This window comes from Natrarchaeobaculum sulfurireducens (assembly GCF_003430825.1).
GTDB classification, from domain to species: domain Archaea; phylum Halobacteriota; class Halobacteria; order Halobacteriales; family Natrialbaceae; genus Natrarchaeobaculum; species Natrarchaeobaculum sulfurireducens.
Genome location: NZ_CP024047.1, coordinates 3,268,698 through 3,326,368, shown reverse-complemented (window position 1 = coordinate 3,326,368; position 57,671 = coordinate 3,268,698). Strand labels below are relative to the sequence as shown.

Annotated in this window: 51 protein-coding genes and 1 tRNA gene (2 of these 52 cut by a window edge); 19 read left to right on the top strand and 33 right to left on the bottom strand. The window is 60.8% G+C overall.

What is annotated here, in order from left to right:
- The 8 genes from AArc1_RS17475 to AArc1_RS17435 form a co-directional block, all read right to left on the bottom strand.
- Positions 1-465 carry the start of a hypothetical protein gene (locus AArc1_RS17475; RefSeq protein WP_117365555.1) on the bottom strand. Its footprint begins 603 nt before the window's first position, so 465 of the gene's 1,068 nt are visible here — the first part of the coding sequence; it begins with the start codon at positions 463-465; its stop codon lies off the left edge, out of view.
- Positions 465-2,351: a hypothetical protein gene (locus tag AArc1_RS17470; protein WP_133412368.1), complete on the bottom strand. Its 1,887-nt coding sequence runs from the start codon at positions 2,349-2,351 to the stop codon at positions 465-467. The genes AArc1_RS17475 and AArc1_RS17470 overlap by 1 nt, the downstream gene beginning before the upstream one ends.
- Positions 2,352-4,011: 1,660 nt before the next feature.
- The gene (locus tag AArc1_RS17460; RefSeq protein WP_117365552.1) at positions 4,012-4,788 is read right to left on the bottom strand and encodes a hypothetical protein; all 777 of its coding nucleotides are present in this window, start codon (positions 4,786-4,788) and stop codon (positions 4,012-4,014) included.
- Between the two features lie 261 nt (positions 4,789-5,049).
- Positions 5,050-5,721 (bottom strand): DUF6339 family protein, encoded by a 672-nt coding sequence (locus AArc1_RS17455; protein ID WP_117365551.1) that lies wholly within the window; start codon positions 5,719-5,721, stop codon positions 5,050-5,052.
- Between the two features lie 35 nt (positions 5,722-5,756).
- Complete coding sequence (locus tag AArc1_RS17450; protein ID WP_117365550.1) at positions 5,757-6,740, bottom strand: hypothetical protein; 984 nt, start codon at positions 6,738-6,740, stop codon at positions 5,757-5,759.
- A 5-nt stretch (positions 6,741-6,745) separates the two neighbouring features.
- Positions 6,746-8,737: a hypothetical protein gene (locus AArc1_RS18560; RefSeq protein WP_133412367.1), complete on the bottom strand. Its 1,992-nt coding sequence runs from the start codon at positions 8,735-8,737 to the stop codon at positions 6,746-6,748.
- A gap of 270 nt (positions 8,738-9,007) precedes the next feature.
- Positions 9,008-9,643, bottom strand: coding sequence for an HhH-GPD family protein (locus tag AArc1_RS17440; RefSeq protein ID WP_117365548.1), 636 nt, complete (start codon positions 9,641-9,643; stop codon positions 9,008-9,010).
- A 10-nt stretch (positions 9,644-9,653) separates the two neighbouring features.
- Entirely contained in the window at positions 9,654-10,769 is a 1,116-nt protein-coding gene (locus AArc1_RS17435) for a DNA cytosine methyltransferase (protein WP_117365547.1), read from the bottom strand.
- A gap of 195 nt (positions 10,770-10,964) precedes the next feature.
- Here AArc1_RS17435 and AArc1_RS17430 point away from each other — a divergent pair, with 195 nt between their 5' ends.
- From AArc1_RS17430 to AArc1_RS17420, 3 genes are all read left to right on the top strand, one after another.
- Entirely contained in the window at positions 10,965-12,869 is a 1,905-nt protein-coding gene (locus AArc1_RS17430) for a hypothetical protein (protein WP_117365546.1), read from the top strand.
- On the top strand, positions 12,866-13,903 hold the full coding sequence (locus tag AArc1_RS17425; protein ID WP_117365545.1) for a hypothetical protein: 1,038 nt from the start codon (positions 12,866-12,868) through the stop codon (positions 13,901-13,903). Before AArc1_RS17430 ends, AArc1_RS17425 begins: the two co-directional genes overlap by 4 nt.
- Before the next feature lie 64 nt (positions 13,904-13,967).
- Entirely contained in the window at positions 13,968-14,594 is a 627-nt protein-coding gene (locus AArc1_RS17420; protein ID WP_228442358.1) for a DUF6339 family protein, read from the top strand.
- A gap of 644 nt (positions 14,595-15,238) precedes the next feature.
- Here AArc1_RS17420 and AArc1_RS17415 read toward each other — a convergent pair.
- A tRNA-Ile gene (locus tag AArc1_RS17415) sits at positions 15,239-15,345 on the bottom strand.
- 159 nt (positions 15,346-15,504) lie between these two features.
- Between AArc1_RS17415 and AArc1_RS17410 the strand changes: the two genes are divergently transcribed.
- Entirely contained in the window at positions 15,505-15,816 is a 312-nt protein-coding gene (locus AArc1_RS17410) for a DUF7091 family protein (protein ID WP_117365543.1), read from the top strand.
- 277 nt (positions 15,817-16,093) lie between these two features.
- Here the strand turns inward: AArc1_RS17410 and AArc1_RS17405 are convergent, their stop codons facing one another.
- From AArc1_RS17405 to AArc1_RS17390, 4 genes are read right to left on the bottom strand one after another with little or no spacing between them, the layout of a single operon-like run.
- Positions 16,094-16,303 (bottom strand): CbaC protein, encoded by a 210-nt coding sequence (locus AArc1_RS17405; RefSeq protein ID WP_117365542.1) that lies wholly within the window; start codon positions 16,301-16,303, stop codon positions 16,094-16,096.
- Entirely contained in the window at positions 16,303-18,138 is a 1,836-nt protein-coding gene (locus AArc1_RS17400) for a b(o/a)3-type cytochrome-c oxidase subunit 1 (protein WP_117365964.1), read from the bottom strand. The genes AArc1_RS17405 and AArc1_RS17400 overlap by 1 nt, the downstream gene beginning before the upstream one ends.
- Complete coding sequence (locus AArc1_RS17395) at positions 18,131-18,940, bottom strand: cytochrome c oxidase subunit II (protein ID WP_117365541.1); 810 nt, start codon at positions 18,938-18,940, stop codon at positions 18,131-18,133. Before AArc1_RS17395 ends, AArc1_RS17400 begins: the two co-directional genes overlap by 8 nt.
- On the bottom strand, positions 18,937-19,170 hold the full coding sequence (locus AArc1_RS17390) for a hypothetical protein (protein ID WP_117365540.1): 234 nt from the start codon (positions 19,168-19,170) through the stop codon (positions 18,937-18,939). The genes AArc1_RS17395 and AArc1_RS17390 overlap by 4 nt, the downstream gene beginning before the upstream one ends.
- A 100-nt stretch (positions 19,171-19,270) precedes the next feature.
- On the opposite strand from AArc1_RS17390, the gene AArc1_RS17385 reads away from it, so the two are divergent.
- Complete coding sequence (locus AArc1_RS17385; RefSeq protein WP_117365539.1) at positions 19,271-19,477, top strand: cytochrome-ba3 oxidase subunit; 207 nt, start codon at positions 19,271-19,273, stop codon at positions 19,475-19,477.
- 320 nt (positions 19,478-19,797) lie between these two features.
- Positions 19,798-22,245, top strand: a complete 2,448-nt coding sequence (locus AArc1_RS17375) for a heavy metal translocating P-type ATPase (protein ID WP_117365538.1) — start codon at positions 19,798-19,800, stop codon at positions 22,243-22,245.
- Between the two features lie 6 nt (positions 22,246-22,251).
- Here the strand turns inward: AArc1_RS17375 and AArc1_RS17370 are convergent, their stop codons facing one another.
- A complete protein-coding gene (locus AArc1_RS17370) occupies positions 22,252-22,563 on the bottom strand; it encodes a CDGSH iron-sulfur domain-containing protein (RefSeq protein WP_117365537.1) in 312 nt (103 codons plus the stop codon).
- Between the two features lie 379 nt (positions 22,564-22,942).
- On the opposite strand from AArc1_RS17370, the gene AArc1_RS17365 reads away from it, so the two are divergent.
- Positions 22,943-23,236: a DUF7521 family protein gene (locus AArc1_RS17365; RefSeq protein ID WP_117365536.1), complete on the top strand. Its 294-nt coding sequence runs from the start codon at positions 22,943-22,945 to the stop codon at positions 23,234-23,236.
- A 143-nt stretch (positions 23,237-23,379) separates the two neighbouring features.
- On the opposite strand, the gene purQ is transcribed toward AArc1_RS17365, so the two are convergent.
- The 4 genes from purQ to AArc1_RS17345 form a co-directional block, all read right to left on the bottom strand.
- Positions 23,380-24,063 (bottom strand): phosphoribosylformylglycinamidine synthase I, encoded by a 684-nt coding sequence (gene purQ / locus AArc1_RS17360; protein WP_117365535.1) that lies wholly within the window; start codon positions 24,061-24,063, stop codon positions 23,380-23,382.
- Positions 24,064-24,315 (bottom strand): phosphoribosylformylglycinamidine synthase subunit PurS, encoded by a 252-nt coding sequence (gene purS, locus AArc1_RS17355; RefSeq protein ID WP_117365534.1) that lies wholly within the window; start codon positions 24,313-24,315, stop codon positions 24,064-24,066.
- A gap of 117 nt (positions 24,316-24,432) precedes the next feature.
- A complete protein-coding gene (locus tag AArc1_RS17350) occupies positions 24,433-24,804 on the bottom strand; it encodes a rhodanese-like domain-containing protein (protein ID WP_117365533.1) in 372 nt (123 codons plus the stop codon).
- A gap of 77 nt (positions 24,805-24,881) precedes the next feature.
- The gene (locus tag AArc1_RS17345) at positions 24,882-26,105 is read right to left on the bottom strand and encodes an FAD/NAD(P)-binding protein (protein WP_117365532.1); all 1,224 of its coding nucleotides are present in this window, start codon (positions 26,103-26,105) and stop codon (positions 24,882-24,884) included.
- 202 nt (positions 26,106-26,307) lie between these two features.
- Here AArc1_RS17345 and AArc1_RS17340 point away from each other — a divergent pair, with 202 nt between their 5' ends.
- From AArc1_RS17340 to AArc1_RS18845, 4 genes are all read left to right on the top strand, one after another.
- Entirely contained in the window at positions 26,308-26,727 is a 420-nt protein-coding gene (locus tag AArc1_RS17340) for an SHOCT domain-containing protein (protein WP_117365531.1), read from the top strand.
- Positions 26,728-26,898: 171 nt separating this feature from the next.
- Entirely contained in the window at positions 26,899-28,185 is a 1,287-nt protein-coding gene (locus tag AArc1_RS17335) for a GTP-binding protein (RefSeq protein ID WP_117365530.1), read from the top strand.
- A gap of 13 nt (positions 28,186-28,198) precedes the next feature.
- On the top strand, positions 28,199-28,411 hold the full coding sequence (locus AArc1_RS17330; RefSeq protein ID WP_117365963.1) for a DUF7511 domain-containing protein: 213 nt from the start codon (positions 28,199-28,201) through the stop codon (positions 28,409-28,411).
- Positions 28,412-28,645: 234 nt separating this feature from the next.
- On the top strand, positions 28,646-28,798 hold the full coding sequence (locus AArc1_RS18845) for a C2H2-type zinc finger protein (protein WP_161958305.1): 153 nt from the start codon (positions 28,646-28,648) through the stop codon (positions 28,796-28,798).
- A gap of 69 nt (positions 28,799-28,867) precedes the next feature.
- Here AArc1_RS18845 and AArc1_RS17325 read toward each other — a convergent pair whose 3' ends face one another.
- A complete protein-coding gene (locus tag AArc1_RS17325; RefSeq protein WP_133412301.1) occupies positions 28,868-29,074 on the bottom strand; it encodes a HalOD1 output domain-containing protein in 207 nt (68 codons plus the stop codon).
- 282 nt (positions 29,075-29,356) lie between these two features.
- Between AArc1_RS17325 and AArc1_RS17320 the strand changes: the two genes are divergently transcribed.
- Positions 29,357-30,307: a formyltetrahydrofolate deformylase gene (locus tag AArc1_RS17320; protein ID WP_117365962.1), complete on the top strand. Its 951-nt coding sequence runs from the start codon at positions 29,357-29,359 to the stop codon at positions 30,305-30,307.
- A gap of 237 nt (positions 30,308-30,544) precedes the next feature.
- Positions 30,545-30,718: a DUF7556 family protein gene (locus tag AArc1_RS19200; RefSeq protein WP_186336626.1), complete on the top strand. Its 174-nt coding sequence runs from the start codon at positions 30,545-30,547 to the stop codon at positions 30,716-30,718.
- Between the two features lie 102 nt (positions 30,719-30,820).
- On the opposite strand, the gene AArc1_RS19195 is transcribed toward AArc1_RS19200, so the two are convergent.
- Together AArc1_RS19195 and AArc1_RS17315 are read right to left on the bottom strand one after the other, a co-directional pair.
- The gene (locus tag AArc1_RS19195) at positions 30,821-30,979 is read right to left on the bottom strand and encodes a DUF7576 family protein (protein ID WP_186336625.1); all 159 of its coding nucleotides are present in this window, start codon (positions 30,977-30,979) and stop codon (positions 30,821-30,823) included.
- A 191-nt stretch (positions 30,980-31,170) separates the two neighbouring features.
- Complete coding sequence (locus AArc1_RS17315) at positions 31,171-31,356, bottom strand: hypothetical protein (RefSeq protein WP_117365528.1); 186 nt, start codon at positions 31,354-31,356, stop codon at positions 31,171-31,173.
- 180 nt (positions 31,357-31,536) lie between these two features.
- Here AArc1_RS17315 and AArc1_RS17310 point away from each other — a divergent pair, with 180 nt between their 5' ends.
- Complete coding sequence (locus AArc1_RS17310; RefSeq protein ID WP_117365527.1) at positions 31,537-32,844, top strand: acetamidase/formamidase family protein; 1,308 nt, start codon at positions 31,537-31,539, stop codon at positions 32,842-32,844.
- Between the two features lie 87 nt (positions 32,845-32,931).
- Here the strand turns inward: AArc1_RS17310 and AArc1_RS17305 are convergent, their stop codons facing one another.
- Positions 32,932-33,144, bottom strand: a complete 213-nt coding sequence (locus tag AArc1_RS17305) for a hypothetical protein (protein ID WP_117365526.1) — start codon at positions 33,142-33,144, stop codon at positions 32,932-32,934.
- 147 nt (positions 33,145-33,291) lie between these two features.
- Positions 33,292-34,311 (bottom strand): phosphoribosylaminoimidazolesuccinocarboxamide synthase, encoded by a 1,020-nt coding sequence (locus tag AArc1_RS17300; protein WP_117365961.1) that lies wholly within the window; start codon positions 34,309-34,311, stop codon positions 33,292-33,294.
- Positions 34,312-34,485: 174 nt separating this feature from the next.
- Between AArc1_RS17300 and AArc1_RS17295 the strand changes: the two genes are divergently transcribed.
- Together AArc1_RS17295 and AArc1_RS17290 are read left to right on the top strand one after the other, a co-directional pair.
- The gene (locus AArc1_RS17295) at positions 34,486-37,056 is read left to right on the top strand and encodes a methyl-accepting chemotaxis protein (protein WP_117365525.1); all 2,571 of its coding nucleotides are present in this window, start codon (positions 34,486-34,488) and stop codon (positions 37,054-37,056) included.
- A 141-nt stretch (positions 37,057-37,197) separates the two neighbouring features.
- Entirely contained in the window at positions 37,198-39,681 is a 2,484-nt protein-coding gene (locus AArc1_RS17290) for a methyl-accepting chemotaxis protein (protein WP_117365524.1), read from the top strand.
- Between the two features lie 16 nt (positions 39,682-39,697).
- Here AArc1_RS17290 and AArc1_RS17285 read toward each other — a convergent pair whose 3' ends face one another.
- Positions 39,698-40,948 (bottom strand): MFS transporter, encoded by a 1,251-nt coding sequence (locus AArc1_RS17285; RefSeq protein ID WP_161958304.1) that lies wholly within the window; start codon positions 40,946-40,948, stop codon positions 39,698-39,700.
- Positions 40,949-41,110: 162 nt separating this feature from the next.
- Between AArc1_RS17285 and cofH the strand changes: the two genes are divergently transcribed.
- Positions 41,111-42,496, top strand: a complete 1,386-nt coding sequence (gene cofH / locus AArc1_RS17280) for a 7,8-didemethyl-8-hydroxy-5-deazariboflavin synthase subunit CofH (protein WP_117365522.1) — start codon at positions 41,111-41,113, stop codon at positions 42,494-42,496.
- A 69-nt stretch (positions 42,497-42,565) separates the two neighbouring features.
- Complete coding sequence (locus AArc1_RS17275) at positions 42,566-42,844, top strand: hypothetical protein (protein ID WP_117365521.1); 279 nt, start codon at positions 42,566-42,568, stop codon at positions 42,842-42,844.
- Between the two features lie 169 nt (positions 42,845-43,013).
- Here the strand turns inward: AArc1_RS17275 and AArc1_RS17270 are convergent, their stop codons facing one another.
- The gene (locus AArc1_RS17270) at positions 43,014-45,200 is read right to left on the bottom strand and encodes an elongation factor EF-2 (protein WP_117365960.1); all 2,187 of its coding nucleotides are present in this window, start codon (positions 45,198-45,200) and stop codon (positions 43,014-43,016) included.
- Positions 45,201-45,415: 215 nt separating this feature from the next.
- On the opposite strand from AArc1_RS17270, the gene AArc1_RS17265 reads away from it, so the two are divergent.
- Positions 45,416-46,171 (top strand): DUF5781 family protein, encoded by a 756-nt coding sequence (locus AArc1_RS17265; RefSeq protein ID WP_117365520.1) that lies wholly within the window; start codon positions 45,416-45,418, stop codon positions 46,169-46,171.
- Between the two features lie 194 nt (positions 46,172-46,365).
- On the opposite strand, the gene AArc1_RS17260 is transcribed toward AArc1_RS17265, so the two are convergent.
- The 8 genes from AArc1_RS17260 to AArc1_RS17225 form a co-directional block, all read right to left on the bottom strand.
- The gene (locus AArc1_RS17260) at positions 46,366-49,245 is read right to left on the bottom strand and encodes an FIST N-terminal domain-containing protein (RefSeq protein WP_117365519.1); all 2,880 of its coding nucleotides are present in this window, start codon (positions 49,243-49,245) and stop codon (positions 46,366-46,368) included.
- A 313-nt stretch (positions 49,246-49,558) separates the two neighbouring features.
- Positions 49,559-50,167 (bottom strand): 30S ribosomal protein S7, encoded by a 609-nt coding sequence (locus AArc1_RS17255; protein WP_117365518.1) that lies wholly within the window; start codon positions 50,165-50,167, stop codon positions 49,559-49,561.
- Positions 50,168-50,169: 2 nt separating this feature from the next.
- On the bottom strand, positions 50,170-50,598 hold the full coding sequence (locus tag AArc1_RS17250) for a 30S ribosomal protein S12 (protein ID WP_086887596.1): 429 nt from the start codon (positions 50,596-50,598) through the stop codon (positions 50,170-50,172).
- Positions 50,599-50,954: 356 nt separating this feature from the next.
- Complete coding sequence (locus AArc1_RS17245) at positions 50,955-51,383, bottom strand: NusA-like transcription termination signal-binding factor (RefSeq protein WP_117365517.1); 429 nt, start codon at positions 51,381-51,383, stop codon at positions 50,955-50,957.
- Positions 51,384-51,386: 3 nt separating this feature from the next.
- Positions 51,387-52,580 (bottom strand): DNA-directed RNA polymerase subunit A'', encoded by a 1,194-nt coding sequence (gene rpoA2 / locus AArc1_RS17240; RefSeq protein WP_117365516.1) that lies wholly within the window; start codon positions 52,578-52,580, stop codon positions 51,387-51,389.
- Positions 52,573-55,500, bottom strand: a complete 2,928-nt coding sequence (locus tag AArc1_RS17235; RefSeq protein WP_117365515.1) for a DNA-directed RNA polymerase subunit A' — start codon at positions 55,498-55,500, stop codon at positions 52,573-52,575. The genes rpoA2 and AArc1_RS17235 overlap by 8 nt, the downstream gene beginning before the upstream one ends.
- Before the next feature lie 3 nt (positions 55,501-55,503).
- Positions 55,504-57,333, bottom strand: coding sequence for a DNA-directed RNA polymerase subunit B (gene rpoB / locus AArc1_RS17230; RefSeq protein WP_117365514.1), 1,830 nt, complete (start codon positions 57,331-57,333; stop codon positions 55,504-55,506).
- Between the two features lie 6 nt (positions 57,334-57,339).
- Positions 57,340-57,671: the end of a DNA-directed RNA polymerase subunit B'' gene (locus tag AArc1_RS17225; RefSeq protein ID WP_117365513.1), read on the bottom strand. 1,246 nt of this gene lie beyond the right edge of the window; 332 of the gene's 1,578 nt are visible here — the last part of the coding sequence; its start codon lies off the right edge, out of view; its stop codon occupies positions 57,340-57,342.

The following is a 57,671-nucleotide window of genomic DNA, read 5'->3' as shown; positions in this document are numbered from 1 at the left end:
GGTGAGGAACGGCTTGATTTTCACTTGTCCACGATGGTCGTCACGGTTGATACACAGAGTAAATTCGTAGGTCCCTCCATCAAAGGGAGAATCGGCCAGTATCTGCCGGTCTCGGTTTATCGCGAGGGGGTTCTCCTTCACCAGTGCGAGACGACCCGGCGTCTCTTCCCACTCGTCAAACGGGAAGACATCCTCAACGATATCCTGATCAACGGTAACTGTACCTTCTAACTCCAGAGTCTTCCAGTCAGCCTCGTCTACTAGCGATAGAAACTGGTCGTCCTCGTCAAGATCTCCTCTATCACCGAGAGGACCCCCATCCAGATGGAATGATTCAACACTAAATTCGAGTGCATCTTCTTGGTACTCATGCGGGAGAGACTGGCTGACTAAGCTGCCTGTCTGGACGTTGTCTTTTTCTTCTTCTGGTTCTGCTGCTTCAACTCCCTCATTTACAGTCGCCATTAGTCACCCCTCCGTTCTGCCACTTCAACTGACACTTTCAGTCTGGTCTCTACTTGTCTGTGGTCCTCTTTTGAGACACCTTCAAAGGATATCTTTGATGTACCAGGAACGGGCTCCAGCCGTCCTACTTGGACTCCCTTCTGTTCCGGGAGCGATATTGAGACCCCAGCCGTATCTGACGAGATGTTCTGTACGGGAAGACGATCCGATGTCGCTCTCTCCTCTGCCATCCGAACCAATGAGACGGTGACTGCCCGGATCTCGTTACGGTCGCTCAAAGGCTCCACCTCACCGTTGAATGACCAGTGTGTGTACACCTCGTCAAAAGAGATGTTTGTGCTTCCGGTGACACGCTGACTACTGGGTGATTCACGGTCAGAATGACCCCCTCGTGATTCATTTCCGATTTTGAACCGGTTTCCCAGACGCTGAGGTCCAGTCGCGCCTCTGTTAACGTCGGGTGCGACGAGTCCACGTAACGCCTCGGTCACGTCAGACTTGATACCCTCTACTGCAGTCCGGAATCCTCTAGAATAGGTGTTCGCCAGTGTCTCCGTTCGCACCCATTCATCATGTTGAGGTGGCTCCGCAGCGGTCAAAAATTCCTCCACGATAGTGTCTGTATCTTGTGGGCATCCCTCGGTTCCCCAAGGTCGCGCACGCCCACCGAGGAGGACAGCGTGGAAGTCTTGATTCCCGACGACGACTCGGTCTCGGTCGTAATACTCAACAACCATCCCCGCACCTCGAACGAACGCTACCTCGTTTCGATGCTGATACTCGCCCGTATCCGTACGCCGAACTACCAAATCTAGTTGGCCGTCTGCACCGCCACTTCCGTCGCTCTTCTCGGGGACGTCTATCGATATGGCCGCTTGCGTGACATCTCCGGGTTCGGCCAGTTGGTCAACCGAGTTAGAACGGTTGTCCAGACAGTTGGTGAACGGTTCATATTGCGGGTACTCGTCGATACTTGCTTGCTTCGTCTCACCCTCTACTTCGACTGCTACCTCCAGATTGCCACGATAAATCGCGGGCCAGAACCATTCGATTGCCATCTCCGTGATCTGGTCCGCTAACTCTTCGTCGTTCAGGCGCTCTTCTGCTGTAGGTACGCGGAAGTCCACAACTTGGATGCTCGTTCCCGGTCCGTCCGGACGACTCAACTGGAGGTCGTCCGCTATCGATTCAGCCTCTTCTCCCCAGATGGACTCCGGCCTTGCGCCCTCCTCGTCGTTCAGACCACCGTACCAACCGTGTCCTTGGTACACCGTATCGCCATCCTCCGACTTGTGCGTCGGCAAGCGCGTCCGACCGATCAGTCGAGGGGACTGATCTTTCGGGTCGGAATCGCTCAGCGTTGAGTTGAACATTACAAGTGACAGGCCCGAGTACAGCCAGAGGACAGCCTTCCCCAGACCGTAACTCCCGCCGGCAGTATCCCCCGATTTACTGCTGAACAGGACGTCGCGGACTAGAGCGGTGAAGTTTGATTCGTCGGCGTTCTCCTCACCGAGTAGACCCTCTGTATTTTCGTCCTCAATAGTCAGAATACGGATTTTCTCGTCGTCTTTTATGCGCTTGATCGCCTCAGCGATGTGCTTACCGCTCTCCGTATCTGTCGCCAAATTAGCGTGTTCGGACCACGTCTCGATGTCAAGTGCTTTGAGGTACTCTATTGCCTCGTCGCCTTGTAAGGATTTCAGCCTGAACGTGACCCGTGCTGGTTGATCGTTGGCTAACCGTGCGTCGTTCGAGTTTTGTAACACCTCCCGAACAAACGTCTTCAGCCCCGGTTCACCGTGCGACATCGCGTATTTTGCGACATCGTCACCGTATCGGGCATCAGTCGGTCGAGACGTGGTGAATCCCCACTGACCGCTCATCACGACACCCCACTAGCACTGGCGGGCGTGACCGCAGATATGTTGGAAAAGTGTATGTTACGGTTCATGATTGCTACAACTCTCCGCAGCCGACATAAATGTGTGCGGTGTGCGCCCGGTGTGGCTTCTTGGTGGGGTCAGTACTGTGCCTTCGGGGGAATGCCAGTGGCCAAGTAGTGTGCGCCGACGAGGTCATAGCGGGTTTCTCTGAGTTCACGCGACCGATGTTGTGTGTCAGAGCTTAGCCCGTCAAGGGTGACAACAGAGAAACGCACCTCGCCTCCATACTCGTTCTGCAATTTGAACAGCCGACTTGATATCGATCCGGTCGTGCCCATCTCTTGGATCGTTTGACTCCACTGTTCCCCCGTTTGATCCTCTCGCCACAATCGAAACGCATGTACTCCACTACTGTCGATCCTGTCTCGCTCAGAGAGTGGACGGCTCTCGGTCCAGTCGAGTCCCAACCATCTTGGGTCGGTCACGTCACGCCAGGGCTGCCACGACGGTACGGTATACGAGGACCGTTCTGCGATGCTTATTAATTCATGATGTAATTCGCCATGGGAGCCGGTTGCGTGCTCAGTAGGCTCTCGGTTCAGTTGGACCATCGGAGTCCAACCGGTCTCTCGCCGCGAGATGGCCACCAGGGTTGCTTCAATTGCCCGCCGGTGTCTTCCATTCGACGATATCGGGGGCACCGTGACAGAAACCTCCATCTTGCCCCCCGTTGTCTCAGTGATTTGCCGAAGGGCACGGGCAGCACCATGTTTGTCTCCAGTCTGTTGATCCGATTCGTTCACCCCGGCGGATAGACCGAGCCCTACGCGCTGTCGAACGCCTCCTTCTGATCCCGACTCCCCAACGTACATCAAACCCGGGAGTTCTGAGTGTCGAACTCGGTAGAGGCCTGGACGGCGTGGCAATTCTTTTCGGAGCGTTTTGCGGTCTCGAAGGTTGAACCACCTTGACCAATTGAGTCCCATCCACGTTCTGGATTGAGGTTCCGGATCAAGGCGAGTGAGCGGTCCGGGGACGTCGAGAGTTCGTGTCTCTGCCGCGCTCCGTCGCGTAGTCCGGTCAACGGTAGCGAGTTCAGACTGCACGATTGACTCTGGAACCGAGAGTATATGGGCGATTGCGTCACTACCTGGGACGTACTGTGAGAGGACCCATATCGTCGCTTGCCGATTCGTCAGTCTGGTCCTGTCTGCTACCGCTACGATGTTGTCAATAGCGTCTGCAGGAAACTCGGAACACGAAACGACGAACCCACTACCGCTTCCCTCTTCTCTATCTCCAACCACTTTTTCGACCTGCCGGTCGTGAGCGGTCGCTGCGGCGTCACGACCCTCCTCGGTGAGGCCGATTCTACTAGCAGCCGCGTCCCAACACCCGTCCGCCTCGGCCACCACGTACAATAGCCCGTCGTCACTCCGTCCTATCGGAAGGGGGTCGAATCCCGTGAACAGGGTCTCAGTGTCAATCACCGACGTATTTCGTACTTCTCGCAGCGCTCTTGCGAGTGAATCAGCCTTAATGGAACGCTGGGTAGCGACGGATTCAACGATGTTACGAGACACCGGCACCCCCACGAACGGATCGCCAACGTACGACGTCTTAGACCCCCGATCCAGATACACGTAACACTCCTTATCTCTCATCGGAACTCGTCTAACTGGCGATTATCCTCACTTTTTCGCTTAGTGTCCATCCGCTCATTGTAGTCGGAGTAGTCCACTCGCCCATCCGAGATACCTTTCTCATCCTCATACACCATCAACCACATCCGAACTAGGTAATAAATGAACGGCGCGGGAATCGCGTTCTTCGCCAAGTGGCCCTTCGGATACGGCCCTGGGGGGTAGTTCTTAACTGCCGCCCACCACTCTCTGGAACGTTCGGAGAAGAAGAACGACGAGGTCTCGGCCTTATCAGATGATCCATCTGTAGTCAAGAGCTGCTTCTCACGGGGGGGCTGTGGTACTTTGAAAGAGGTTTCGAAGGCACGCTCATACTCAATGGGCATGCCAAACATCCGTCCGTTCAACACGACAGGGTCGTTGAGTGGGGCGCGTGGGACGTTCTCAATAATGTGGTGGTCGCAGTACTTCTCCGCGAGCATCCGCGCACTCGGGATCATGTTTTCGTGCTCGTCGGGATTCCCTGAGATACTCGTTGTCGCGGCCCACCTGGAGCAAACCGGGTGGAATAGTCCGAGATCAAATGTGACACCGTCCTTAATCGGTAGGTCCCACTCCTTTTTTTCGATATGGGCGTCTGCTTTAACCGGCGCACTTTCGTTCGTGTCTTTGGGATCAATTCCGACACGAATTACGTCTCCAAAGTCGCTGAGTATCTCTGATTCCGTCCCGTAGTCTGCGAAACAGTGGAGGATGAGTGGATATTCGCTTGAGTTGTCCTCGCTTGAAGTCATGCAGGACCACCCGAACCATGTTCAGCGGTCTGGGAGCCGTTAAGAGGAATCCCCATAGAGCACATCCGTGTAGAGTCTGCGTAGAGTGTCATTGTTATGCGCTTAGACAGTGGCTCAATTTAAAGCCTCCATGTTAAACCGGTACTCAAGCGTAGTCTGATTTACGCAGCTGTGTTGGGAAATTTTTGTAGGATGACGATTTTCGGTGGTTGTACTGGATAGAATGCGCATAGCCGGGGTTTTTGAGATGTAACGAGGAACTCATGTGGTGACGAAATCAAGAATTCTATCTAATTGGTCTTCGAAATCCTGGCGACTTCGAGAGTCCATTTGATACGTTGAGAGCGATTGGTTAAACCTCCGTCCAACAGTGCCAATAGTTGTCCCAGATTCCGAGTGCAGCTTGCCGACAAAGGCAAGCACAGCGGGCCGGCAACGGTTGAATTCGCTGTCCAGAACGTAATTGGCAATCCGTTGCTTATTGAACATTTTATGGGTGCCGTAGTAGTGATCTGCTTCTCGGTCGTAGGTTAAGTGGGCACCCCACCACAGACGTGCCATTTGATTCGAATAGAGGTCGTTTTGTTCACCTAGAAGTTTCTCTTTGAGATCACCATGTCCAAGCCAACGAGTCACAACATAGTCTGGGAATTCAACAAGCGCAAGGTATTGCCAGACGCCGATTTGGCCCGCGACACGTGGTGGGATCTCGTAATACTGATGGACAAGTGGGGAAAGTACTGAATCCATCGCCGAACGCTGGGTGTCGATATCTGGATTGAAGACCGTTGTGGCGCGTTCGATTGCCTCGTTCAGCGCATCTACATCAATATTAGCCTCAGGGACCGGGTCGTATTCGACATGGGCTTCTAAGTCATCTCTCAGAGAGCGTACCTCCTCCCTAGAGGTGAATTCGTCGTGCTCCTCTACCATATCCCGGCCAGAATCCGTGAGTCGTGGAATATCAGTCATGGTCTGAAGTCGCTAATGAAGTCGTTGAGCTGTGATGCTTGGTCAAGATATAGTTGTACGGCGATGTTGAGTTCACGGATGAAGCTCCGAAGTTCGTCGGGTTCGGACACAGCCTCACCGAGGTTTTCAACTACCTCATCGTACGATGAGCCCTCGTAGAGGTACGGGCCGATCTCCTCGATCAACCCCTCCTGCCATTCGTACTGTGGCTCGTCGGATTCGGCGATCGTCGTTGCCGTATGAACGACGAGCTGTATCCAGGTTGACGTGCCTAATTCCGCCTTGATGACGTTCTTTAGATAGGAATCAAAGCTGTAGAACGTCTTGGTTTCCAGTATGTCCACTATCGGCTGGTTAAGAGTGTTGACAAGAACTGCAGGTTCTCGTGGGTTGCTCTTGAGCAGATGGACCGCACCCTCTGGATAGTCGCCATCGGAGAAGTCTCTGTACCGGAACGGGTAACCAGTACCACTCTGTTCGGGTTCATCTACTTGAATTTTCCAAACGTCACCACCTGCGATACGCATACCCCCTTTCGGGGCGAACGGTAATCCGCTAGATACGCTGTCAGAGGTGACGATCCGCGGGGTCAGCGTCACTGTGTCACGAAAGAGATGGGATTCAAGATCGATAGTTTTCTCATACGTCCCAGCAGCTAGTGGCTCGTCCTCGACCACTACTTCGTACCGTAGGTGTGTCGATTTCGATTCGACGACTACGATCAGCTTGGCATCGTAAGGGGTGTCGCCCTCACAAACGTGGTCCAAGTCTCGGTCAGAGATTGACAGCGACAGCGAGAGCTCTGCCCGATCCCACGGCTGATACCGAAAGAGTGGCAGGGTGGTATCGTCTGTCTCCGGTTCGGAAGGTTCAGTTTCGTCAACACTGTACTCGCCAATCTGGAGATCTATCGCGTCTTCTCGGTAGCGATAAGGGAGGTCGTCGGCGTTGGCAGTCGCACGTCGGATGTCGGACGTCATGCGAGTTACTCCTCCATGATTTCGGCACTGATTTTAATTTTTGTTTGGGTGGCTTCGCCGACATCAAAGAGTTCCCCTGGGTCCCGAGAGAACCCGTCTAGTTGGATAGATCCTCCTTGGAATGCGACACGGTCGGCCGTCCCATCGGCTTCGAGATGGGCGACTCCGTCGGCATCAACTGAGTCGTCGGCTTCTCCTTCGACGACTTCGAATTCGTCAATCGGGACCGATTCACCTTCGTGTCCTTGACTGTCGAGTCGTACGAGTTTAACGGTGAGTGTCCAGCCGCCATGGTCTGGGTCGCTGGGGCCACCTTTAGCGAAGAATTGCCACCTCTCGTCGTCAATCCAGACGTCGGGTCTAGTTTCCCAGCTGAGGGCAGAGTCCTCGCCGTTATCGGTGTCTCGACCATCCATGATCGGGGCGATGTCATCCATTCCAGGCACTTCGTCACCAGAATCGATATCCTCCTGAACGATGTCGTTGATCACAGCTTCCAGCCGTTCACCCTTTAACGCGTTAATTTCGGCTGTGATGGTTCCAATGTAGTGTTCGTTGAGATAGTCGTTGTCAGAGCCAATCCAGTCGTCGTGTTGTGTGGGTTCGGACCTCTTGAGGAACTTTTCAAGAGCCGTTTCTGCTTCCGATACGTCCTCATCAGGTCGCGTCTGTGCTTCGCCGGCAACCATGACTGCAACGAAGTCTTTGCCGCGGTTAGCAGCCCGAGACATGTCAACATAGTCAACTACCATCTGCGCCCCACGGAGTCTCGCCACATGGTTAATTCCTAGTTCATCATCATCGTCCGCGTCGAAAGCAGTCCGATCCGCCGGGGTGAGGTGACGTACGACAAGGTCAACGGCAGTTTGGTAGCCATCATGTGGGTCCTCATCTACCGTTTCTGGATCTTCACGTGGGATTTCGATCGGGACTTCTCGTTTCGCAAAGCTGCCGGCCCCACTCAGTTCCGTATCAGTGATATCGAAGTATTCGCTGTAGCACTTGACGTATGGTTTGACACCGGGGGCATCGTCAAGTGTCGCCTCCGTTTGGGTACCGTCTGGAGTTTCGACGTGGACTTCCAATTCGTCTCGCACCATCGCCGGCCAGAAGTATTTCACCGACGCGTGGCGGAAAGAGGCAGCTAACTCTTCCATGTCGGGCTCAGACTCTCGGCCTGGAATGCGGAAACCCACAACGCCGATGCTTGTGCCGTAGTTGTCGGTCGGTCGGCTTACTGAAAGCGTGTCTGCAAGTCTATCTGCGTCGTCGAGGTCGCCCCAGAGTGAGCTGGGACGACCAATGTCATCAATTCGGTCGGGGTTGTTTCGACCATACCAGCCGTGGTTCGTGTAGTGTGTCGTTTCATCCTTGTCCGTGTGTGCTGGGACGATTGTACGTCCGACGAGCCGTGGCGGCTCGTCACCACCATCGGGGGGGAAGGAGTCTGGATGCGAATTGAACAGAACTGTCGAAAGGCCTGAAAAAGCCCAGAGGACTGTCTTACCGAGGCCCTTGCTCCCGCCTGAACTAGATCCCGGTTTGTTCGTACTGCCGAAGTCTTTGACAAGAGAAGCATACGGCTCCTTTGTGTCTGTCTCGTTGCCTCGAAGGCCTGTCGTATGTTCGTCGTGAATGGTCAGGATGGTGAGGCTGTCGCCGTCAAAATGATTAAGAAAGCGTTTGAGCCCGGGGTCACGGGCCTGGTCGTTTTCGATTGCGCGTTCTATATGCCAGCGGAGATCTTCTGGGCTCCCATCGTGTTCCTCCCAGATGAGCGTCTTTAAAAACTCCCCAAGTTCGCTTCCTGTAAGTGTGGTAAAGTCAAACGTAACCTTGACAGGTTCTTCCTCGGAGATGCCTTGATCGTTCGCGTTTTGCAGGACTTCACGAACAAACGTTTCAAGAGTACTATCCAGAGCACTTTCTGTTGGGTTTTTGTGATACTCTGTTATTCCCGATTTCTGCTCTGGGAACTTCCAGATGGGATCTGTCATCAGTAAAATGCTATTTGATAGAGGAGCTATGAATATGTACTGGTAAAAACATCACCGCTCACCTCAACTGTCTTTGGAAATTGGGGGGGTAATGTCTAACGAGAGCCTACCCATAATGGATTAACTCAACTCATCAGCAGTCACCGTCCCAGAGATGCGGAGATGTTTTTGTGTGGTCGATAAATCACTCACGTCGGTTTTTGCTGAAGCAAACAGGACTGCCAAGTGATGCACGCTATCCCAAGAAGTGTTGCCAGCGTTTTTATAATGCTACGTACGCCCTGCCGATCCTTGGAAGTAAACACAGTACTTGTTGGCGAAACACTGCTCACATAGCGGTTCTGTCCGGCAAACCAACGCACCGAAATCGAGCAAAGCGAGATTGTACACACGAGCTTCGTCAGGTACCAGTCTCTGCGCGAAAGTCAACTGATCCGCTTCTGTCTCGGGCCATGCATCTCGAAATACTCGACTGTACACCCTCTCAACATTCCTGTCAAGTACCGGTAACCGGTCACCACGAGCGAAGCACAACGTGGCGTTCGCCACGTATCGACCCACTCGCGGAAGTTCCATCAGCGCTTCCGGCTCAATGGGGAGGTGATCGTGCGTTGAGGCAATCTGCTTCAGCGCCTCTGCACGCATGTTTTGGAATCCGAGGGGCTCAATAGCTTCAACGAGCTCCTGCTCACCGGCCTCCGTAATCTCCTCCAGCGTTGGGAACCGTTCCAAGAACCCTGGATAGACCGCTGCAACGTTGTCAGCCGGTGTCTGAGTCAGGAAGAACTCCGCTATGAATACCTCGTATAGTGTTCGATCCAGTTGCCGCCACGGATATTCACGGCGGTTCTCCTTTCCCCATTCAAGCAGGTTTGTCCGAAATCGGTGCTGGGTCTCAGATGACATCCGTTTTCTCTCAGTCGTCGGCGACTGTAGACTCGACAGACGGCGCTGCCGCGCCTACGTGTGAAAGGATTGCCTTGCCCATGTACTCACCGAGCTTCGGGGGGACCGCGTTGCCGATCATGCGGCCCAGATTTGACACACCGACGTCCTCCCAATCGTCGTAGAAGTCATAGTCTTCTGGGAACGTCTGAAGTAGTGCTCCCTCGAGGATCGAGAGTGCCCGATTCTGGTCTGTGTCGTAGTGTCCGAAGCGACCACTCCCGTAATTGTAGAACTGCGTCGTGATAGTCGGCGAGGGTTCGTTGGGCCGCATCCGGCTGTAGGGAGCTTTGTACGAGCGCCCAGTGGCCTTCCGGTGACAGTCTGCGAGAAGATGGTTGAGGCCCTCTTTTTCCCAGAGAGTCCAATCCCCACCAGGTTCCATGTTATCGATACGCTCTAGGTTCTTCTCCGAGAGAGAACGTGCTCTATGTACGTCGTTCTCTTCACTCACTTCTCCTGCTTCAATCGGTGGTAGATGATCAATCGTATCTTGAACCGTCGGGTAGTCGTCTTCGTTCCGAATCGGGGGGTTGGGAAGAGAAAGGGACCCCCGCTTGGACGCCATGACAACCCACCGCTTCCGCTTCTGTGGGATCCCGTATTCAGGACAGTAGACATTCTTATTATCGTCACGGTTTACTTGATAATCTTGGGACTCGAGACTTTTGATGAACGCGTCGTATACCCCATCCTCTTGATTTACTTGGAGTACGTTTTCGGTGACGACTACGTCCGGTTCAACGTACTCTACGATCCGTGACACTTCGTTTAGCAAACCCCATTTTTGATGGTCCTCGTGACCCTTTCCCTTTGAGTGCCCCATTGTGGAGTACGGTTGACAAGGTGCACATGCTGCGAGGACTTTGAGATCTGCATCCCACGGATACATCTGTGCGATTGGTTCGGGATCTTGTGCTAACGCGTGAACGTCTGCTCGTACGTATTCGCCGTCTATGTTCTGTTCGTACGGGTACTTACAGTCTGGGTCCTGATCAATTCCTGCAACGACCGAGACGCCGGCTTGTTGGAGGCCGTAACTGAGTCCGCCAGCCCCGCAGAACAGATCCACTGCGGCTACTTTCATAATCCACTTTCTTGTGTATCGTTACATAAGCGTTCGGCAACGACAACATCCCGACTACTTCTTACCACCCGAAGAGGGCGGTGATCTTCCCCTAGTTGGTGCCTCTGGTCATTCCTATTGACGGGACTCCAGCAACTCGTAACAATAATACTAAACAGGTGGTCTTAGTTCCGTACAAACATACCGGTTTCTCACATGGATCAGGAGCAGATACAAATCAACGAAGCGGCCGAGTGGTTCTTCTTCAGTGGTGGACCAGGAGCGCCACGTTACGGCGACGATCCAACCAAACACGCCGTTGACCACGACTCCGAGGCTTTCGTCCGTGAGGTCCTCCAAAACGCGAATGACCAGGGCCTCCCGAATGGCGATCCAGTTGAGGTGGCGTTCCGTTTCGTCACACTCAGGGGTGACGAGAAAGAAGAGTTCCTTAACGGACTTGGCTGGGATGATGGACTCGGTGAACGGATGCGAGCGGTCGCAGACACAAATAATGGTCGTCGCTACGAACGGGTCGTTGAACGAGTTAACGATCCCGATGCTGAAATCCGACTCCTTGTCGTTGAAGACAGAAATACGACCGGCTTAACCGGAAACTGGGACGAAGACTCAAACTACGCTGCGCTGGTCCGCGACGAACTCTACAGCAGCAAGCAGGATGACACCGCCGGTGGCTCGTACGGTCTCGGCAAGTCCGTACTCTGGACCTTTTCGGGTGCTTCAACGGTCGTCTTCAACTCGCACCTTACACACGGTGTGCGTGAGGATGATTCCCCGCGACTCATTGCCCGCTCTAAATTCCCGACACACCAACTCGCGAACGACGATACGACGTACCAAGGTGCTGGGTGGCTCTGCCAGCCTGTGGAGACGGACGATGGCCCCCGACCGGAATCATTCTGGGGAGAGCGTGCGTCGCAGCTCGCAGAACAACTGCACGTGGAACGGCCCGCTGTCAGTGGAACAAGCGCTATGGTCGTCGAATTCCAGGACCCGACGCGGGATGAGCGACCGGATATCGAAGACCTCGCACAGGAGTTTGTTGACGCCTCTGTCAAGTACTTCTGGCCAGCGATCTATCGGGGTGACCTCGAAATCACGGTCGAAACGTCCGACGAGATACTGACGGCCGACGTAGAGAGCGTCCCGGCCATCCGACCGTTCGTTGAGGCTTACGACGAGAGAACTACGGACGCTCAGACGCTGGTAGACCCCGGGGACGTCGCCGGACTTGATATCCCGGTTAAGCTCCCGCCCCGTGCCGACGGAGCCGAGACTCCCGACGGCTCAGTTCGGTTGTCGGCTCGTCTTGCATCCCCCGCAGACGACGATGCGTACCTGAATAACGTCGCACTGTTCCGGGGAGCAGGGATGGTGGTCAAGTATTACGACCAGAGCCGTGTGGCCTATGGTGACCGAAACTTCTTCGGCGTGTTGGCCGCTGGCGAAGCACGGCCGGAAGGGATCCCGTCCGAGAGTGACAGAGAAGTAGACCGGTTCCTGCGGTTCGCCGAGCCACCCGAGCACGACGAGTGGGAGTCTACCGAGAACCTTCGTGAGCAGTACCAACGTGGCTTCCGGACGGCACTCGACGACATGTTTGGAACGGTGCGTGATGGCCTCCGCCACTTGATATCGAAGGGCAGCAACAGCGACTCCCTCTCTGACAATGTTCTAAACCGGTTCCCGATTCACGGGAGCGGGAATCCTCGATCCACGACGTCGCCTGCCGACCCTGCCTTTGAGATCGACAGCTCGTCTCGCTTCAATGGCGACGCATGGACGATCTCTGGTCGAATTGAAGTCCTCTTAGAGGAGTTCGATGGATGGAGTGCCGACATCTCACTCACCGGTGTTGGCGAGGACGGATCCCGCTATGACGACATTCCCATCGATTCCGTTGAAATCGAACAATCCGGCGTGACCGTGTCGTACGACGATGGATGTGCTCACCTCGTCGCCGACGAAACCGTCAATGAAGTATCGTTCTATGGCCGTTCTCATTCTGATGAAGCCGCTGACTTAGTGCACGGTGATGTCGGCGCGACACAACTAGAGATACTCGCAGAATTACAGACAACAGAGGAGGATCAAGCGTGACCAGGCACTCGCAGCGACACCGTACTACGGTACTCCCGTTCAGCTACCGGGATAAGGGAGTAGACTTCGAACTGGATTCGTACACCGTTGACGACGGAAATCAAACAGCACTTGAACTGAACCCCGCACAAACAGAGATTGACCTCGCGTCGGCAGTGTCGTCGTCCGACAGTAGTGATGATCCGGATTGGAACACGATCACTCTCCACGGGAAACTGGGCCTGTCCGAGGAGACAGTTCAAGCAGTCTTTCCACAGGACGAACGGGCACAGCCTCCGGCCAAGCTCTACGTAACCATTCGCTGTCACGAGACGATTTATCGTGATCGGGTCGTCATTTCCGAAGCACCTACGACGCCCGGTGAATACGACGTCACGATAGAAGTTCCGAAGAGCACTGTTCGAGGAACTTTTGAACTCCGTCCGTATCTCGTTCGCACAGAATCTCATTCAGGAGAAGGACTGAGCGATTACGCCGATCAAAAGAACTTCCGCGTCGCCAGTGGGACACTGTACTACGTCGTCGTTGACCGCACCGACGGCGAAGAGCGAGCCGCTATTGATGGTGAGCGGGTGCGGTTCTCACAAAACGCTCACCTCCCAGACGGAAACAAGCTCTACTACCTTGACTTCCGAAACGAGAGTCGTCCTAAACTGTGGATCAACTCAGATCATCCCCGTATTGCCGAGGTACTACAGAGTAGGGGATCTGTCGGGGCCGAGGCTCGGATGCGTGACGTGATACTTGATCAAGTGAGCTACGGTGTGTGGATACAACTGCTTGTTCGGGCTGGTAGTGCCGTAGACGTAGAGGGCGATGTTGAATACGAGTGGCAAGAAATGGTGCTTCAGACGTTTGCCCGCAACCTCTACGATACTAGTGATGTGTCAGAAGCGACTCACCGTCTCAGGGACAATCTTTCTGACTCGCAAACCCTACCCCACGTGATACAGCGGATCGATAGCGAACTTCAGGAGTACATAAATCCCCGAGAGCAACTGATCCATCTCATGGAGGAGGGCCTCCAGATCTAACGTGACCGAAACAGAATTACACCGACTGACCGAAGACGGACGCCGCCTCGTTGGTGAATCGTTTATGCAAGGCGAGGCGACGCTCACCGACGAACAGCTAAATAAGTACGTAGAGCCTATGCCAGGACATCCGAAGGCCGACCTTGACAGGATTGATTCGGCGGTACAGCAGGTGTTAGATGAGTATCAGGAGTACAACACTGCTATAGATGGTGCACTCGCTGAAGACATTCATCGCGGCCTTGACATTACAAGGCGAACTGCCGGGGATCCGGGCCTCTGGCACTGGCTAGCAGTCGTCCGGTATCCCGATCTCGTCCGGCACCGTTGGGAGTATCGTTCTGAGGAGGCGATGAGAGAGAAGTTCCTCGGTGCAGGCTCCGACTTGTACTCAAACGCCATCCACCGTCTCTGGTGGATCGCAGAGCTCACATCTCGTGGTGACGATTATTCGACAACAGACGCGGTCTTTGCCAATCAGACTATGGTCAACAAGGTGTTTGACCGCTGGTTTGCGCGCTATCAGCCTGCCGTTCAAGTCATGTGTGACGAACTTGAAGATGAAAAGTCGCGTGTCATTGACGAGACCACGCGACGATTCAACCACGCACTGACGAACGTACAACTTGAAGGACTATCAGAGGACGAGGCACGAGAGATAATTCGAGAGATCGTCGCTGAATCCCAATAACCGCCTCAACTGGTCTGATTAATGCTGTGCTTCAAGTCTCGTCTTTTTGAGCAGGGCAACCACAAGACCATGGATTGATCCACGCTGTAGACCGATATAGGTGTGATGTCAGCCGTATGTCTAGACAGCGAGTATTGAAAAGCCCGCCCCCTGTAGCCATTTCACCTGAACAGGATATCTGGGACTCTAACTAGCAAGGGTCTTGAACACATGAGCGTGACTTGCAATGGTCCTCAACAGCCATTATCTGCTGCTCTTCTCTGAACAAAAACTGACAACTGGTGAGATTCGCAGAATACACCCGAATGCGGACTGCATAACCGCTAAGTACTCCGCCAAGCGTCAACTGCAGGGTCGAACTGGTCAGCGGCGACGGATTCGACACCGCAGTTCAGGCTTGTCGAAGCACTAAGTAGAGGTGTGGAGTGTATTGTATGACACGCTGGAGCGGATCAATCGCTTGTTGATTAAATGACTTCCGAGCGTCGGCTATCAGAGAAGGCACGACGACAGCGACCCGCGTTTAGCAGATGGATGAACTCCAAACGCGCCTCGAGGGCCAACCACCACCCAAAATCAGAAAACAGGGGATACAAGCGTTGTAACTTGAATATCCGTTGGCTCAGAACCGTGCAGAATTTGGATGGGCCCTGACGGATTCGAACCATCGACCACTCGGTGTCTCCCACGACCGCGACCGACGCGACCGTGCTATGAGCCGAGCGCTCTAACCAGACTGAGCTAAGGGCCCGCTATCGGGTAAAAAACGGGGCCTGAAGTTAACCCTTACTCTCCGTCGTGGGTATCTCTCTCGAGCAGGTACAGTTCGATGCCGATCGGTTGTGGACGCGTCAGGCGAGCACTGACATCGTCCGACAGTATATGTGGCCGGCGGTCGAAGAGCAAGTCGATGTCGGATCGCCGTCGACTCGAGCGGTTCCTGCGGTCGAAGCTTCAGGAGGCCGGTGAAGAGTACGAACAGCTGCGCGAGTCGACGGACGAACAACTCGCGGAGGCTCGCGAGGCCTACCGGGTCGCAAAAAATGCCCGGAGTCTCCCGGCCGACGATGAGGGACGCGTACAGCTCGTCTGCCGTCGGTATGCCGAACGGCGAGCGGCGGCCTTGGACGATCAGTACCGACCAGCCTGTTACGAGACGGGACATCCCGATTGTGAGGGCTGTGCGGAGGACGTCCGCGAGGGCCGAATCGAAACCTGGTGACGAGTGCGAGTCTATTTTCGATCGTCTATCGGACTTATCAGGTCGACCGTCGCGTCGGCAGAACAGCTTTTGGTCACGCTCGAGACTGTAAGTTCGGAATGATCTTTCGGTGGTTGCTCTCGGTGGCAGCTGTCGGTGACTGCCGCGCGGGGTTGTAGCTAGTACTGTTGGCCTCGAGTGTACATTCAGCCAGGACGAAAAACTGCGTTCGGTCGGCGTCGGTTCGGAATCGGTCGATCGGTCCAGTCGCGACAGCCCGTAGGTGAGACGAGCGTGGTTAGCTCGAGCCGGACGCGTCGGTGTCTCGACTGCCGTCCTGGGGGAACAGCGCCCAGACGAGGATCGCGACGATCAGTGCAGCACCGAGCAGGAGTGACTCGAACACCGTGACCTCGATGTGGAACCAGGCGAGCACCGTTCGAAGCTCGACGACGAACGGGACGGTGAACGCGAGCACGATGAGCAGTGCTTCCTTCGAGATTCGCATTAGCGAAGTACCCCGTTAATGGCTGCCTGTGTGGCTTCACTGGCCGACGTGAACGCATCGACAGCGTACTGTTCGGCGGTGACCCACGCCATCGAGACGATATCGATGCTCTGTGGGAACGCGGTGATGTCGGGGCCGAACAGGCCGCCGCGTTCGATGATGCTCAGCAGTGGGAACGTGTACGCGATGATCACGAGGACGACCGCGAGCCCGAACCAGAGTTTGAGGTTGTCGAGGATCTTCGGGGAGTCTTCGGGCCCGGAGAGTGCCTCGGCGTAGCCGTTTGCCGGGATGTCGTCACTGCGGCTGCCGAGTGCCGTCCCGATGACGACTGCGAAGAACAACACGAGCGAAAGGGTCAGGAAGATACTGCCCAGCGCGATCTGGGCGTCGAGCTCGGCGACACTGCCGACCCCAGCTTCGAACTCGAAGCCATCGTACTGTGGTTCGGCGGTTCGTCGGGGGATCCCGAGCAGGCCAGCGCGGTGCATCGCGTTGGTCATGAACGTCATTCCGATGAACCAGAGGACGACCTGGACGAGTGCGACGGACCGGCCCCAGAGCTTCTTCCCGGTTAGCTGAGGGAGGAACCAGTAGGTGGCGGCCATGAACGTTAGGGCGACGGCGGTGCCGACGGTGAGGTGGAAGTGACCGGGCACCCACAGCGTGTTGTGGACGAGGTAGTTGATGTTCATCCCGGCGTTGATCATTCCGGAGAAACCACCGGCGGCGAACATCAGGCCGGCCAGCGCCATCCCGGCGAAGACAGGGTCACGCCACGGGAGGGCTTTGAGCCATCCGATTCGCCCGGTGCCACCGCGTTGGCGCGCGCCGTGTTCCATACTGGCGACGACCGTAAACGCCGTCAGCAGACTCGGCAGCAACAGGAACATCGTGTTTGTCATCGCGATGAACTTGAACCCTTCCGAGATGCCGGGATCCAGGTACTGGTGGTGGATTCCGACGGGAGTCGAGAGCAACAGGAAGAGGACGAAGACGACGCGGGCGAGCGGATCGCTGAACAGCTTCCCGCCGGAGATCTTCGGCAGCAGGACGTACCACATCATGTACGCTGGCATCAGCCAGAAGTAGACGACCGGGTGGCCGAAGAACCAGAACAGCGTTCGCGTCAGGGTCGGGTTCACCGAGTCGATGAGTCCGAGCGACCACGGCAGCAGGAACGCCAGAATCGCCGTTGCGACGCCGATCGTGGCGACGTACCACATGATCATGGTGGTCAGGACCATGAACGTCGGTAGCGGGATGCGCTCGCCTGGGTTCTCTTTCTTCCAGGCCCACCACGAACGGAACCAGTCTGCGCCAGCCAACCAGGTGCCGACGACGAACACGGTCAGCCCGATGTAAAACAGGGGGTGAGCCTGCATCGGAGCGTAGAACGTGAACAGGACGTCCGCGCTCATGTCGATCGAGTCGGTGAAGCCAGCAAGGATCGCTACGGCGGACATCACCGCTCCAGCGGACATCGTTCCCAACCAGACCCAGGTGAAGCGTATGTCCTCGACCCCACGATCGAGGCTGGTCGTCACGCCCCAGGTGAACACGCCCACGAGGAAGAAGATCGTGAACGCGATCACCAAGAACACGCCGTGGGCGGTAAGGACGGTGTAGTACGTCTCAGACTCCATAATGCGGAGGAAGTCGGTTCGGTGTAACGTCTGGATGACTCCAAACAGCCCACCCAACGCGAGCATGAGGAACGAACTGTACAGCGCGGAGCGAACGACTTTCGCTTCTGCTGGGAATTTATCGAGGTAGGCCTCACCTAGTGGCTCTCCTGTCGTCTTCGTGGTATCGTTGACGGTTGCATCACTCATCGTCGTCACCTCCATCGTCGTCTTCGTCGTCTTCGAGGTCTTCGACCACGCTCAGCGTACCCTGTTCGGTGTGGTCGTCGACGGTCACGGTCCAGTCGTGGTCGTCCTCGCCGAGCTCAGCCGAGTCGACGGTGAACGTCGTTTCGTAGGTATCGTCGCCCGGGACGGTGACGTCCTCTTCGAACGTCTCGTCGCCAACCTCGAGTTCGATCGTCGTCTCGAGATCGTCGAGCTGGCCGTTGTCGACGGTGACCTCGAACGTGGCGTCGTCGCCGAGTTCGACCTCTTCGTCGGCGGTCACCGACAGCTCAGTCAGATCGAACTCGTCTTCGGGCAGCACGTAGACCATTCCTTCCATGTCGTGGTGGCCGGAGCCACAGTACTCGTTGCAGACGACGCCGTACTCGGCGGGTTCGTCGAACTCGGCGGTTATCGAGGCGACTTCACCTGGGACGACCATCGTGTTGACGTTGGTTCCGACGAGGCTGAAGCTGTGGATGACGTCGCGGCTCGTGACGTAGAACGTCACTTCGCTGTTTTCGGGCACCTCGATCGGATTCGGCTGGTAGGTGAACGTCTGTGCGATCACGTACGCTTCGTATTCGTTCTCACCGACCTGTTCGACGCGTGGGTCGCTGAAGCGCTCGTCTTCTCCCAGGTCGTTCGGGCTGATGGTGTCTTCTTGATCGTCGACCATCGCGATACCGAGGCCGACGGTGCCATATGTGATAGTTGCGATAATTCCGACGATCAACACCATCGCGGCGACGAGCCAGAGCTTCTCGTAGGTGTGTATTTTCACGCGAGCCCCACCCCCGCACCGATCCAGCCGATCACCGTCGGATCGTTACCCAGGAACTCGACGAAGTACATGAATACCCACAAGAATGCGAGCAACACGAAGTAAATCAGTATCAGGGTCAACGTCCCGATCGGGTCGTACTCATCGTGGCCGATCTCACGAACCGGTTGGTCTACCTTCGACCCCCCGGTCCCGTGATCGGCTTGACTTTGGTCTGTCGCCGAACTCATACGGGTGGGTAGGGAACAATACCGACTTACCCCCCTTTCTCGTTCCTACCGACTGGGAACGGGTGGGTTGTTTAAGTATCCGCTATACTCAGGTACCGATATGACCTTCGACGCGCTCTCCCCGCGCCATTCCTTGCTCGTCGGATTCCTGGCAGTCGTTCCGCTCTTGTGGTATGCCCTCGAGGGATCACTAACCGCCGGTCTCGTTTCCGTCCTCAACGTGATCCTTATTCTCGCCGGTCTGTACGTGGCGTTTCAGCCCGTAGACGGCCACGGGAGTCACGCTTCGGGCGACACGACGTCGTAACTGCACATGTGCAGTCTCGAGTTCGTCGCACAGATACACGAACACGGTCGACCGGGCTCTCGGCGTCGGTTTTCTCGCGCTCGGCTACGTCCCGCTCCGGCATGGCCTGCTGCTGTATGGCATTCACTTCCCGCACCCGCCGTTGTCGCTCTACCAGCCACTGTGACGCGTACACGCACCCGTGACGAACTCGAGTCCGTTCCCCATGATGCCGACCCGATCACCCACCGTCTCGACCCCGATACCCATTTGCCGTTGCCAGCCGTCTGCTCACTCGAGCGGCCGGTCCGCGATCGACGCCCGATTCAACTGAGTTTCACATGACCTGGTCACCACGCGCTGACTCGCACCTTGCCACTGACGCCGACGGCGTCGACGACGTCGGAAGCGGTGAGTGTACGCTCTGTTCGCTCCCGACGCCGGCCGACCCGATCACCGATCCCGACGTGGACGGCGAGTTCTGTTGTCTGGGCTGTCTCCAGGTCCATCAGACGCTCGAGACCGTCGACGACGTCGACGCCGAGTCAGTTCGTGAGCGAGCCGAAGCGGGCAGCAGGCTCGACGACATAGAGGACGCCGGCGAGGAGTCGTTCCTCCGGGTCGAGGGCATGCACTGTTCGACCTGTGAGGCGTTCCTCGAGACGCGCGTCGAGTCGGTCGACGGCGTCGTTGGGGCGGAGGCCAGTTACGCGACCGAGACGATGCGGGTCGTCTATGACGACGACGACCTCGCGGAGGATGAGTTGCCGGAGCTGGTCTCCGGCTACGGCTACACCGCACGAGACCGCGCGGACGACGGTGCGGACTCCGGCAGCGACCAGGCGCTCGTACGGTTTCTGGTCGGCGGCGGGATGTTCGGGATGATGGTGATGATCTGGTACGCCGTCTTCCTCTACCCGACGTACTTCGGCTACGAACCGTTCGCCGACTTCGGGAGCTGGGACGGCTACTACGTGGCCGTCAACATCTGGCTCATGACTTCGTTCGTCCTCTTTTACACCGGCTACCCGATCCTCCGTGGGGCCTACGTCAGCCTCCGGGCGGGCGTTCCGAACATGGACCTGCTCGTGACGACGGCGGCCGTCGGTGCATACGCCTACAGTACCCTCGCGATGGCGCTCGGTCGGACCGATCTCTACTTCGACGTCAGCGTCGCGGTCGTCCTCGTGGTCACCGCCGGCACGTACTACGAGGCCACGATCAAGCGCCGCGCCGCGAGCCTGCTCTCGGATCTCACCGAACAACAGGTCGACGAAGCCCGCCTCGAGAACGGTGAGACAGTGTCGCTCGAGGCTGTCGATCCGGGTGACCGGCTCCTCGTCAAACCGGGTGAGCGGGTCCCGCTCGACGGCGAGCTCACCGAGGGGACGGCGGCGGTCGACGAGTCGCTGGTCACCGGTGAGTCCCTGCCCGTCGAGAAAGAGCCGGGTGACCCCCTCCGTGGCGGCACCGTCGTCACCGACGCGCCGGTCGTCGTCGAAGTCGGCGACGAGGCCGAGAGTACGCTCGACCGGCTCGTCTCGCTGCTGTGGTCGATCCAGAGCGCTCGGCCGGGCGTCCAGCGATTCGCGGACAAACTCGCGACGATCTTCGTCCCGCTCGTCCTCGTGCTCGCGACCGCCGTGACGGTGCTGTTGCTCGCGACTGGTGCTGGTCCCTCGACGGCACTGTTAGTCGGCCTGACGGTCGTCATCGTCTCCTGTCCGTGCGCGCTCGGGCTGGCGACCCCGCTGGCGATCGCCTCGGGGGTCCAGGAAGCCGCCAGACGCGGCATCGTCGTCGCCGCGGAGACGATCTTCGAGGACGCTCCCAGCGTCGACGTCGTCGTTCTCGATAAAACGGGGACGCTTACGACCGGCGCGATGAGTGTCGTCGACGTCCACGCCACGGATGGTGAGCGCGGAGACGACCTCTGCCGCCGCGCTGGCGCAGTCGAGGCGCTTTCGGAACACCCGATCGCCGCGGCGATCGTCGATGCAGCTCCGGTAGCTCCCTCCAGTACGGGGAAGAAAACCACCGACGGCGGCACTGCCATCGCTGCCGACGTCACCGACTTCGAACGTGAACGTCGCGGCGTCAGCGGCGTCGTCGACGGCGAGCGCGTCACTGTCGGTCATCCCGACTTCCTCCGCGAGCGCGGGCAGTCCGTCCCCGATGCCCTCGAGTCGACGATCGACGACGCTCGAGCAGCGGGCGACGTCCCGGTCGCCGTCGGCTGGGACGGCCGCGTTCGAGGCGTGATCGTCGTCGGCGACTCGCCGCGAGATACGTGGCGTGAGGCCGTTGCGACGCTCTCGTCGGGCCGCGAGGTCGTCGTCCTCACTGGCGATGAGGGGGCGGCGGCGGATCGCTTCCGCGACGTCGACGGCGTCGACGAGGTATTTGCCGGCGTGCCGCCGGAAGCGAAAGCCGAGACCGTCCGCCGCCTCCGCTCTCGCGGCACCGTCGCGATGGTCGGCGACGGGAGCAACGACGCCCCCGCGCTTGCAGCTGCGGACGTCGGTATCGCGATGGGCAGCGGGACGAAACTCGCGACCGACGCCGCCGACGCCGTCATCGTCGGCGACGATCTCGCGGCGGTCGCCGAGACCTTCGACGTCGCCTCCGGCACGCACAGCCGTATCCGACAGAACCTCGGCTGGGCGTTCGTCTACAACGCCATCGCGATCCCGCTCGCGCTTACGGGCCTGTTGAACCCGCTCTTTGCGGCGCTCGCGATGGCCACGAGCAGCCTCCTGGTCGTGTTGAACTCCTCGAGATCGCTGTGACCTCGCTTACGATCCGTCGCTATCGGACGGCTCGTCGTCGTCATCCGCCTTTTCTTCGCGCCCGAACGTCCCTCCATCGTCGTCGGGTGCGTTCTCGTCGCTCGTTACGATCCGTTTTACGACCGTTCGCGTGCCATCCTCGTAGACGTACGTCTCGCCTTCGGCTTCGTCTCTGGTCTGTCGGTGAGTACCGTCACAGAACGGAAACGACGCCGAGAGACCGCACTGACAGACCGCGACGTCGCCCTTCTCGGGATCTACGTCGTCGGGATCGAGCTTTCGCGGGCCGGTCGCCTCGAGTTCCACCAGTCGTGTCATGTTCGGTACTGTGTCGGCAGTGACGAAAAAGCTCGCTCGAGTGATGACGACGTGGTCGGTACGCGGCCTTCGCTCGGCTGTGGCGTCAAAACCCGTGTGACGTCGCCACTCCCGTCCCGTAAACTCGCTTTACACTGTCGGACAGAACGAGTGCGGGGATCTATAGTAACACCTGTACTGAGTCGCACACTGATCACCGATCCGGCTGGCGAGCAGGTACGCACTGCCGTGCAGTGGCTACTATATAACTCCCATCCGGTGGCTGCCCTTCGATGACTGCTGTCCGACAGTCTCGACATCCACGTCATTCGGCGGGCTTTCAATACGTGTGAACGACAAACTACTTAGTGGTCGTCACGAATTTCGATCTGTAGTTCAAATGAGCCCGGACGCCGCAGGGCCGACGATCTCTCTCGCCCTCGCCATCGTGAAGACGCTCAGTTTGATCGTCGGCAGTCTGATAACCGTACTCGCCTATAAGGCCTACCGCCGGACCCGACAGCGGGCGCTCGGTATGTTGGCTGTCGGTTTTGGACTCGTCACGCTGGGGCTAGTTCTGGCCGGCACCCTCTATGAACTCCTCGGCGTCTCACTCGGCATGGGAATCCTCCTTGAGAGCCTGTTGATGCTCGTAGGCTTTGTCGTGATCGCCTACTCGCTGTACGTCTCCTGATTGCGCATCTCTCTTCTTTTGACTCGAGGTCCTTTCGACCGGTTTCGACGGTTTCGGCTCCTCACGTAGGCCTGAGAAGTCCGTGACCTGTCTGGTCGCTCGAGACGGTCGACTCGATCGAGAAGTGGTGTGTTCGTCCGCCGCTACTGTGCCGTCTCGAAGCCGCGGAGGATGCCCTGGCCGTCGGTCGAGCCGACGTCGGGCAGGCTGACGCGCTCGGGGTGGGGCATCAGGACGGCGATGCTTTTGCGGTCGCCGAGGACGCCTGCGACGTTGTGTTTCGAACCGTTCGGGTTGACGTCCGGCCCCGTCTTGCCGTCCTCGTCACAGTACCGGAAGAGAATCCGATCGTCGGCCTCGAGCTCGGCGAGACGGTCGTCGTCGATTTCGTAGCGACCCTCGCCGTGGGCGATTGGGACCTCGATGACGTCGCCTTTCTCGTAGGCGGCCGTCCAGGGGGTGTCGTCGCGTTCGACGCGGAGGTAGACGTGCTCACACTGGAACCGGGCGCTCTCGTTGGTCGTGAACGCGCCCTCGGTGAGACTCGACTCACAGCCGACCTGAGCGCCGTTGCAGATCCCGAGGACCGGTACGCCGTCGTCGGCTGCCTCACGGACCTCGTCCATGATGGGCGAGTGTGCGGCCATCGCGCCCGCACGCAGGTAGTCCCCGTACGAGAAGCCCCCGGGAAGGACGATTCCAGACGTATTCGCGGGGAGACCGTCCTCGTGCCAGACGATTTCCGCGTCGATCTCGAGGTGGGCGAGCGCCCGCTCGGCGTCGCGGTCGCAGTTCGAGCCGCCGAACCGGATTATTGCGACGGTCATCTACCGTTCGTCGACCTCCACGTCGTAGTCGTGGATGGTTGGGTTCGCCAGTAGCCGTTCGGCCATCTCACTCGCCCGTTCGTGGGCGTCGTCGGCCGACTCGGCCTCGAGGTCGACCTCGAAGCGGTCGGCCGAGCGCAGTCCCTCGAGGTCGAAGCCCAGTCGCTCGAGCGCCTGCTTCGTCGTCTCGGCCTCGGGGTCTAGTACGCCGCGTTTGAGTCGAACCGTCACCGTCGCGGTGTAGGCGGTCATCACCTGAAACCCCGTATTCGTGCTCAAAAACGCTTTCGCCTTGTCTCCGTAATACACGATCGTGGATATTCGGGTGTACCGGTGACCCACTCCATCCCGCGAGGCCTGCTCGAGGGCCTACGGGAGCAATCCGGCGAGCGTCGCCCGCAACCGGTATCCGAGCGAGTTGTTCTGGTAGCCGTTCCAGCGTCGAATTCCGCCGGCGAGCGTGGTGGCCTCGTAGCCCTCGTTCTCGAGGAGTGTTGTCGCCTTCCGAGCGACGATTCCTGCCTTGCAGACGGTGACGACGGGGTTGTCTTGTGGAATCTGTGAGAGCGCTTTCCGGAACTCGCTCTCATCGCCCGACCGAAGGTCGTGGTAGACCGGGACGTTGTGACTGCCGTTGATGTGCATACGCTGGTAGTCTTTTCGCGGGCGAATGTCGAGGACGTACGGCGACGTCCCGTCTTCGAGTCGCTCCTCGAGTTCCGGCGGATTGATCTTGCTCATACAGCCCAATACCTCACACGAGTACAAAACGTAGTGGGATCGATTCGTACGTTTCACCCCGCTGTGATCCGTGACGATCAGTCGGCGATTACCGGTGACTCGCTGGGGGGCTTTATGGAGTCACATATTCGGTCGGCTGCCCGCCGTGCGCCGATGACCGTACCGGCCAGCGGGCCTGCGGTTCCGGCCGCGAGTGCCCCGGTGACGAATAATCGACTCGCGTCACCAGTCGTCCGTCGCCACGCGAGCGTCTCGTCTTCGAGGACGGGCATCCCGCGGTAGCCACGCTCGAGCCCGCAGGCGTCGGCGACGTGGCCGACGAACGGGTGTTCGAACACCGACTCGAAGCCGGTTGCCAACACGACGCGATCAGCGGGGAGACAGCCACCGGTCTCGAGGAGCAGCCGAACCCGACCGTCGACTACCCGCGCCGAGCGAACTGCGCCCTGGCGGATCGATAGTGCATCGCGGTCGGCAGCTGACTCGAGAGCCGAGACGAGCCGCGGCGGAATCGTGCCTCGATTCTGTGCGCTGTAGAGCACGTCCAGTCGCCGTCGTGATCCGGGCGGGTGCCGATGGAGCTGTCGCTCGACGTGGTTCCAGTTGATCCAGAGCGGATCGGCCTCCACCGTCTCCGTCTCGAGCTCGGTCCTCGAGAGCAGCGTGACCGACTCACGCTCGGTCAGCGTGGTTGCAAGCTGGGCTGCGGTGATCCCGCCACCGACGACGGTCGTCTCGTCGACCGCGGTGTTGGGATCGAACGCGTCGTCCCAGACGTGGCTAATGCCGTCGACGCCGTCGGCCCACGCCGGGCGACGGTATCGGCCACCGTGGCCGATCGCGACCACGACGGCTCGAGCCACGAGCGAGTCCCCGTCGGGAGTCTCGAGGACGAACGAGCCGTCGACCTCGTCGTTCGCTCGTGGCTGGATCGACTCGACGCTGGTCCGGTGGTGAAGTGATTCGAGGTCGTAGCGCCCGATTACGTGATCGGCGTGGTCGAGAAAAAGCGACAGCGAGGGGCGTCGCGGATACTCCTGCGTCGGCAGGAGTTCGTCGCCACGGTCTCGTGCTTCGGCGAACTCCTCGAGGCCGAACGGTTCGGTGCCGACGTGGTGGACGAACGTCGACCGCATCGAAGACATCTCGCAGGCTCGCGCTTTCCGGCGAAACGACTCGAGCAGCCGCTCGTGTGGATCGACGATCCGAAGGTCCGATCGCTCGACTGCCGTCTCCTCGAGCAGTCGCTGTGCCAGGTATGTGCCGTGGATCCCACCGCCGACGATCGCACACTCGAGCATACGCTCCGTCGTACGGTATATTATTACTTTAGACTATCGAGTTAGCACATAATACTACCCTGGGACCAAAATTTGGTAACACGTACGCCGCTCGACGGTGCCGACTGGTTGGTTTGCCTGACTGTCCACCTATTCGATCGGTACGTGTCGAAAGTTATTGTAGTCGAGGTGACTTTTTATAGCCGGTTATCGACGTTTTCGTATGGCCGAAGATCGTCCGGTAATCCACGTTTCGACGGCTGCAGTAGTCGTCTGCGTCGTCGTTCTCCTGGGGAGTCTTATCGCACTTGCGGCGATCAACTCGGGAGTCGCGATCATCCTCGTCATCTTCGCGATGATCTTCGGCGGTGAACTCTTAGACCGAGTGACGACGGGCCTCGACGTAGAGTCATCTTCCCAGTATGCAGCCGAGTCGGCTGCCGACGACGACGCGGGAAGCGCTCTCGAGGTTCTCCGCCAGCGTTATGCCGCCGGCGACCTCTCCGACGCCGAGTTCGAACGCAAACTCGAGACCCTGGTAGCGACCGAAACCGTCGCCGACGTCGACCGGTACGTCGACGGATCAGGAGGCGACGCGGAACCGGACGCCCTCGAACCCGAGCCGGAACTCGAGCGAGGGTGATCGCCTGTTGCCTGCGTTACTGATCGGTCGTCGCGTTCGTTACTGATCGGTCGTCGCGTTCGTTACTGACCGCTCGAGTGGGACGCTCGAACCAATGTCCTCGTGGCTGTTACTAAACTTCTAAATCGAGATAATAACTTCTATTATCTTGGAAGCATAGTTGTTAACTGAATGTCCGACGACTCGATTCCCGTGACGGTACTGTCCGGAACCCTCGGTGCTGGCAAGACGACGACGTTGAACCACGTCTTGCACGAGACCGACCGCGACCTCGCCGTTCTCGTCAACGACATGGGAGAGGTCAACGTCGACGCCGACCGGGTTGCCGAATCCTCTGATATCACGGACGAAGACGAAGAGCTCATCGAGCTTTCGAACGGCTGTATCTGCTGTGAGCTGCGCGGTGACCTACTCGATGCGATCGGCGAGCTCACCGCCTCGGATCGTGAGTTCGACGCCATCGTGGTCGAGTCGACCGGCGTTGCCGAACCGCTGCCGGTCGCTCAGACGCTCACGCTCGGGTTCGATCAGTCCGATCTCGATCCCACGGAGTTCTACGAGGAGACCGGCATCGAACCGCTCGAGGGCTGTCACCTCGATACGACGGTCACCGTTGTCGACGCCCATCAGTTCCACGAGGCGATGCAATCGGATGAGGTCCTCGATGACGACGGAACGAAAAAGCACCTCGGCGACCTGCTCGTCGAACAGGTGGAATTCTGTGACGTCCTCCTGTTGAACAAGTGTGACCTCGTCGACGAGGACACCCTTTCGGAGATCGAGGAAACGGTGTCGGTCCTCCAGCCGCGTGCGGAGATCCTGCGGATCGAACACGGTCGTGTCGATCCCGACGACGTCATCGACACCGACCGGTTCGACTTCGAGGACGCGAGCCGATCCGCTGGCTGGATGCAAGAGCTTCAGGAGCCCCACGAATCGGCCGAAGAAGAACACGGCGTCACCTCGTTCGTTTTCGAGGCGCGCCGACCGTTCCACCCAGAGCGGTTCGCGGATCTGCTCGATGCGTTCCCGGAGGACGTCGTCCGTTCGAAAGGGCACTTCTGGATCGCAACCCGCGAGGACGTAGCGATCACGCTCAACGTCGCCGGAAAGTCGATCCGGGTCGCTCCAGCCGGACGGTGGGTCGATGCGCTTCCGGCCGACGAACGCGAGGAGCAACTCGAGGCGTATCCACAACTCGAGGACGCCTGGCACGACCGCTGGGGCGACAGAAACGACCGTCTCGTCGTGATCGGCGTCGAGATGGACCACGACGACCTTCGGGACGCGCTCGAGGCTTGTCTGCTCACCGACGGGGAACTCGAGGAAGACTGGTCGAGCTACGAGAACCGGTTCCCGCCGTTCGAGCCGTCAGCAGAATCGGAGGCGGAGGACGCAACTGACGGTCCAGGAGCGGAGACGGAAGACGACCAGGAAGAGATCGGGCTCGCAGACTAAATGGGTGGATCGAGTGTCAGAACGCGACGCTGAGTCCACCACAGCGGACGTAGCAGGTGAGCCACCGCTGCCCGACGTCTCGCCGTGTTACGAGGCGTACGTCGAGCGACGCGACCACCGCCCCGACTCCTGTACGATCTACTCGTCGGTGACGCTCGAGGCGACACGCGACCGCTGGATCAAAGCCTGGGGCGACGCGTTCGTCTCGCGTGAGGACGCCAGGTGAGCGTCGTCTCTCGGCTACTCCCTCCTGACCGGTTCGAACGTTCGTGTCGTCACGCCGAGCACGTCACGAGCACGTCGGTACGCCCGAGACGAGCACGCTATCGGCTGGCCCGCTCGGTCGGTCGATCGTGAAGATGGTATGACCACACACGCTCGTGTTATTAAAATAAATGGGCTATCGATAGCTATATCCTAGCAACTGTTTTTACGCTGCCTCACTCAATTTACTAACGCTATGGGATACAACTGCTCCACCTGCGACGAGAGCTTCCAGTCAGCGGCCGGCGTCACCCAACACGTCGCGTTGCATCACAACACCTGTGCCGTCTGCGACGAGGCGTTCGACGAGGTCGACGGCCTTCGCGAACACGTTCACGCGGCCCACTGATCGGACGGTCGACCAGACACTGCTTCTCGGTTCGAGTCCAACCGTCGACGCGGAGACTCGATGCCATCGTCACGCCGAACCTGTGACGATGATCGTCCTGGACGCGTGAACCGTAACCGTGTACCCCCCGAGCCTGAACGACACCTGGTCCGCGTTACGCTTTGCAGCGGCGTTGGCCGGAACGAAGAGGCTCTCCAGGCTATCAGGATCGATCCTGTCGTAGATTCGATCGAGTTCGTCGGGTGCCGTTTCAGAGAGCGCTATAACCGTCAACACGATCGTCATACGCTCGTGAGCCCGAATTAAACGCGACTCCTCGAGTCGGTCATCGTTCGGCGATGAGGGTCCAGTGACAGAAAGGCCCTTTTTGCCGGCGTTTCGGCGCTGTGGTCCGGGCGGAGAACGTGTGGGACGCCCGTGGGATCAGGTGGGCGTGGGATGTACTGGTGTGATATCGAATCGCTCGCAGCCGAATTCGAGGAAAGCAGGACTTTTCACCGGCGGAAAACTGAGATGCGTACTGATGTTCCGACGAACGCTCGAGCGGAGGTGGAGCCGATGACGACCGACATCGCCGAAATTACGGTGATCGGAGGGGACGACACTGGATTGGTCGCGCGCGTGACGAGCCTCCTGTTCGAGCGCGGACTCAACATCGAGGACCTCGATCAGGCGGTTCGTGACGGCGTCTTCCGGATGTACATCGCCATCGATACCTCGGAAATGGTCTGTACGGAAGCGAAACTCCGCGCGGATCTCCATACACTCGGTGACGACCTCGGCCTCGATGTCCAGGTTCGCTTTCCTTCGGACCGAGAGACACAACAGATCGCTGTCCTCGTCACCAAAGAGAGCCACTGTCTCGAGGCGCTGTTCGAGGCGTGGGCGAACGACGACCTCGGCGCAGACATCGGCGTGGTTGTCGGTAACCACGACGACCTCGAGCCGCTGGCCGACCACTACGACGTTCCGTTCCACGATATCGGCGACGAGGGCGGCCAGCAGAACGAAGACCGGCTGCTCGAGGTCCTGTCGGAGTACGACGTCGACCTCATCGTGCTCGCTCGCTACATGCGGATTCTCTCGCCCAACGTCGTCTTCCGCTACGAAGACCGCATCATCAACGTCCATCCATCGCTGCTCCCGGCGTTCCCCGGTGCTGAAGCCTATCGCCAGGCCGTCGAGGAGGGCGTCCGGATCGCCGGCGTCACCGCCCACTACGTGACGACCGACCTCGACCAGGGGCCGATCATCACCCAGCGGGCGTTCGACGTCCCCGACGACGCCGATGTGGAAACGATGAAACGGCGGGGCCAGCCACTCGAGGCCGACGCGCTTCTCGAGGCGGTTCGCCTGCATCTACGCGGCGACGTCTCCGTCCACCGCGGCCGCACGACGATTCGTGAAAACAGCGACGAGTACCTGCTCGGTCTTCCCGAGGAAGTCGCCGAGATCACGCCGGACCGGCCGATCGATGGGATTGGCCGTGCGATCACCGACGACAACTGATAGCAGGTCGAACGAACACACTCGACTCGACCTCGGGGCCTCGTGTCACGGCTGGCCGACGCCCGGAGCGAACAGGTCGGCTGACGACGATGCCGTCAGATTGCCCAAATCCGGTCTCTCAAGCCCCAATGGTAATACGCTTGGGAATTCTTCGATAGCGTCGATATTGTTGGCCGAACGTTTTCTGTCTCGGGTAGCTTCGTAACGTTCATACTCCCCGACGAGTAATCTTCGCATATGACACCCAACGTGGGATCGGTCGGCCGACGTTCGGCAGACGACCGCGACGTAGTCGCCGCGATCGACGAGATCGACGGTCGGCCACAGCTCGTCATCGCCGATCTCACGCGGGACGACGCGTGGGTCTCGATGCACGAGACGGCAGCCGCGTCCCTCGAGGAGTGGCGGTAACCATCGACTCGAGGACGACCGACGCTGGCCGGCTCCGCCGGACGGCCAGCGTCGGTCGTGACGACTGATTTTCGGCTGTTGGTAACACTTCGAGCCGCCGAGCTATTCGCTCCAGGCTTCGAGGCAGTCGTCGGCACAGAACTGCCGGTGGACTACTTGTCCGTCCTCGATCGAACTGACGACTCGTCGCTGGGGGCGCTCCTCGAGCGTCTCGCCGCAGTGGCGACAGCGGGCCGGGTCCGAATCGGTCGAATCGACCATTATCTGAGCCGACGGACGACCGGTCCTTGAACGAACTGTTTGCGGCGGTATCGACGGTTGATCCACTGACAATTCCTGAATCGTCCACTGAAACCACACGAACTCCTGGAGAGTCAAACGAACGTGGGATGCTGTGTGAGTATCGTGTTCGATCGTCAGCCTGTGAACGCTGACGCAGGCGTCGCTGCGGTTCAACGCGACGTCCTCGGACAGTGCTCGAGTCCACCTGAGGGGTCGCGACGGCTTCGGCCTCGCCGCTGGGCTGCGTCTCGCAGGATCTCGAGGACGGCTTCGGTGACGACTCGCATGCGATCGGTCGACTCGAGGTGGTCCGTCTGCTGGACGGGCTCTAGTAACAACTGCAACGAGTTACACACTGATCACCGATCCGTCTGGCGAGCGGGTACGCACTGACGTGCAGTGGCTACTGTAGAACTCGCCGTTTTGCATACAGCGGCGTTCGTCGCTGTCAGGTAGCGGGATTGGACACTCAGGTGCGAGGCGACGTGGGATTTTACCGTCAGTTTATGCCGGTCGATGGCCTATCTAGCCATGAGATGTCACAACAAGAAGTACAACAGGAGCTGTCCGTCGACGAGTACACACTTGGGCTCGTCGGCCCGGACCAGGAGTGGGCGGGTACCGTCGCCGACGGTGGCACGATCGAGACGTACACGCCGCCGGCGTGCTGGGGGCCGATGATCACGCCCGAGTTTCGCGGTGGTCACGAGGTAACGCGACCGGTTCGCGTCGAGAACGCCGAGGTCGGCGACGCGATCGCGCTGAAGATCCGGGAGATCGAGGTGACCAGCATGGCGACCAGTACGGGGACGATGCGCGAGCGCGAGGGTGCGTTCGGCGACGATCCGTTCGTCGATCACCGCTGTCCCGACTGTGGTACCGAGTGGCCCGACTCGGTCGTCGAGGGAACCGGCGAGGACGCCATCCGCTGTGCGGAGTGTGGCGCGAACGCCTCCGCGTTCGGCTTCGAGTACGGCTACACCGTCGCCTTCGACGACGACCATACGGTCGGCCTGACGATGGACGACGACGGGGCTCACGAACTCGCCACGGACGCAGCGGACGTGATGGACATTCCCGAGAACGCCCGCCAGCACCCGATCGTGCTCTATGAACCCTCGGAGATACCCGGCACGCTGGGCCGACTGCGCCCCTTCATCGGGAACGTCGGGACGACGCCACCCATCGAACTGCCCGATTCGCATAACGCCGGTGACTTCGGACAGTTCCTCATCGACGCCGATCACGACTGGGGACTCGAGAGCGAAGCCGACCTCGAGCAGCGCACCGACGGACACATGGACATCTCCGAGGTGCGCGCCGGCGCGACGCTCATCTGTCCCGTCAAGGTCGACGGCGGCGGCGTCTACGTCGGTGACCTCCACGCCAATCAGGGCGACGGCGAACTCTCCTTGCACACGACCGACGTCAGCGGCACCGTCCGGATGGACGTCGAGGTCATCGAGGGGCTCGATCTCGATGGTCCGATCCTTTTGCCAAATGCGGAGGATCTGCCGTTTATCAGCAAACCCTACAGTAACGAAGAACTCGAGACCGGCCGCGAGCTCGCTGCCGCTCACGGCGTCGATCTCGAGGAGGCAATGGGGCCGATCCAGGTCATCGGCTCGGGAGCGACGATCAACGACGCCACCCAGAACGCGTTCGATCGCGCGGGCTCGCTGCTCGACATGAGCGAGGGAGAGGTTCGGGCGCGGTGTACGTTCACCGGCGGTGTTCAGGTCGGCCGTCTGCCGGGCGTCGTCCAGCTCGACGTGCTCGCGCCGTTGGAGATCCTCGAAGAGCGTGGAATGGCGCATCTGGTCCGCGACCAGTACGACCTGTAGCGACGCGACCCGTTTGCGTCCGCTGTGGCTCGGCGACGGCGTCGGTCGGGAGAGTGAATCGAGCGCGAGCCGCGGTCCGCCGTGGGTTCAGTCGGCTTCGTTGGACTCGGCCTCGAGTGACGGCCCGCCGTTTGGGGTCGCGTGGAGTTGTTCGCTCCAGCTCGCAGAGACGACCGGAGCAAGGGCGACGAACGTGAGGATTGCGACGAAGATCGTCAATGCGACGCCGGCGACGCCAGCGATGGCGACTGTGGGGTCAAAGGGGGCGATACTCGATGCGACGACGCTAATGAGGGTCATTGCACTCAGCAGTATCTGGTTAATCCCGACATATGAGGGTTACTCTTTTCGATGAGCGAACCAGCGGTCGATCCACTCGAGGGGAGACGCTCTCGTCTTTTCGTCCGATCTGACGGGCGGGTCGACGGCGATGGGTCGTGTTGGCGGCTACAGGCCTTTTATCGCACCGATCGCACTCGAGAGCGGCGGCGCATCGAACCACTCCTCGCCCGTGTACGCGTTGGTGCCCGCACAGTACATGTCTCGAGCCGTCTCGAGCACCGACTCCTCGAGCGACTGTGGCTGTTGGTCACACAGCCCTTTCCAGTCGGCGACGTCCTCGCGTTTTGCCTCGGCTTTTGCGGCCTCGACGGCTCGGATCCACTCGGGCTGGGCGCGCTTGTGGTACTGGCGCAACACTTCCTTCGAGAGCTGGACTCCCTCGTAGCTAAAGCGGTTCTCGTCGAAGGTTCCGACGACGTCGGCGACGCGGATCTCGCCGTCGACGTACAGACACTCGATCTTCCCGTCTTCGTGTTCCAGCTCCGCCGAGGCGGCCTGGTCGGTGACGATCCGGTTGACCTCGCGGGCGATCGACTCGAGGTCCTCGACCGAGGCGATGCCAGCGATGGTGTCGGCTTCGGCGCGCTCGAGGTACCGGTCGCCCTCCTCGTACTTCGTAGAGAACTCGAGGATCGGCTCCTCGAGGTCGACTGCCTCGTCGGGCCACTCGTCGACTGCGAGGCCGTGGTCCGCCGGTTCGGTCCGGCGGCGTAGACTCGAGCCGACGGGGACGCGGTTTCGGAAGACGATCTCGAGGGGGATCAGGTAGTTCGCCGCGGCGTCCTCGTGGTACTGGTCGTAGTCGTACTCCCGGCCGTCGTTCGGCAGGTCGGGGACCTGCGTGAGATCGATCGCCATCTCGCGGGGTGGTTCGCTCGCGTCCGCGAGCGAGACGACAGTGCCGTCTTCGACCACGCCGCGGTAGTGGGTCGGGACGCCCGCACGCTCGAGCAGTTCGAAGTTGAACGCCCCCATCGTACAGAGACTTGCGCCTTTTTCGGGGATCGTATCGGGCATCTTCCCCCAGTCGAACACCGAGTAGTCGTCGGTGAAGACGAACGCGCCACGGCCGAGGCTGTCGGCCGTCGGCGGCTCGTCGACGCGGAACTCCTTGACGCTCGTCACGACTGCCACCTCGAGCGGCTGCGATCGCCGTCGTTCATATCTGTAGTCGTGAGGCGACACTCCAAGAAGGTTTCAGTATCGATCGCTGTGTCTTCGATTTCAATGGACGAATAATAATGTATGATTTCTACAGGGCCATAAACAATATCGTCTGTCGGGAAAATCGTTTCCGAAATGGCATCGATAGCTGGACGATTGCTTCCCGATCGGATCCGATCGAGTTACGTTACGAAATTTGGGCTCGTTGTTCTGCTCGTTCTCGTCGCGACCGTTGGTGCGGCAGTGTTCTTCTACGTCGACATCACGGACGATCTCACGACGAACGTTCACGCGGAGATGGAACAGACGGCCGTTGGGGATGCTGACGCCCTCGGCGAGTGGGTCGACTATCACGAACAGATGACGCTGATGCTCTCTTCGTACGACGAACTGGTGACGGGAACCGACGAAGAGATCGACGACACGTTGGATGCAGAACGTCGCGGGATGTCTGATGCACACGCGATTCACTACATCGACCTCGAGACGGACGAAGTCATCCACAGCACGGACGAGGCTGCCTTGGGGACGGATATCACCGACCTCGACCTCGAGTTACACCGGGGATCGGCCGCTGGCGCCGTCACTGAGTTTACGTATGAGGGCGAGTTGAACGTTCAGGTGAGCTACAGTGACGCCTACGAACGCGACGGGGCGGAGTACGTTGCCTTCTTGAGCCCGGTTGACGGAACGGACGACCGTGCCGTGATGGTCGAAGTCGACGCCACCGACCTCCCCGAGCGGTTCAGCGACCCGATCGAGGGCAGCTACACGCAAGTCGTCGACGCTGCCGACGGCGACGTGATGTCCGCTAGCGACGGTGACCTGATCCTTTCGCCATATCGTGACGGGGCCGACGAGAACGTTCTCGACACCGCGACAGCGGACGCCACTGCCATCACTGGGTCGGCCGCATACGACGACGACGGGCTCGCGGTCGGCTACGCCTACGTCCCCGGCACCGATTGGCTGCTCGTCTCGCATGCTCCCCAAGAGGAAGCCTACGCGATCACCGACGACGTCGTGACCTCGCTAGCTGGCTTAATCGCCATCGCACTGGCTGGCTTCGTCGTCATCGGGGCGACGATCGGCCGCTCGACCGCGCGAGCGATGGACGACCTCGCCGACAACGCACTGACGCTCTCCGATGGCCAGACGGACCTCGAGATCGCCGACGACGGCCGCATCGACGAGGTGGGTCAGGTGCGCGAGTCGTTCGACGGCATCCGCCAGTACCTCGAGACGGCCGCCAATCAGGCCGACGCTATCGCCCGCCAGGAGTTCGACGCCCCTGTCCTGAAAAAAGACGTGCCCGGAAAACTCGGCGACTCGCTCGAGACGATGCGTACGGACCTCGAGACCTACATCGACGACGTCGAAACGTCACGGGAGGAAGCCGAGGCCGCCCAGGCAGAAGCGGCCGAGGCTCGCCACGAGGCCGAGGCGTTGGCCGAGAGCCTCGAGCGCAAAGCCGGCGAGTTCGGACAGGTAATGACCGAGGCTGCCGAGGGTGATTTCACCCAGCGCCTCGACGAGGACGTCGACAACGAGGCGCTCGCCGAGATTGCACGTGCGTTCAACGGAATGCTCGAGGACCTCGAGCGAACGATCGTCGACATTCAGGCGCTCGCAGAGGACGTCGACCGAATCAGCACGGACGTCACCGACCGCGTCGCCCAGATCGAACAGGCAAGCGACGAGGTGAGCCGCTCGACCGAGGAGATCTCGACGGCGACAGCGGACCAGAACGAGCGCTTCCAGACGGTCTACGGCGAGATGAACGAACTCTCGGCGACGGTCGAAGAGATCGCCTCGACCGCAGACGACGTCGCGTCGGTCTCCGACCGGGCCGCCGAGCAGGCCCACGTCGCCGGGGAAGCGACGAGTGAAATCAGAGCGGAGATGGCCAACCTCGAGCAGCGAGCCGAAGAGATCACGACGCAGGTAGCCCAGCTAGACGCGGAGATGGGTGAGATCAGCGAGATCGTCGACCTGATCGACGACATCGCCGAGCAGACGAACCTGCTGGCGCTCAACGCCTCGATCGAGGCTGCGAGCGCGGCAGAGGGCGGCGACGGCTTCGCGGTCGTCGCGAGCGAGGTGAAATCGCTGGCCGAAGAGACCGGCGAGGCGACCCAGGAGGTCGACGCGCTGATCGGCGAGGTCCAGGGTTCGGTCGACGAGACCGTCGCGGAGATCGACCGTATGCGAGAGCAAGTCGACGACGGAGTTACCGTCGTCGACAAAGGCATCGAGGCGATCGACGCGATCACCGAGCAGGTCGATCGGGCCAACGACGGTGTGCAGTCGATCAACGAGGCTACAGACGAGCAAGCACGTGCCAGCGAACGCGTCGTCACCATGGTCGACGAAGCGACCGACCGAAGCGAGGAGACGAACGCCGAGACCGAAACCGTCGCGGCCGCCGTCGAAGAACAGACCGCATCCATCGCCGACGTCGCTACCGGTGCCCACTCGCTGACCGAGATGGCAGACGACCTCCGCGTCTCGCTCGACGCCTTCGAGGTCGACGCCAGCGCCTCGTCGGCCGACTCCGACGGCGTCCTGCCGAGTGGCGAGTCCCGAGGGTCGGCTACGGACGAGGTCGAACTCGAGTACGTCGGCGACTCGGTTGCCGACGCGGCTGCCGACGACCTCCCGTCGGTCGCCGACGAGGCTGCCGACGCGACGGACGCCGACAAGTAACGAACTCGAGCCGTCGCGGCCGCTACGGCGATTTCCGGGGCGAACGACGGACCGAAGCCGACCCTCCGGCGGCCCGCCGCTCCTTCTCGAGTACGCGTTTGGCCACAACTGCTAACTACGGCTGAGAGAACTGTCTCGGAAATGCCTCTCTCAGCTGCTCGTCTCCTCCCGGATCGGGTTCGTGGGAGCTACGTCGCGAAGTTCGCGCTGGTTATGGTTGCAGTGTTGGTGATCACGGTGGGCGCTGCGGCGTTCTTTTACGTCGACATCACCGGCGAGCTAACCGCGAACGTCCAGAGCGAGATGGAACTGGCGGCGGACGACGACGCGGGCGAACTCGCAAACTGGGTCGAGACGAACGAACAGGCGGTCGAAACCATCGCCACCCGTGAGGAAGTCGTCAACAGTGACGACGAGGCGATCGATACCGCACTCGAAGAGGAACTCGAGACCATGCCGACGGAGATCGTCGGCCTCCACTACGCCGACCTCGAGACGGGCGAGATCGCCCACAGCACGGACGACGAGACGGTCGGGACCGATCTCGCCGACCTCGACCTCGAGCTTCATACGCGGTTGAGCGGCGGCGACGTCACGGAGTTCGAGTTCCAGGGGGGGATCCCGGGAACGACCTATTCCGATACGTACGACCGCGACGGCGACCATTTCATCGCATTTTTCAGTTCGATCGACGGCGCTGACGCTGCGGTGATGATCGAAGCCGACGTAACCGAACTCGACGCGACGTTCAACGACCAGATCGAGGGCGGCTACACGCAGGTCATCGACATCGACGACGGCGACGTGATGATCGCAGACGACCACGATGCGGTGCTCTCGACGTACCGCGACGGGACCGACAGTCGGGCCGTCACTGAGGCCGACCTCGACATCGCTTCCGGTGCGCTCGAGTACGACGACACGGACGAGGTCGCCGCCTACGCACAGGTCGAAGGGACCGACTGGCTACTCGTCTCACACGCCCCCCAGGACGAGGCGTATGCGATCACCAGAGACGTCGCGACCTCCCTGATCGGACTGATCGGTATCTCGCTCGCGGGTTTCCTCGTCATCGGAGCGACGATCGGCCGCTCGACCGCGCGAGCGATGGACGACCTCGCCGACAACGCGACCGCCCTCTCTCACGGCGAGACCGACCTCGAACTCGACGACGACGGCCGCATCGACGAGGTCGGACAGGTTCGCGCGTCGTTCGACGGCATCCGCCGCTACCTCGAGACGGCGGCCGAGCAGGCCGACGCCATCGCCCGCCAGGAGTTCGACGCTCCCGTCCTCGAGGAAGACGTGCCCGGAAAACTCGGTGACTCGCTCGAGACGATGCGTACGGACCTCGAGACCTACATCGACGACGTCGAAACGTCGCGGGAGGAAGCCGAGGCCGCCCAGGCGGAGGCGGCCGAGGCCCGCCGCGAGGCCGAGGAGCTGGCCGAAGACCTCGAGCGCAAAGCCGGCGAGTTCGGGCAGGTGATGGGCGAGGCTGCCGAGGGTGACCTGACCCAGCGCCTCGACGAGGGCGTCGACAACGAGGCACTCGCCGCCATCGCCCGGGCGTTCAACGAGATGCTCGAGGACCTCGAGCGGACGATCGTCGACATCCAGACGCTCGCCGAGGACGTCGACCACGTGAGTACCGACGTCACCGGCCGCGTTGCCGAGATCGAGAACGCGAGCGAGGAGGTCAGCCGGTCGGCCGAGGAGATCGCGACGGCGACGGCCGACCAGAGCGACCGCTTCCGGACGGTCAACGGCGAGATGAACGACCTCTCGGCGACGATCGAGGAGATCGCTTCGACCGCCGACGACGTCGCGTCGGTCTCCAGTCGGGCCGCCGAGCGGGCCGACGTGGCCGGTGCGGCGGCCAGCGACATTCACGAGGAGATGAATCGCCTCGAGCACCGGGCCGAGGAGATCACTGCACAGGTGGGCCAGCTAGACGCGGAGATGGGCGAGATCAGCGAGATCGTCGACCTGATCGACGACATTGCCGAGCAGACGAACCTGCTGGCGCTCAACGCCTCGATCGAGGCTGCGAGCGCGGCAGAGGGCGGCGACGGCTTCGCGGTCGTCGCGAGCGAGGTGAAATCGCTGGCCGAAGAGACCGGCGAGGCGACCCAGGAGGTCGACGCGCTGATCGCCGAAGTCCAGGGTTCGGTCGACGAGACCGTCGCCGAGATCGATCGCATGCGCGAGCAGGTCGATCGCGGAATGGACGCCGTCGACGAGGGTACCGAGGCGATCGAGGGGATCACCGAGCAGGTCGAGCGGGCCAACGACGGCGTTCAGTCGATCAACGAGGCGACCGACGAGCAGGCGCGGGCGAGCGAGCGCGTCGTGACGATGGTCGACGAGGCGACCGAGAGCAGCGAGGCCACCAGGGACGAAACCGAAACCGTCGCGGCCGCCACGGAAGAACAGACTGCGACGATCTCCGACGTCGCCGCCGGTGCCCAGTCGCTGACCGAGATGGCCGACGACCTCCGGGCCTCGCTCGACGCCTTCGAGGTCGACGGCGGTGGCGGACGTGACAGCGAGGGCGAGCGCGCGCGTGAAACGGACATCGTGCTCCGACACGACGAGGACGACCTCGAGCCCGCAGACGGCTGACCCGGTCTCGAGCCGGCTACGACCGCCCTCGAGCGTACAGGGCAAGCCCGACGACGATCGCAGCCCCGACGAGGAGGATCCCGCTGACGACGAGGAAGGCGGCGGTCGCCGAGGACGCGTCGATGATCGCCCCGACCACTGCCGGGCTGATGACGGCGCCGAGGGAGAGACCCGTAAAGAAGAAGCCGAAGCTCTTCCCGGTCGAGCCCTCGTCCGCGAAGGAGTTCGCGAGTTTGTCCCGCGAAGGGAGGGCCATTCCGATGAGCAACCCCACGACCCCGAAGACCGCCAGGGCTGTCAGGTAACTCCCGTGGATCGCGACGACGGTGACCCAGATGCCGACGGCAGCCAGGCCGAACGCGCCGACGATGACGTACTGGAACGGGGCCCGATCGGCGAACGGGCCGCCGGCGATGACGCCGACTGCCGTCCCGACGAGGTAGGCCGTCAACACGGTGTTCGCGGCCGAGTCGCTGAACCCGAACGATTCGATCGCGAACACCGTCGTGAACGACTGGAGGGCCACGATGGCCATCATCGAGACGAGATAGAAGCCGCTGACGACGAGCAGTTCCGTCCTGAACAGCCCGCGCAGGCTCGAGGCGACTCCCGGTTCCGCGTCGCTCGTCGCGGACACCTCGGGCTCTTTGCGCGTTCGAATCTGGCGGCGATATACCGGCTTCGTCGCCACCAGCAGGACGACGGCGTAGGCGATCCCGAGCGCACCGACGGCCGGCAACGCGACGCGCCAGCCAAACTGGATGCCGAGCGTCCCGGTCAGGATCGGGGCGGCGGCGAAGCCGGCGAAGCCGCCGAACGTGTGCAACCCGAACGCCGACCCCTGGTTCGTCGCGTCGGTGACGCTCTCGAGCAGCGCGTAGTCGGCGGGGTGAAAGACCGACTGACCGACGCCGGAGACGAGCGCGAACGCGAGCAACGCCCCGTAGGTTGGCGCGAGGCCGGACAGCGCCACGCCGAGAGAGGTGACCACGAGGCCGGCGACGAGGATTCGCTTGGCCCCGATGCGGTCGACGACCTCGCCGATCGGGATCTGCAGGAGCAGCGTGGGGACGTAGATCGCCGTTACGAGCAGTCCGAGCTGTGTCGTCGTGAGCCCGAACTCTGCGCCGATCAGCGGAAACAGTGGTGGATAGGCGAGCAGGTAGACGTGCGAGAGGAAGTGAGCGACCGAAACCGCAGCGACGATCGTCCCCGTCTCGTCTCGTCGCAGCCACGTCCTCGCCCCTGCCTGTTGTTTGCTCGTCACGTGGTGGCTTCCCTCATGTTTCTCTACCTCGCGTGCGATGTGCGAAGGATGTTTCGGACGAACTGACTGTTGACGGATGGGCGACCGAACCGCGTGCGTTGTGACCGCCGTTGAGGACGCGGACCACTATCCTTTTCTCGCTGTACCGGTATCGTTGCGACGATGGAGCGACCGGTGACCGAGGCCGACCTCGCGTTCGAACACGTCCCCGAAACTGACCAGTCGTTCGAGAACGCCTTAGCGAAAGCCCGCAATGGTGACCGACTGACCGTCGACGACGCCATCGAGTTGCTGACGACAGGGACGGACGTCGAGGGGATCGATCGCCGGCGCAAAGAGCAAGTGCTCGAGGCCGCGGATCGTCGCCGCGCCGAGGTGGTCGGCGAGGAGGTCACCTTCGTCGCGAACCTGAACAACAACGTCACGACGGCCTGTAACGTCGGCTGTCTGTTCTGTAACTTCAAAGACTCCGCACACAGCTTCGAGCACGAGTCCGACGTCGAGACTGCGGGCTTTACCAAGACGCCGGCCGAGTCTCGCGAGATCGTCTCTGACGCCGTCGCCCGTGGCATCTCCGAGGTCTGTTCGGTCTCGGGACTCCACCCCGCGTTCGCACTCGACGACGAACACCGCGAACTCCTCGAGGCGCTCGACGACCCCTACCGCGAGGCGAACTACAAGCCACCCGAGGTGTACGCGAAAAGCCCCGGCACCTACGTCGACCAGATCGCAGCGATGGACGTCGACGGCGTCCACGTCCACTCGATGACCCCCGAAGAGGGCTATCACGCCCGCCGGGGTACCGACTGGTCCTACGAGGAGGTTTACCGTCGCTTGCGGGACGCCGGCCTCGATACAGTTCCCGGTACCGCCGCCGAGATTCTCGTCGACGAAGTCCGGGACGCGATCTGTCCCGGCAAGATCGGCACCGACGACTGGCTCGAGGCGATGGAGGCCGCCGCGAACGTCGGCCTCGGGCTGACGGCGACGATCATGTACGGCCACGTCGAAAACGATGCTCACCGCGCGATGCACCTGAAGCGCGTGCGGGACCTCCAGGAACGTGTCGATGGCGCGATCACGGAGTTCGTCCCGCTCTCGTTCGTCCACCAGCAGACGCCGCTTTTCGAACACGGCGTCGTCTCCGGCGGTGCGAGCACCGACGAGGACGAACTAATGATCGCCGTCTCGAGGCTCTTTCTCGACAACATCGAGCATATCCAGTCGTCGTGGGTCAAATACGGCGACGAACACGGCCTGAAAATGCTCCACTGCGGCGCGGACGACTTCATGGGAACGATCCTCTCCGAAGAGATCACGAAGCGAGCCGGCGGCGACTACGGTGAGTTCCGTTCGTTCGCGGCCTACGCGGAGTTAATATCCTCGATCGGTCGCGTCCCGGTCGAACGATCGACCGACTACGAACGGCGACGGGTGATCGACCCCGACGACCCGCCCGTAGGCCCACGTCTCGGCCCGCAGGCCGATGGCACGCCGCTGCTCTCCGACGACGAACGCGCCGACCGGGCCGTACTCGCGGACGACTAGACCCGGTGCCACGCGGCGTCGCGACCGTGGAGGGGTGAACTTTTGGTTCGGTCTGTCGTACCACTCTGCATGAACCACCTCGTCCCGATCGACGACGATCGCTGGCACCTCCCGAATCACGCCCACATCGTCGTCTACGACCGCGAGGAGGGCGACCGCGGTCTCCTGACGATCTACGACTGCGGCGCTGCTCAGAAACCGCCCTCAGCAACCCTCCTCGGCACGCTCGAGTCCGTCGAGGCCGACGCCGAAACCGAACCGCAGCCGACCGGCGAGATCGTCTCGCTTCGAACCGAAGCCGTCCTCGAGGAGACGTCGGCGGATCGGTACCGGATCGTCCACGCCTGAGCTATTTTGCGCCCGATCTCGAACGCTGTGACACTCGATCGACGTCACGTTCAGTGACGTAGAAGACGGACCGTATCGATGGGCTGAGACTTTGAGCGCTACTCTCGAGTGTGGCGTTCGATGATCGAAACCGATCGAAGAATAACGCGACGAAACCGACTGTCGCGAGTTAGATGTAGTCGATGCTCGGCGGGAGCTCGAGTTTCATGCCCTTGCGCTCGCGGATCTCCATGATCTTCTCACGCTGGAGCGAGTCGGACATGACCTCGAAGCCGGCGTTCTCCGTGTTCCAGGAGGCACGGCCTTCGGTCGCAGAGCGAATGTCGCTCGCGAAGCCGATCATCTCGTCGACGGGTGCGATACCCTCGACGACCATGAGGTCACCCTCCTGGTACATGTCGTCGACGCGGCCACGACGGCCCTGAATCTCACCGGAGGCGGCACCCATGTGGTCGTTTGGCACGTCGATGCGGGCGTCTTGCATCGGCTCGAGCACCTTGATGCGAGCGTCGATCAGCGACTTGTGGACGGCCTCACGCGTCGCCGGGATGACCTGTGCCGGACCGCGGTGGATGGTGTCCTCGTGGAGTTTGGCGTCGTGCAGTCGGATGAGCGTTCCCTGGACCGGCTCGTTGGCGAGCGGGCCGTTGTCGAGGGCTTCCTCGAGTCCCTCGATGAACAGCTCCATCGTCTCGTTTAGGTGCTGGATACCCTTCGTCTGGTCGAGCAGGATGTTCGAGCCGTGGATGTGCTCGACGATCTGGGCGTCGTCTTTCTCCATGCCGGCATCCATGAGCGCTTCACGGCGCTCGAGTTCGGGCATGTCCATCGTCGCCTCGCCCAGCTTGATCGTCTCGACGAGTTCGTCCGACAGCGGCTCGGCGGAGATGTAAAAGCGGTTGTGACGGTTTGGCGAGATGCCCTCGACGGTGTCGCTCTCGCGCTGGACAGCCTCGCGGTAGACGACGATCGGCTCACCGGTGTTGACCGGGATGCCCTGATTCTTCTCGATACGCTGGGTGATGACCTCGAGGTGGAGTTCACCCTGTCCGGAGATCAGGTGCTCGCCGGTGTCTTCGTTGATCGTGACCTGGATGGTCGGGTCCTCTTTCGAGACCTGGCGGAGCGTCTCGATGAGCTTGGGGAGGTCGTCCATCGTCTGGGCCTCGACGCTCTTCGTGATGACTGGCTCGGAGATGTGTTCGATCGACTCGAACGGCGTCATGTCCGTCTCGGAGACGGTCGAGCCAGCGATGGCGTCGCGCAGGCCGGTGACGGCCGCGATGTTTCCGGCGGGAACGTGATCGACTTCCTCGCGTTCGCCACCCATGTAGATGCCGACCGACTGGACGCGGTTTTTGCCCGCGGTCCCGGAGACATACAGCTCCTGGCCCTTCTCGAGGCTGCCCGAGAAGACACGACCGGAAGCGACCTCGCCGGCGTGGGGGTCCATCGCGATGTCGGTGACCATGAAGACGACTTCGCCGTCTTCGTCGACCAGTCGCATCTGCTCTGCGAGGTCGGATTCGGCGTCGCCACGCCAGATCCGTGGGATACGGCGGGGCTGTGCGTCGACTGGGTTCGGGAAGTGCTCACAGACCATGTCGAGCACGACGTCCGAAAGCGGCGTGCGCTCGTGGAGTTCCTGGCGCTTGTCCGCTCGCTCGAGTTCCATGATGTCGCCGAAGTCCATGCCGGTCCGCTGCATCGACGGCATCGAGACGCCCCACTTGTACAGCGCGGAGCCGAAGCCGACGGTGCCGTCTTCGACGGAGACGGTCCAGTCGTCGACGTCGTCCATGTCGTCGGTCATGCCGGCGATGAGTTCGTTCACGTCGGCGATGACCGAGATGAGACGCTCTTGCATCTCCTGTGGGCCTTCCTGCAGCTCGGAAATGAGGCGGTCGACCTTGTTGATGAACAGCGTCGGCTTGACGCCCTCGCGCAGTGCCTGTCGCAGGACGGTCTCGGTCTGGGGCATCGCACCTTCGACGGCGTCGACGACCACCAGCGCACCGTCGACGGCACGCATCGCACGGGTGACGTCGCCACCGAAGTCGACGTGGCCCGGCGTGTCGATGAGGTTGATGAGGTGGTTCGTTCCCTCGTACTCGTGGGTCATCGAAACGTTTGCGGCGTCGATGGTGATCCCACGTTCCTGTTCGTCTTCTTCCGTGTCCATCGCGAGCTGCTCGCCAGCAGTCTCGTCGGAGATCATGCCTGCACCCGCGAGGAGGTTGTCAGAAAGGGTCGTTTTACCGTGGTCGACGTGAGCGGCGATGGCGATGTTCCGGATGTTCTCCGGTTCGTCCATCAGCCGTTCACACTCTTGGACGATCTTCTTGCGTCGGCCCATATACACCCTGTTACCGCCAGCGGGGTCAAAAGGGTAGTGTTTCGTCCTCGGGCTGATCCGCCGTTTCCTCGGGTTTGACCCCTGAAATCTCTTTATTGAGTGAGTAATTGCCACACAGGATACTGGTGGCTGCCGTTGGTTCCGGACTCACCGGGTCACAACTCGTGACTCCCGGCGTAAGAGCCATACTGTCTCAACCCTTGGCATCTATACGCATGGACATACGAGTACAGGGTCCTGGACCCACGTCTCCCTTTCTCAGCGCTCGAGATCTCTTCGAGACCGAACACGACCTCTCGTTGCCGGTGTACGTCCAGTTACGCGACGACCCCGACGAGCGTACCTGGGCCGGCCACTACGAGGACCGACACGTCCTCAATATCTCAAGACAGGCCGCCTCGAGTGCGATGGCTCGCGAACTCGCTCTTCACGAGTTCTCTCACATGGCCAGATACGAGCAGGAACACCCGTCGCACGTCCAGTCCATCGAGGAAGTCCTCTACCTCGCGCTGGCCGGCAAACGCGTCGAGCGGCGAAAACTCGCCCACTGCCACCAGATCGCAAATCACATGAAAGACATCTACGCCGACGACATCACCCTCGCGGTCGGCCCCGGAGAGAAACTGCTCGCGTACCTCGAGTCGAGCCTCGCGATGGCGCTTGCCGACCGTCCCGAAACGCCCTCCCGGCCGGGCTTAAAGCGTCTCTCACCGAGTGCCGACCCCGAGATCACGGCCGTCAACGCCGCGTTCGCGCTGGCACTCGCCGAGCGTCACGACCTCGTCGACGACGACCACCGCCTGTACGACCTCGCGCGCGTCGCCGCGATGGACGCCCCCGGAATCGACTTCGAGGGCTTCAAGCGTCGGTTCCGCGAACTCACACACGATCCGGACTCGAGCGGCTATCGCCAGGTGCTCGTCGACGCGACGCGGTCGTACGTCGGCGGTGAGGGACCGGCGGCGGACTGAGTTCGATACCGGGTATCGATCGAGCGCTACACGACTATTGGCAGCTTTAGTACCAGTCTGTCTACACTCGACTGCGGATCAGCGCCCAGCACAGGCCATTAGCAGTCACTGTAGCGAGCTCGCCGGAGAAGCGGCGACTGCCCACACTCGTTCTGACCGGCAGTGCCGTCGCGTCAGTTGCCACTGTGAGTCACTCACTCGGGGAGTAACATGACGACCGACGTCGTGTTGTGGAACCCGCTGAGTTGTCCCCGTTCCATACAGAGTTCTCCGTACGTCTCGATCCCGGTAAACGGCACCTCGAGTTCGTCGGCCATCGCGTCGACGGCTTCGCCAAACGAGTCCTCGAGGATGATCGACCGGCAAGCGCAGTCGTAGACGAAGCCACCAGCGATCTCGCTCCGGCCAGCGTTGGTCACGGCTTCACGAGCAGTGTTCCGGGCCGACTCGATCTGGTCCGGTTTGGGACTGTGCATAACCCGCAGTTTCGTTCCATCGGGGACGCCAACCGGGAACTCGAAGTGGCCTGCCGTCGTCAAGGCCAGCCCTGGCCATCGGATCTTGTATCCGTCGTCGCTTGCGCCGCGACCTTCCTCGATGCCGAACTCGAACTCGGTTAGCAAGTCGAGTAACTCCCGACTGTCGTTTTCGAGGGCGTCGAAGTCGACGTTTCGGCCGCGCTCTGTGAGATACGGTTCGACGACCTCACGCCAGGCCTCGAACGCTGGCTTGCCGTCGAGTTCGAGGACGCGCCCGCCGTCCGATTGAGTCACTGTCAGTGGCTCCGAGATCGGTGTGTGGCCGTGGTCGACGCTGACCGTCGTCGGGGTCTTCGAGGCCAGCAGCCCCACGACGACCGCATCGCCGGCAACGGTCTCATTACAGAAGACGTGTGTCGCCTCCATCGCCAGATCGTCTCCGGCCGATCCGCCGACGAGACTCACGTCGTGTCCGAGTCTTCGCTGGGTCGCGACCGCGACCTGATCGCCGACGCCAGCGAGGCCATCGTGGAGGACGATTGCAGATCGGTGTGGGTAGCCTTCGACCGATGCCGGAAGCGAATCGATGGCCTCGTTGACTGCCGCGGCAACGCCACCTGAGAGGTCGGTTCCGACCCCGGTGAAAAAGCGGATGGTGTCACTTGCGACGAGCGCGACTGTGACGCCCCCGTTGGAACTCGCCTCCTCGGTGAACTCGCCGGACGACGACGCGCCGATCAGATCGACGTCCTCACCGACGACCGAGCGAATCCCCTCGAGTACGGCCTCGTAGTCGTACGTCGGCGAACAGAACACCTGCCCGAAGTCGACGCGCCCGTCGCTCTCGAGTTTTGCCGCCGCGCGCGTCGCCGCCTGTTTCCCGACCTCGAACCCGTCGTCGCCGGCGGCGATCCCACTTCCAAACTGCGTCGAAAGCCCAACATCCTCGACGTCGTCGTCGCTAAACTCGAACGTGGTTTGCTCCCTGTGGTCGGACGCCCAGTCTGCTGTTTCCGCGGTGGCACTCTCGTCGGAACCGGTTCCTGTCGTTCCGTCGATCTCCTCGGCCTCGGCTGCACTCGAGTTGTCGGCGGTTACCGACGTCGGTGCGACTGGCGGGCGTTCCTGTCCCGGAACGTCCTGGCGAGCCTTGTACATGTCGAGGGTGTCTCGAAGCCACGCCGCGTTCTCCGACAGTTCGCCTGCGCGCCCCGAGATCGTCGAGAGCGCGGCCGCCTGTTCTTCGGCCGATGCCGCGACGTTCCCCGAGAGCGACGACGTCCGGTCGCCGATCGTCGCTGTTTCGTCGATCAGTGCGACGACCTGTTGGGTCGACTGGGCCTGCTGGTCGCTCGCTGCGTGGATCTCCTGGACGCCGTTGTTGGTCTGCTCTGCGTACTCGGCGATCTTCTCGAGTGCAGTCAGCGCGCGATCGACGGCATCGGTGTGAGCCGCGATCATCGACTCGGCCTCGGTAACGGTCGCTGTCGTTTCCTCGGTCCGGGTCTGGATCCGGTCGAGTCGCGTTTCGATCGACTCGGCTGCAGACTGCACTTCGCCCGAGAGTGATTTGATCTCCGAGGCGACGACTGCGAACCCCTCGCCGCTCCCGTCCTCACTCGTTCCCCGAGAGGCTTCGATGTTGGCGTTCAACGCCAGCATGTTCGTCTGGTGAGCGATCTCGGCGATCATCTCTACCAGTTCGTCGATCTCGTCGACGTCCGCACGCAATCGTTCGATCGCCTCGACTGCCTCGGTCGACCCGGCCTCGATCTCTTCGAGCCCGTCGATCGCCGTTTTTGCGGCCTGTTTCCCGGCCCGGCCAGTCTGTGCAGTCTCTTCTGAAAGCGTCGCGACGTGTTCAGCCCGGCTCGCGATCTCCTCGATGTTCGACGAAAGAACGCTCATCTCGTCGGTGACCGCGTCTAGTCGCTGCGACTGGACCGACGCCCCATCTGCGATCTGCTGGACGTCGTCGCTGATCTCTGCACTTGCGGCCGTCACCTGTTCGACCCCGGCCATGAGCTCGTCACTCGAGGTCACCACCAGCATGACGAAGTCCTTGAGATGACGGATCGTCCCCTCGAGTTCGTCCATCATGGCGTTGAACTCGTCGGCGACCGACAACGGTGCCGCTTCGTCCGGCTCGAGTCGGTGGGCGAGCCGACCCGCCGCACACAGTTGCATCGCCTCTTCGAGCTCCGCTGTTTGTGCCTCCATCCGCTCGTTTTGTCCCTCGAGTCGGTTGACCGTTTTCTCGAGCTCTCGGGTGCGCTCACGAAGCTGGTGGTTCTCCTGCAGCGTCGACCCGACAACGTCGGCGACATCCTCGAGATCGTCGATCGATTCGTACGTATCGTCACCCGTCTCAACCGACTGTGCTTCAGTACGGAGCCGGTCGATCGTCTCGTCGATGCGGTTCCCCGTCCGATAGCCAAGTAGTGTTCCGGCGACGACGATCAGTGCGCCCCCGGCGAGTAGCCCCTCGAGACCCGCCAGCCAGCCGACGGCGACAACCACGGCCGCGACCCCGGCTGCAAGCACCCCAGTCCGTACGCCCGTACCCACCGCCGACGATCTACGCTCTACGCTCATGGCTCACGTATCTTGTCGCGCCACTATAGTTTCTAGCGATTGAAACTCTAGGTGCGTTTATTTTCTTGGTAACCGATGGGTGTTCCACAGAAGAAAACCCAGATCTCGTTCCTCGAGCCTGCAGCTTGCGTCTGGCTACCGTAACCACTGAACTCAGTGCTATCCGATCGCACGCCGGCGGTGTGATCGGTGTACAAACCGTTTCAGTTGGTCCTATCGTATCGACGACTCGAGTCCACAACCGGTGTGTCGATGGCGGCTGTCAGAGACCAGCTGCTAGACGGACGGTCGCGAAACAGAAGTAAAAACCGCGTTAGCGGGCAGCCGCCGCGACGCGCTCTTTTTCTTCTTTCTGACTGACTGCGTAGGTCTGGACGTCGTTGTTGGCTGCGCCGATGAGCTGGGTGGCGATAGCCTCCGAGACGGGCGTCGAGGACTTGAACGAGTCGTTGTAGACTCCCTCGGCCAGGAACTTCAGCGCCTGGTCGACCCGTCGCTGTGGGGCGACGTCGACGGCTTTGGGCACCGAGATGCCACCGTACTTGAGACGGACGGTCTCCTCGCGGGGGGCGGAGTTCTCGACGGCCGTCACCAGCACCTGAACGGGGTTCTCCTCGGTCCGTTCGTTGATGAGCTCGAAGGCGTCACGGACGTGGTTCAGCGATTGCTGTTTTTTGCCCGTGTTCTCTTCGGTCTGCATCAGCCGGTTGATAAAGCGCTCGACGATCGAGATCTGGGACTTCTTGAACTGCTTGTTGGCGTGTCGGCCGGCGGTGTGTGCGACCGGCGTGACGTTGACGTACCGTTCGGTCGACGGATCGGCGTACTCGATTTCGCCGATCTCCCAGGTGCCAAAGAGTTTCGCACCGACATCGGTTCCTCCTGCTGGGGCGTCTGGATCTGGTTGGTCTTCGGCTGCCATGGTTATCGAACGGGTTTCTCCGCGTTACCGCGAACGAGTTCGAGCAGCGCGACGCCGTTGACCTTGTCGACTTTGTAGTTGACGCCTGAAAGGTCCCCCATCGCACGACCCTTCGCCCCACCGATACCGGCGATGGTAACTTCGTCGTGTTCGTCGATGAACGAGATGGCGCCGTCACCGGGACAGAACGCGGTGACCTGCTTGCCGTTTTTGATCAGCTGCACTCGAACGCACTTTCGGATCGCCGAGTTGGGCTGTTTTGCCTCGATGCCGACTTTCTCCAGTACGATACCGCGGGCCTGTGGTGCGCCCTCGAGCGGGTCGGACTTCTCGCGAAGCCCACGGGCGCGGCGCGCGTAGTCAGAGTCGGACCACCGCTGGTTCTGGCGGTCCTTCTTCAGCTTGCGCGCGGCGTACTTGCCGTTTGCCATGGGGGTCGATATCCGTCGGAGCCACTTAAGCGACCCGTTTCGACTCGCCCGTTACGCCGCGAGAGCGCTCGAGGTACCCCGCTCGCCGAATCTGAGCCCGTTTCGCCGATCCGAATTACGGCCGGAGAATCGGTTAGCGTCTCTCGGCGGGCGAGAGGTTTCCGAACGCGCTGGATCTTCGCCGGTCGTTTCTCCGTTCGATGTGACCCCTCTCAGCTGGCAAATACAGGGATTTTGGCCTCGATACCTACGTTTTGACATCGTTCGTCGACCGATGTCTATCCTGACAGCCTCCCCTCGTAAGATCCAGTTGGCCGTTCCTGCGCTCGAGAGCGTGACGGCGAGGGCTGTCGTGTCTACAGCAACTGCACGTCGTCGATTCCGAAGTGTCGGTCGACGAGCCTTCGGACGGTCTCGATCGTCCGACCGTTCGAGCCGATGGCGACGCCGCGATCCTCGTCGGCGACCTCGACGTAGGCGACCGTATCGTCGTTTTCGCTAATCGTCACGTTGTACACTGCTGCAGGCGCGAACGCGTTCGCGACGAACGATTCGGCGTCGTCGGCGCCTTCGACGAGTCGAACCGGCCGCTCGACGCGCTCTTCGAACCGCTGTACTGTTCGGCCGCCGGGGCCGATCGCTTCACCCATCTGGCCGCTCGAGACGACGACGATCAGTCGGTCCTCGTCGCCGTCCGCGAGGACGCAGTCGATTCCGGTCGCCCCCGTTACGTCTTCGAACAGCGCGAGATACCGACGGGCGTCGTCGTCGAGGGTGACGTTCATCGATCAGTCGGCCTGGCCGCTGGAACTCGTCGATCCCATCCGGAGGTCGACATCGCCGGTGCCGAGTTTGATCGGCTTGCCGACGATGACGTTTTCCGTGACGCCGTGGAGTTCGTCGATCTCGCCGTGGATAGCGGCGTTGAGCAGGTGGTTGACCGTCACCTCGAACGCCGCACGCGCGAGAACGGACTCTTTCGAACCCGAGATGCCGTGACGACCGATCGACTCGATCTCGCCGTTGTTGGTCATGATGTCGGCGACGAGCATCAGGTGGCGTACGTTGACGTCGTCTAGGCCCTGCTCGGCGAGCGTGTTGTTCGTCTCCTCGATGATCGCCTCGCGGGCGGCCTCGATACCGAGGTTGCGGTGGATCTCGTGGATGTTGTTACACGTCGTTCGTGAGGCGTCGACACCCTCGATGTCGAGGACGTCGCCGAACGCCGACCCTTCAGTGTAGAGGATGAACTCCTCGGAGCCGTCGTCCATCTCTTCGCGGCGGATGACGACTCGTGTAATCTCTTCGATTCCCTTGAACGTGATGTCACGCAGTTCCTCGACGAGCTGGAGCAGGTCGCGATACGACGGCTCTTCTGGACCGAACTCGATCTGGGTGCCCTGTTGAACCGTGCTCACGCCGAGGTGGTCTTCGATCGTCTCGGCGACCTGTTCGGGGGTGATCATCCGCTCTTCGAGCGTATCCTGGTTGAGCGAGATCTGAACGCGCATGTCCGCGACGTTCGTCGAAACGTCACCCAGCGCGAGAATCTTCGTCGCCTCGATCTTCCAGACGACCTCGTGAGCCCTCTCGCGTTCGGTGGCGTACTCGTCCTCGAGGTGGACCGTCATCATCGGCGTGTCCGGCGTCTTCCGGGCGTCGACGAGCTCGATCAGTCGTGGCAGCCCCTGAGTCACGTCGATCTCTGCGACCCCTGCATAGTGGAACGTGTTCATCGTCAGTTGCGTTCCCGGTTCGCCGATCGACTGTGCGGAGACGGTACCGACGGGGTCGAGCGGATCGACTCGAGTGTCGACGTATCGCGTCTCGACCGCCTTCGCGAGTTCGTCGGCGTCCTCGACGGTCGCGTCGTCGCGATCTTCGAGTACCTCGTAGACCTCGTCTTTGAGCCGTCGGGGGAGGTCGCTGTCCTCGACGACCGCGATCATGTCGTCGGTGACGTCGTAGGTGATCTCAGTCATCGGAGCTCACCCCCGTTTCCTCGAGGAGTCGGTGGTCGGCGTGCTCGGAGAGGTTCGTCGGCTGTGGTTTCGAGCCGAGGAACTCGAGTCGGTCCTGTTCGGAGTCGAACTCGGAGTCGAGGACGCGATCGGCGATCGCTTCGACGTCGATCTCGTTGTCGTCGCCCGAAGAGACCTTCACCGGCGAGGTACCGTCTTCGCCGAACTCGAACTGGACGATCGTATCGGACGTATCGCGGACGGTACCGTCGTACTGCGTCTCGAGTTCCGACAGCGCGTTGATCAGCCGACGCTGGAGGTACCCGGACTTCGAGGTACGAACGGCGGTGTCGACCAGCCCTTCGCGGCCACCCATCGCGTGGAAGAAGAACTCCCGCGGGGTGAGCCCGCTGGTGTAGGAGTTCTCGACGAAGCCGTGGGCCTCCGCCGACAGGTCGTTCGGTTTGTAGTGACTGAGGGTCCGATCCTCGTAGCCGCGGTTGATCCGCTCGCCGCGGACTGCCTGCTGGCCGACGGCGCCGGCCATCTGTGTCAGGTTGAGCATCGACCCACGCGCACCGGAGTTCGCCATGACGACCGCCGGATTGTCGTCGTCGAAGTGCTCATCCGCAATGTTCCCCGCGTTGTCACGCGCACGCGAGAGCGTCTGCATGATCTTCATCTCGAGGGTCTCATCCAGGGTTCGTCCCGGCAGACTCTCGAGTTCGTTCCGTTCGTACGCCTCGATGAGCTCTTCGACGCGGTCGTAAGCGTCGTCGATCGTCTCGTCGATGCGCGCCTGGGCGTCCTCTGGGATGGTCTCGTCGTCGATCCCGATCGAGAACCCGAAGTGCATGATCGCCCGCATTGCGAGCGTCGAGACCTCGTTGATGAAGATCCGGGCACGGGTGTTGCCGTAGACCTTCGTGATCGTGTCGACGATCTCGCCACCGAACTCGCCGACCTCGTCTTCGGCGATCGTTCCCTCGACGAGCTGGCCGTCTTCGATGACGACGTCGTCGCCGATGGTGCCGGTGAACTCGAGGTCCATGTCGTCGGGCAGGAGCTCCGAGAAGACGTCGTGGCCCGTCCAGAACGGCTCGTCATCGTCGTCGATACCGCTGGGTTCTGGCAGTTCGTCGATCCGGGTCGCCCGCAGGAGGTCGAGCGCCTGCGTCTCGTTGAACCGCGGGTTGTCGTGGGTCAGCAGGTACGTCCCACTGATGTGGTCCTGGATGGCGCCGATGATGTTCTCACCGAAGCGTGGCGAGAGGATCTGTTCTTGAACGCGCATGAGCACGCGCGCCTCTGCACGAGCCTCCTCGTTCTGGAGCGCGTGCATGTTCATTTCGTCGCCGTCGAAGTCCGCGTTGTACGGTGGACAGACAACGGTGTTGAGCCGGAACGTCTTATACGGCATGACCACGACTTCGTGGGCCATGATCGACATCCGGTGGAGCGACGGCTGGCGATTGAAGATGACGATGTCGCCGTCGATGAGATGGCGGTTGACTTCCCAGCCGGGCTTGACTTTCTCTGCGAGCGCTTCGCAGTTCTTCTCGGTGACCTTCAGCCGGCGGCCGTCCGGCCGGCGTACGTAGTTTGCGCCGGGGTGGCCCTCGGGGCCGTTCGAGACGTATCGGCGTGCATCCGTTACGTTTCGCTCGGTGACGTTCATCGTCTGAGTCATCTCCGTCGCGACACGGTCGGGGACGCCGACTTCGTTCAGCGAAAGCGTCGGGTCCGGCGAGATGACCGTTCGGGCAGAGAAGTTGACGCGTTTTCCGGACAGCGAGCCACGGAAGCGTCCCTCCTTGCCTTTCAGTCGCTGAGAGAGCGTCTTGAGCGGACGGCCGGACCGGTGACGGGCCGGTGGCGTCCCCGAGATCTCGTTGTCCATGAACGTCGTCACGTGATACTGCAACAGCTCCCAGAGGTCCTCGATAATCAGCTGTGGCGCACCGGCCTCGCGGTTCTCCATAAAGCGCTGGTTGATCCGGATGATGTCCACGAGCTTGTGGGTGAGGTCGTCTTCCGACCGCTGACCGTTATCGAGCGTGATCGACGGGCGTGCCGTCACCGGCGGCACCGGGAGGACGGTAAGGATCATCCACTCCGGCCGGGAGCGATCCGAATCAATCCCGAGCACTTCGATGTCTTCGTCCGGGATCGCCTCGAACCAGTCGCGGATGTCACTGGGCATCAGCTTGTTCGTGTCCTCTTCCGTGAGGTCGATCCCAAGCGCCTTCTCGATGGCCTTTCGTTGACTCTCCCGCGGACGGAACGATCCCGAGAGGATCTCGTTGATCCGCGTGAGATCGATCTCGGTTTGCTCGGCGAGCTCGTCGGGTGTCGTCCGCTCGACACCCTCCTCCTCGTTGCCCTGCATGGCGCCTGCAATGCGCTGGGAGTACTCGCTCGTGAGGACCTGCTGGACCTCGTAGTACGTGGTTGGCTTTTCGTGTTCGATGTCGTACTGGACCTCGCCACAGAACGGACACTGATCTTTCTTCCGTGCCTGTCGGATCGCGGCCTTCGTCACGTCGTTCAGATCCCGACCGAGCTTGCGCGTCTGGTCGATCTGTCCGTGGAACTCCTCGCGTTCGTCCTCGGTCAACAACAGCTTCGAACAGCTTCGACAGGTTCCACGCAGTAATCGCCGGATGAGCTTCGTAAAGCCGACGTGAATCACCGGCGCGGCGAGTTCGATGTGACCGAAGTGACCGTTACACGACCCCGAGTGTTTCCCGCAGGTCTTACACTCGAGTCCGGGATCGATCACGCCGAGACGCGGGTCCATCAACCCCATGTCGATGGGGAAGCCGTCGTCGTCGTAGGTGTCGGCGGTGATGATCTTCGTCGCGCTCATCTCCCGGTACTCCTCGGGCTCCATGAGCCCGAAGTTGATCGTTCCGATGTCTTTTGGTGTGCTATTTCGCATGAGTTATACAGCGTCCTCGAGTTCCAGTCGCGGTGCGATTCCCAGGGCCTTCATCTCGTCTAAGAGGAGCTTGAACGCGTAGCTCATCTCGATCTCGTGGATGTCAGTCTCCTCGCCACAGTTCGGACAGTAGACCCGGCGTTGTTCGACGTTTTCGACCGCGCTCATCCCACAGCTCCCACAGACGTGGATGAACTCGCGGTCGGACTCGTCTAACAGTCGTTCTTTCAGTGTCATCGCGGCCCCGTGGCCGATGAACACGTCCCGTTCCATCTCCCCGATACGCAGCCCACCTTCACGGGCACGACCTTCGGTAGGCTGTCGGGTGAGCACCTGCACCGGCCCGCGCGAACGGGCGTGCAGCTTGTTCGAGACCATGTGATAGAGCTTCTGGTAGAAAATCACGCCCACGAAGATCTCGGCTTGCACCTTCTCGCCGGTGACACCGGAGTACATGACCTCTTTCCCCGCGGAGTCGAAGCCAGCCTCTTCGAGTCCGTTGCGGAGTTTCTCTTCGTCCTCGCCGAGGAACGGCGTCCCGTCGACGCGTCGGCCCTCGAGCGCGCCGAGTTTGCCGCCGATCATCTCCAAGATGTGTCCGACGGTCATCCGCGAGGGAAGCGCGTGCGGGTTGACGACGAGGTCGGGAACGACGCCCTCCTCGGTGAAGGGCATGTCCTCCTGGGGTGCGAGGTGACCGACGACCCCTTTCTGACCGTGTCGCGATGCGAACTTGTCCCCGAGTTCGGGGATCCGTTCGTCCCGAACACTCACTTTCGAGAGCTTCGAGCCGTCCTCGCCTTCCATCAGCGTGACGGTGTCGACGACACCGCTTTCTCCCGAGCGCATCGTGACGCTCGTCTCGCGACGCTTCTGGGGCGAGAGACCGCCCATGTCGTCCGGCTCCTCTAAAAAGCGCGGCGGACTCGTCTTCCCGAGCAGGACGCTGTTTTCGTCGACGACCGTCTCGGGGTTGACGAGGCCGTCCTCGTCGAGGTGGGTGTACGCTTCTTCACCGCGTGCCCCACGGACGTCCTGTGAAGGGATCTCGAAGCGGTCTTCCTGACCGCCGGGATAGCGTCGTTCCTCGCCCTCGTACGTCCGGAAGAAGTGCGAACGGGCGAGCGCGCGTTCGACCGACGCCTTGTTCATGACGAGCGCGTCCTCGATGTTGAACCCCTCGTAGCTCATCACGGCGACGACGAAGTTCTGGGCCGCTGGCCGGTCGTCGTAGCCGATCTGGTCGGTCGTCTGGGTCTTGACCATCGATAGCTGTGGGTAGTGCAGCAGGTGCTGGCGGGTGTCCGGCCGAATTCGGTAGTTGGCCGACGGCAGCCCCAGCGACTGCTTGATCATCCCTGCCCCCATCGTAATACGCGGACTCGCGTTGTGCTCGGGATAGGGGATCATTCCCGCACCGATCGAGAAGATCAGCGACGGATCGATCTCGAGGTGTGTGTGGTCTTTGGTCAGGTGCTCTTCGTCGACGGCAACGAGGATATCCTCTTCTTCTTCGGCGTCGATAAACTCGACGTAACCGTGAGAGACGAGGTCCTCGAACTCGAGATCGCCCGTCTGGAGCGCCTCGATCTCGGCTTCTGAGATGCGGGCCTCACCGTCTTCGACGACCAGCAGGGGTCGTCGGGCACGTCCGGCGTCGGCGTTGATGATCACTTCGCGGGTCCGGTCTTTCACCGACACGTTGACCATCTCGCTGACGTCACCGATGCGTCGCGCTTCTCGAATCTGTTCTGCGAGTTCGTTCGGGTCGGGGTGTGTTCCCACCAGTGACCCGTTGACGTACACCTTGGCTTCTCGCTGTTGGCTGCTCATGATTGATCAGTCGTCGGCCGGAGTCGTTCGGTCGATACTCTCGAGGCCCGGAATCCCCTCGACGCCCATCGACGCCAGTTCGCGTTTGAGTGCCTGTTCGTCCTCGACGTTCTGTGAGAGCTCGACCGCCTGTGCGAAGTTTTTCACGAGCCCACAGTTCGGCCCTTCGGGCGTTTCGGAGGGACCGATACGACCCCACTGGGTCGCGTGTAAGTCCCGCGCCTCGAAGTGTGGCTGCGAGCGCGAGAGCGGACTGCGAAGCCGTCGCAGGTGTGAGAGAACGCCCATGTAGTTCGTCCGGTCGACCAGCTGGCTCACGCCCGAGCGCCCGCCGACCC

Bases quoted from the DNA above. Each gene is read 5' to 3' on its own strand.
- AArc1_RS17320 (WP_117365962.1), top strand. From the start codon at position 29,357: ATGACGACCGACATCGCCGAAATTACGGTGATCGGAGGGGACGACACT.
- AArc1_RS17385 (WP_117365539.1), top strand. From the start codon at position 19,271: ATGACCTTCGACGCGCTCTCCCCGCGCCATTCCTTGCTCGTCGGATTC.
- AArc1_RS17460 (WP_117365552.1), bottom strand. From the start codon at position 4,788: ATGACTTCAAGCGAGGACAACTCAAGCGAATATCCACTCATCCTCCAC.
- AArc1_RS17305 (WP_117365526.1), bottom strand. From the start codon at position 33,144: ATGACCCTCATTAGCGTCGTCGCATCGAGTATCGCCCCCTTTGACCCC.
- AArc1_RS17345 (WP_117365532.1), bottom strand. From the start codon at position 26,105: ATGCTCGAGTGTGCGATCGTCGGCGGTGGGATCCACGGCACATACCTG.
- AArc1_RS18560 (WP_133412367.1), bottom strand. From the start codon at position 8,737: ATGACAGATCCCATCTGGAAGTTCCCAGAGCAGAAATCGGGAATAACA.
- AArc1_RS17275 (WP_117365521.1), top strand. From the start codon at position 42,566: ATGAACCACCTCGTCCCGATCGACGACGATCGCTGGCACCTCCCGAAT.
- AArc1_RS17450 (WP_117365550.1), bottom strand. From the start codon at position 6,740: ATGACGTCCGACATCCGACGTGCGACTGCCAACGCCGACGACCTCCCT.
- AArc1_RS17470 (WP_133412368.1), bottom strand. From the start codon at position 2,351: ATGAGCGGTCAGTGGGGATTCACCACGTCTCGACCGACTGATGCCCGA.
- AArc1_RS17455 (WP_117365551.1), bottom strand. From the start codon at position 5,721: ATGGTAGAGGAGCACGACGAATTCACCTCTAGGGAGGAGGTACGCTCT.
- AArc1_RS17270 (WP_117365960.1), bottom strand. From the start codon at position 45,200: ATGGGCCGACGCAAGAAGATCGTCCAAGAGTGTGAACGGCTGATGGAC.
- AArc1_RS17290 (WP_117365524.1), top strand. From the start codon at position 37,198: ATGCCTCTCTCAGCTGCTCGTCTCCTCCCGGATCGGGTTCGTGGGAGC.
- AArc1_RS17365 (WP_117365536.1), top strand. From the start codon at position 22,943: ATGAGCCCGGACGCCGCAGGGCCGACGATCTCTCTCGCCCTCGCCATC.
- AArc1_RS18845 (WP_161958305.1), top strand. From the start codon at position 28,646: ATGGGATACAACTGCTCCACCTGCGACGAGAGCTTCCAGTCAGCGGCC.
- AArc1_RS17310 (WP_117365527.1), top strand. From the start codon at position 31,537: ATGTCACAACAAGAAGTACAACAGGAGCTGTCCGTCGACGAGTACACA.
- AArc1_RS19195 (WP_186336625.1), bottom strand. From the start codon at position 30,979: ATGGTCGATTCGACCGATTCGGACCCGGCCCGCTGTCGCCACTGCGGC.
- AArc1_RS17255 (WP_117365518.1), bottom strand. From the start codon at position 50,167: ATGGCAGCCGAAGACCAACCAGATCCAGACGCCCCAGCAGGAGGAACC.
- AArc1_RS17250 (WP_086887596.1), bottom strand. From the start codon at position 50,598: ATGGCAAACGGCAAGTACGCCGCGCGCAAGCTGAAGAAGGACCGCCAG.
- AArc1_RS17245 (WP_117365517.1), bottom strand. From the start codon at position 51,383: ATGAACGTCACCCTCGACGACGACGCCCGTCGGTATCTCGCGCTGTTC.
- AArc1_RS17235 (WP_117365515.1), bottom strand. From the start codon at position 55,500: ATGCGAAATAGCACACCAAAAGACATCGGAACGATCAACTTCGGGCTC.
- AArc1_RS17260 (WP_117365519.1), bottom strand. From the start codon at position 49,245: ATGAGCGTAGAGCGTAGATCGTCGGCGGTGGGTACGGGCGTACGGACT.
- AArc1_RS17440 (WP_117365548.1), bottom strand. From the start codon at position 9,643: ATGTCATCTGAGACCCAGCACCGATTTCGGACAAACCTGCTTGAATGG.
- AArc1_RS17410 (WP_117365543.1), top strand. From the start codon at position 15,505: ATGTCGGATCGCCGTCGACTCGAGCGGTTCCTGCGGTCGAAGCTTCAG.
- AArc1_RS19200 (WP_186336626.1), top strand. From the start codon at position 30,545: ATGACACCCAACGTGGGATCGGTCGGCCGACGTTCGGCAGACGACCGC.
- AArc1_RS17350 (WP_117365533.1), bottom strand. From the start codon at position 24,804: ATGAGCAAGATCAATCCGCCGGAACTCGAGGAGCGACTCGAAGACGGG.
- AArc1_RS17295 (WP_117365525.1), top strand. From the start codon at position 34,486: ATGGCATCGATAGCTGGACGATTGCTTCCCGATCGGATCCGATCGAGT.
- AArc1_RS17375 (WP_117365538.1), top strand. From the start codon at position 19,798: ATGACCTGGTCACCACGCGCTGACTCGCACCTTGCCACTGACGCCGAC.
- rpoB (WP_117365514.1), bottom strand. From the start codon at position 57,333: ATGAGCAGCCAACAGCGAGAAGCCAAGGTGTACGTCAACGGGTCACTG.
- AArc1_RS17430 (WP_117365546.1), top strand. From the start codon at position 10,965: ATGGATCAGGAGCAGATACAAATCAACGAAGCGGCCGAGTGGTTCTTC.
- AArc1_RS17405 (WP_117365542.1), bottom strand. From the start codon at position 16,303: ATGCGAATCTCGAAGGAAGCACTGCTCATCGTGCTCGCGTTCACCGTC.
- purQ (WP_117365535.1), bottom strand. From the start codon at position 24,063: ATGACCGTCGCAATAATCCGGTTCGGCGGCTCGAACTGCGACCGCGAC.
- AArc1_RS17390 (WP_117365540.1), bottom strand. From the start codon at position 19,170: ATGAGTTCGGCGACAGACCAAAGTCAAGCCGATCACGGGACCGGGGGG.
- AArc1_RS17400 (WP_117365964.1), bottom strand. From the start codon at position 18,138: ATGAGTGATGCAACCGTCAACGATACCACGAAGACGACAGGAGAGCCA.
- purS (WP_117365534.1), bottom strand. From the start codon at position 24,315: ATGACCGCCTACACCGCGACGGTGACGGTTCGACTCAAACGCGGCGTA.
- AArc1_RS17420 (WP_228442358.1), top strand. From the start codon at position 13,968: ATGCAAGGCGAGGCGACGCTCACCGACGAACAGCTAAATAAGTACGTA.
- AArc1_RS17435 (WP_117365547.1), bottom strand. From the start codon at position 10,769: ATGAAAGTAGCCGCAGTGGATCTGTTCTGCGGGGCTGGCGGACTCAGT.
- rpoA2 (WP_117365516.1), bottom strand. From the start codon at position 52,580: ATGACTGAGATCACCTACGACGTCACCGACGACATGATCGCGGTCGTC.
- AArc1_RS17370 (WP_117365537.1), bottom strand. From the start codon at position 22,563: ATGACACGACTGGTGGAACTCGAGGCGACCGGCCCGCGAAAGCTCGAT.
- cofH (WP_117365522.1), top strand. From the start codon at position 41,111: ATGGAGCGACCGGTGACCGAGGCCGACCTCGCGTTCGAACACGTCCCC.
- AArc1_RS17265 (WP_117365520.1), top strand. From the start codon at position 45,416: ATGGACATACGAGTACAGGGTCCTGGACCCACGTCTCCCTTTCTCAGC.
- AArc1_RS17340 (WP_117365531.1), top strand. From the start codon at position 26,308: ATGGCCGAAGATCGTCCGGTAATCCACGTTTCGACGGCTGCAGTAGTC.
- AArc1_RS17335 (WP_117365530.1), top strand. From the start codon at position 26,899: ATGTCCGACGACTCGATTCCCGTGACGGTACTGTCCGGAACCCTCGGT.